This window comes from Nonomuraea turcica (genome assembly GCF_030718205.1).
Classification (GTDB): Bacteria; Actinomycetota; Actinomycetes; order Streptosporangiales; family Streptosporangiaceae; genus Nonomuraea.
Map to the genome: position 1 here is coordinate 111396 of NZ_JAUZQF010000012.1, position 56565 is coordinate 167960.

Consider the following 56565-nt stretch of genomic DNA (forward strand, 5'->3'; position numbering starts at 1 on the left):
CCAGGTGCAGGCCCCGGGTCAGCAGGGCCAGCAGCCCGACCGCCAGCGCCGCGCTCAGCAGCGCGGGCACGGGCAGGCCGAGGGGCAATCCGGCGACCGCGCCGAGCGCCAGGCCGACGACGGGTGCCAGCGTCATCGCCTGCCCCGCGACCTGCCGGTCCACGTGCTCGACCCGCACGGGGAAGACGCTGAGCGTCCCGATCGCGAACCGCAGCCCGTGCATCAGTGGCATATCCGACGATCGTAGGGCCACTAGGGTGGCGGGATGCACGTGGTTGAACTCGAAGGCGTAGGCGTCCGAGTCGTCGGCAAGTCGCTGCTGGACGCGGTCGACTGGCAGGTGGACTACGGAGACCACTGGGTGGTCCTCGGCCCCAACGGCGCGGGCAAGACGACGTTGTTGTCGCTGGCCGGCGCCGTACGGCACCCCAGCGAGGGCACGGTCAAGGTGCTCGGCCACCGGCTCGGGCGGGTCGACGTGCGGGAGTTGCGCCGCCACATCGGCCTGGTCGCCTCCAGCCAGCGGCTCATCGACGAGGAGCTCATGGAGGAGGAAGGGGCGACCGCGCACACCGTGGTGCTCACCGGGCACACGGGGACGAGCGTTCCGCTGTGGGACAAGTACGGCGATGCCGAGCGGGACCGGGCCGACCGCCTCCTGGCCGACCTGGGCTGCAAGGACCTGGCGGACCGGCCGTTCCGCGTGTGCTCGCAGGGTGAGCGGGCCAGGATCAGGATCGCCAGGGCGCTCATGGCGGACCCTGCGCTGGTGCTGCTCGACGAGCCGTTCGCGGGGCTCGATCTGCCGGCGCGGGAGGACCTCATCACCGCCGTCGAGGACCTGGCCGCGACCAGGCCGGTGCTCACGACCGTGACGGTGACGCACCACGTGGAGGAGGTGCCCGCGACGACCACGCACGCCATGCTCATGCGCGAGGCCGGGGTGCTGGCCGCCGGGCCGATCGCGGACGTGCTGACCCCGGCCAACCTCTCCGACTGCTTCGGCCGCCCTCTGCACGTGGACCGGCTCGACGGCCGCTGGTACGCCCGCGCCGTCCGCCCGTAACGGCGCACCCCGGTCGCTGGTACGCCCGCGCCGTCCGCCCGTGACGGCGCACGCCGGTCGCGCTTGCGGTCCGTTTCCGCGGGTCACAGCTCCAGGAGCCGTCCCGCCACGACCAGTGCCACGTACTCGGACTCCGCGGCGAGGCGCTCGTTGAGCCGGCCGAGCGCGTCCCTGAACAGCCGTCCGCTGGCCGTCGCGGGCACCACCCCCATCCCCACCTCGTCGGACACCGCCACGATCGGCTCCGGAGCCTGCCGCCAGGCCGCCACCAGTTCGTCGCACCGTGCGTGGACCGGCGCCCGGTCGCCCTCCCAGGCCCCATGCTCGTCGAACACCGCTGCCAGCCAGGTCCCGAGCCCGTCGATCAACAGCGGCGTGGTGGCGTTCGCGATCGTGGCGGCCAGGTCGGTGGTCTCGATGGTGTCCCAGTGCGCGGGCCGCCGGCACCGGTGTGCCCGCACCCGCGCGGCCCATTCGCCGTCGCCCGCCCCGTCCGGGCCGGTGGCGACATAGGTCACGTACGGCTCGGCCGCCAGCCGCAGTTCGGCCTCCGCCGACTTTCCTGACCGCGTCCCACCCAGTAACAACGCCCGCCCCACCTGCGGGCTGCGAGCCGCTCGCCGCCGCTCAACGGGCGCCCGGTGTGCGATCGGCAGGGTCTCCAGCGCGGTGCCGTCCGGGGTCTCCAGCGCGGTGCCGTCCGGGGTCTCCAGCGCGGTGCCATCCGGAGTCTCCAGCGTGGTCCCGTCCGGGACGGCCACTGCGCCCCACAGCCGGAGCCGCCTGGCCAGCTCGTCCTCCGACCGCACCCGGTGATCCAGCCCGATCGCCACCACCTGGGTCGCCTCGTCCACCAGTCCCGCCCGTCGCAGCGCGCCGAGCCGCTCCGGCCGGTCCAGCAGGTCGATCAGCACCACGTCGTACCGGGATGGTTCGTCGTCGTACCGGGGGGCCACGCCGGGGTCGGGCGACGGCTCCAGGCTCGGCGGCAGGCACAGCAGGGCCGCCCCGCCCGGGCCGACCAGCCCGCGGCCGCCGCCGCAGACCCGGTAGCCGCGCGGCGCCTCGGCGAACGGAAAACGGACGGCGCCGTCCACGACCAGCTCGAACGGGTGGCGATGTCCGGCTGGCAGCTCTGCACAGGAGACGCACCGGCAGCCGGGCTCGGGCCAGCCCGCGCCGCCCGCCGTACCGGAGAGAAGGACCTTCACCGCGCCGAGCGTACAGAGGGGCGCCGGACCGCGGGCGCTCGCCGGGCCGGGGCGTCGGCGGTTCGGCCGCGTGGGCGGCTAGCGGGCCGCCGGGGTGGAGGGCTTGGCGCGGCGGCGGGTGGCCACGACGGCGCCGCCGGCGATCAGCGCGAGCGCGCCCGCGCCGCCTGCGATCAGGGCGACCGGCACCCCGCCGCTCCCTCCGTCGGCGGCGGGCGCGGCGGCAGTCAGCTGGGTGCCGCCTTTCTCCTTGGCCGGGTAGTCGTTGACGGCCACGACGTCACCCTGGCCGTTCACCCGCACCTTGGCCGCGGTGGCGAGCAACTGGGCCGTGGTGGCGTCCTCGGTCCCGGCCACGCACGTGAGCACCCCTTGGGCGGGCGGCTGGTCGCCGGGGTAGGCGTCGGTGTCGCCGTCGCCGAAGTCCACCGCCACCGCCACCCGCTTGTGCCCGGACGCCGCGGTGTCCTTGCCGCACACGGTCTCGAACGCGGGCAGGTCCCCGCCGGGGGACTCGCTCGCCGCCCCGTCCGGCGCCGCGGAGAAGCGCCAGCCGATGACGGAGCCGTCCGCCGGCGTGTCCCCTGCCGCGGTCGCGAGCCAGGCCGTGCCGTCGCTCTGCCAGACGCTCCACAGCCGCGTGGCATGGGGATCCGCCACACCGGGCAGAGGGGCGTTGGGATTGATCGAGGGAGAGGCGAGAGCGGAGAAGGGGAGGGAGAGGAAGGCGGCCGCCCCGAGGGCGACCCCCACCGCAACACGGTATGCGCGCAGCATCGATTGACCTCCAAACTCGGGAGTAGGGTTCCAGTGCCGTCGGAAGGTGCGCCGGCGAACCCGCGGAAAAGGAGCGTATGGCATGACATGGCGGTGGCGTTATGAAAATGCAAATGGTGGTGAGGTAACAGATCGCCCTTTGCCGCGAGAGGTTTTTCCGAGCCAGGCGGACGCCGAGTCCTGGATCGGCGAGAACTGGCGTGACCTGGTCGAATTGGGTGTCGAGCAGGTCGCGCTGCTGGATGAGGACCGTGTTGAATACACGGGTTTGTCATTGCGTCAGGAGTGAATTCCGGATAAATGAAAAACCCCTTGAGCCCTGTTGCGGCTCAAGGGGTTTTTGCTGTGATGAGGGTTATGGGCGGGTGCGGGGACTCACGGTCTTGGCCGGGTCGCGCTCGACTACCGGGCCGAGCACGTCGTCGATCCGCCGCAGCACGTCCTCCTCCAGCTTGACGCCCGATGCCTTCACGTTGTCACGCACCTGCTCGGGACGACTGGCGCCGACGATGGCGCTGGAGACGTTGGGGTTCTGCAGCACCCAGGCGATCGCCAGCTGCGCCATGCTCAGCCCCAGGTCGGCGGCGATCGGCTTGAGGTCCTGTACGCGGGCCAGCACGTCGTCGTTCATGAACCGGGCGATCATGGCGCTGCCGCCGGCGTCGGTGGCCCGCGAGCCCTCGGGCGGCTGCTGGCCGGGCACGTACTTGCCGGTGAGCACGCCCTGGGCGATCGGGGACCAGACGATCTGGCCGATGCCCTCCTTCTCGCTCAGCGGCACGACCTCGGCCTCGATGATCCGCCACAACATCGAGTACTGAGGCTGGCTGGAGACGATCCGGTCGAACCCCATCTCGTCGGCGATCTTCAACGCCTGGGCGATCTGGTCGGCCGTCCACTCGCTGACGCCGATGTAGAGGACCTTGCCCTGGCGTACGAGGTCGTCGAACGTCTTGAGCGTCTCCTCCAGCGGCGTCTCGTAGTCGAAGCGGTGCGCCTGGTACAGGTCGACGTAGTCGGTCTGCAGCCGGCGCAGCGAGCCGTTGATCGACTCGGTGATGTGCTTGCGCGACAGGCCGCGGTCGTTCTGGCCGGGGCCCGTTGGCCAGTAGACCTTGGTGAAGATCTCCAGCGACTCCCTGCGCACACCCTTCAGCGCCCGGCCGAGGACCTCCTCGGCCTTCGTCCCGGCGTAGACGTCCGCTGTGTCGAACGTGGTGATGCCCTCGTCGAGCGCCGCCTGAACGCACTGCTTGGCGGCGTCCTCCTCGACCTGAGAGCCATGGGTGAGCCAGTTACCGTAGCTGATTTCGCTGACCTTGAGACCACTGCGACCGAGGTGTCGGAATTCCATGGGTCCGACCTTAGTCCTGGCATATGGGGTGATCTGTTTCGGGATAGGGTGCGCGACGTGCTGAAGCTCGTACGGCTGGCGCTGACGGCGGCGATCCTCACCGCGATAGCGATACGGCTGCGCCGCCGCTCCCGCGTGCCCGGGGAGCGGCCTGAGTCCCCGGCGGTCAGTCCGGACCGGAGCCGGCGCATGGGACCGGTGTGGGCCGCCATCGCGGCGATCGTGGCGGTGACGCTGGCGGCCGCGCTGATCCCCACGGAGGCCGAGCACTCGGCCGAGGCGGCATGGCGCGCGTATCAGGTCGAGCAGGCGGCCCTCACGGCCGAGCATGCGCTCCCCGCCGAGCCGGAACGGCCGGCCACGCCGTCTCCCGCCGGTCCGGTGACGGCCGCGCCCACCGGCCCGCCCGTCACGTACACGCCGCCGGCGGCCGAGATCCCCGACCCCAACTGCACGCCCGCCCCGCGCCCGGTCACCGTGCGGCCGATCGATCCGAGGGTCGAGCGGGCCGTGGACCGGCAATGGCGGCGGATCGAGCGGTGGCTCAAGGCGAACGCGCCTCGCACGTACCAGGCGCTCGGCCGGCCCGGCAGGGCGCACACGATCGCCGTCGCCGAGTCGCAGATGGGCGTGGACTTCCCGGACGACCTGCGGGCCTCGCTCCTGCGCCACAACGGCTCGCGCGGGCATTCGGTGTTCGGCTTCTGGTTCGCCGGCGCCGACGCCCTGACGATCCGGGAGATCAGGGACACCTGGCGCTGGTATTGCTCATGGGAGCGCGCCGACCTAGGGAGCGATCCCGCCGTCGAATACTGGAACGGCAGGATGATCCCGTTCCTCTACTTCGAGGAGCGGAACTCGGGGGAGATGGAACACGCCGTGGTCGACTCGGCCGGAGGCGCCGTCGGCTGGGACGACACGATCTCCGGCATGGCCCCTCGGCTGTCGTCCTCATATGCGCTGCTGCGGGCCGTCGCCGACGCCCTGGAGCAAGGCAAGGAGGTCGACGGCTGGCGGCCCGCGGTCAGGCGAGGCGTGCTGCGCTGGGACTAGGTCAGGGAATAGCCGTCCCGTGAACGGCTATTTCTTCGGCGGGACCGGCTTGCCGCCGGGCAGCACCATGGGCGGCGGGAAACGCAGCCTGCGGATCTGCAGCGCCCGCATCGCGGCGTAGAAGCCCACGCCCTTGAGCGGCTCGTCCGGCAGCTTCTCCGCCACCAGCCGCTTCACCCTCCACGCCACGTAGATCGAGGTGAAGAGCACGCCCAGCATCATGACCGGCCAGCCGATCGCGATGACCAGGTTGAGCACCATCGCCCGGATCTCGATGGGCCACGGAACCCACGTGGCCAGCAGGATCACTAGCGAGAACGGCAGGAAATACTGGCTCGGCAGCCGCCGCGAGTCGACCCAGTCACGCGCGAACTTGCGCGCGGGACCCTTGTCGCGAGCGGGAAAATACCGCTCCTCACCGGCGAGCATGCCCTTGCGGGCCTTGTCGCGCTCGGCGGCCTGCTTGGCCCGCATCGCTCGATAGGCCTCTTTGCGGTCTTTCGGCGCATTGACTGGCTGGCGCCGTTTGCCTTCGGCTTCCCGGCGCTTGGGTGTGGGACGACCTTTACCCTGGGGCTTAGGATCGTCAACGGGGACGGGGGTGTCGTCCACAGAGGTTTGGGATCGGCGTCGCAACACGACGTCAACCCTACCTGGACTGCAACTTAGTGACGCCCCCGTGCGTTATGCGTAGGGTAATCCCAAGGCGGCTGCGCTGCATTGGGTGACCACCAGCACGACCTAGAAGGGGACGGCCGACGCGCATGAGCGTGATGAAGAGACTTTCGATGATCTTCAAGTCCAAGGCCAACAAGGCTTTGGACAAGATGGAGGATCCGCGCGAGACCCTGGACTACTCCTACCAGCGGCAACTCGAGCTGCTGCAGAAGGTGCGCCGGGGAGTGGCGGACGTCGCCACGTCGCGCAAGCGGGTGGAGCTGCAGATCAACGGTCTTGAGCAGTCCTCCAGGCGTCTGGAGGAGCAGGGCCGCAAGGCGTTGTCCGTCGGGCGTGAGGACCTGGCCCGCGAGGCGCTGCAGCGGCGGTCCAGTCTGCAGACGCAGATGGCCGACCTCAAGGTCCAGCACGACAATCTGCAGGCCGAGGAGGAGAAGCTGACCACGGCTTCCCAGCGGCTGCAGGCCAAGGTCGACTCCTTCCGCACGAAGAAGGAGACGATCAAGGCGACCTACACCGCCGCCGAGGCGCAGACACGCATCAACGAGGCGTTCTCCGGCATCTCGGAGGAGATGGGCGACGTCGGCCTGGCGATCCAGCGGGCCGAGGACAAGACCGCGCAGATGCAGGCCCGCGCGGGCGCCATCGACGAGCTGCTGGCCAGCGGCGCGCTCGACGACTTCACCGGCACCAAGGGCGACGACATCCAGGCCGAGCTCGACCGCATGGGCGGCGGCATGGACGTGGAGCTGGAGCTCGCCAGGATGAAGGCAGAGCTCGGGCAGGGCCCGGCGCCGCAGTCCGCCATCGAGCAGGGGCAGCCTCAGCAGCAGGCCCAGCCTCAGCCCCAGTCGCAGCCTCAGCAGCAGGGCCAGGGCCAGACCCAGCAGCTGCGCCAGCCTGGGGAGGGCGCATGATCGTCAGGATCATGGGCGAGGGCCAGGTGGAGATCTCCGCCGACGACATCGCCGTGCTCAATGAGCTGGACAGCGAGCTCGAGGCGGCCATCGAGGTCGGCAACGAGGAGGCTTTCCGCGTCAAGCTGCACGCGCTGCTCGACAAGGTGCGTCACGTGGGCAAGGCGCTGCCCGACGACAGTCTCGAGCCGTCAGAGCTGATCCTTCCGCCGGCGGACGCCTCGATCGACGAGGTGCGGGAGATGCTCGGCGATCAGGGCCTCATCCCCGGCTGAGCCTCCGCCGGACGCGATGCGCGTCCGCCAGGCGACGGCGTGTTCGCCGGCGTCCTGACCGCCCGGATGGCCCCGGGCGCGCGGGCGCCGACCGCGCTGGTGCTCGCATGCCCGAAGCCGTGGGTGGCGATCGTGGATTCCGACGTCCCCGACGCGTTCGCCACCGGCTTTTCCGCGGTTCCCGTGCGGCGATCACCCAAAGTGGTCTAATGATCACGTGGAGCGAAGGTTGTACGTGCTCGCGGCCTCCGCGTTCATCGTGGCGGCCGTGCTGGGCAGTGCCTGGATCACCGGCCAGTTCACCACACCGGGAGTCGACAAGACCCACGGCTACGTCACCGAACTGGCCGCCCGCGACCAGCCCTGGGCGCGCCTGTTCCGGGTCAGCGACGCGCTGTCCGGTCTGGTCTGCCTCCTCGGTGTGGCGCTCGTGCCCCGGGTGGAGCGCGAGTGGCACGGCTGGCTGGCGCTGTCCGCGTACGCGCTCCTCACCATGGTCGCCGCGGTGTTCCCCCTGGACTGCGCCTCGCTGAGCGATCCCGCCTGCGGGCTGCAGGGCCTGTCCCCTGCCCATCACGTGCACCTCCTGGCCGGGGCGCTGGCGGTCGGCGCTGTGGTGGCCGCGATGGTGCTGCTGGCCGCGCGGTGGCGTACCCGGATCGGCTGGTTGCTCACCTGGGCGACGCTGGCCGCGACGGCGCTCACCGCGGCCGCGCTCGCCGCCGGGCGCGGCGCGGGGCTCGCGCACCGCGCGCAACTCACGCTCATCGCCGTCTGGCTGGTGTACGTGGCGCTGCGCCTGCTCGTCGCCGACCTGTGGCACTCCGGGCACGGCAGGCCGCACGTCGTCGAGGAGGGCGACGGGCCGGCGGTGCTCATCACGGCGGGACCGGCGGGCGCCTGGTTCCACTGGGACGCGGTCGCCGGCGAACTGGCCGGCAGCCGCCGCGTCATCCGCTTCGACCGCCCGGGGCTCGGCCTCAGCCCGCGCTCGCCGGCCCCGCCCACCCTCTACGCCGAGGTCGCCCGCCTGGCCGCCCTGGCTCCCGCCCACCCGGAGCAGGTCACCGTCGTGGCCCACGGCGTCGCCTGCTGGCACGCGGAGGCCTTCGCCCGGCTGCACCCGCTGCGCGTGGCCAAGCTCGTCCTGGTGGAGCCCGTCTGCCCGGACGGCCGCAGGCCGCAGGCCGTCGCCAGGGCGGCGGGCAGGTGGCTGCCCGCCCTGGGCGGCACCTGGGCCGCCACCGCGCTGGCCCGCCTGGCGGGGCCGGCCGCGCATCGGAGGCTGGCCGGTCTGCCCGACCCGCTCGGCGTCTACCGCATGGGCAAGGTGCCCGCGGCCGTGGCGGGGGAGTGGCTGGCCCGCCGCGACATGGCCGCCGACCTGCGCCGCGTCAGGGAGGACAAGCCGTTCCCCGAAGTTCCGGTGACCGTGCTGTGCGCGGGGGAGCGGGCCGGCTGCGCGGAGCGGCTGGCCGGCGACCTCGGCGGCAAGCTCGTCCGCCTGCCGCGGGCCGGGCGCCGGATCCACCTCGAGGACCCGGCGGCGGTCGTGGACGCGGTCTGAGCCGTGCCCGCCGGCCCGCCATAACAACCGTGCTCGCAAGCCCGTCATAACGGGTGACGGGGAAGCGCGCGACCCACCAGAATGGCGAGAAAAGCCGCCATAACGTGGGAGACGTCAATGCCGGACCTCGCGGACCCAAGACCAGGGGATCCCGCGTCGGTGGGGGATTTCCCCCTGATCGGGCGCCTCGGTGAGGGCGGGCAGGGCATCGTCTACCTCGCCACGGCCCCGGACGGCGCCAAGGTCGCGCTCAAGCTGCTGCGGGCCGACCTGGCCGGCGACGCCGAGGCGTCGGAGCGGTTCGTCCGCGAGGTGGCGATGGCCAGGCGGGTGGCGCCGTTCTGCACCGCGCAGGTCATCGAGACGGGGTTGTTCGGCGGGCGGCCCTACATCGTGAGCGAGTACATCGACGGCCCCACCCTGACCGACGTCGTCCGCACGCAGGGGCCCCGCTCGGGGGCCTCCCTGCACCGGCTCGCCATCGGCACCGTCACCGCGCTGGTCGCCATCCACCAGGCCGGCATCGTGCACCGCGACTTCAAGCCGTCGAACGTGGTGCTGGCCTCCGACGGCCCCCGGGTGATCGACTTCGGCATCGCCAGGGCGCTCGACCTGTCCTCGACGCTCACCGGGACGGCGATCGGGACGCCCTCGTACATGGCGCCCGAGCAGCTCACCGAGTCGAGCCCCGGGCCGAAGTCGGACATGTTCGCCTGGGCGTGCACGCTGCTGTACGCGGCGTCGGGGCGGCCGCCGTTCGGGCACGACAGCCTGCCCGCGGTCGTCAACCGGATCCTGCACACCGAGCCGGACGTCGGGGCGATCGAGGACCCGGGGCTGCGGGCGCTGGTGCGGGACTGCCTGGCCAAGGACCCGGCCCGGCGGCCCGCGGCCAGTGAGGCGCTCATGCGCCTGCTCGGCCACGCCCCCGCCGCGCAGCCTCCCGCCCTCCTGCAGGAAGGCAGCGCCGCGGCCGCGTCAGGACCGGTGCCCGGGGTGGCCGGACCGGCCTGGCAGGCACCGGCCCACCACAGGCCTCTCGACCAAGGCACGCCCAGCAGGCCCCTCGGCCAAGGCCCGCCCCACAGGCCCGCTCCACGCCGCGTCACCGGCTGGATCGTCGCCGGCAGCGCCGCCGGCGCGCTCGTGCTCATCGCGGTCACCGCCTTCGTCGCCATCCGCCTCGTCGACCTGCCCGGCGGCGGCCGCACGACCACCACGCCACTCGCCTCCGGCGGCGCGGTGACGACCTCCACCATGCCTTCCGCGACGACCTCCAGCGCATTACCCACCTCCAGCGGCGCGGTGACGGCCTCCACCACGCCTTCGTCCACCCCAAAACCGGCGAGCCGCTCGATCGCGCTCCCCGGCACCTCCATCCGCGTCGAGGAAGCCGACGGCGACCCCATCAAGCTCGCCTCTTACACCGTCGGCAGCGGCAAGCGCCTCTACGTGCGCAAGCACGCGACCAACGCCTTCTCCGCCGACTCCCGCTACTTCGAGTACGCCCTGGACGCCAGGACCAATCTGGCTCTCGGCACCGACGTGGACTACAGCACCGACCTCTACGCCACCGTGTCGATCATCAACCACGTCACCGGCGCCAAGCGGATCGTCAAGGTGAGCAGGAAACCGGTCTTCCCCACCACGCCCCGCTGGTCGCCGGACGGCAAGCACGGCCTGGTGACCCTCTACAAGGATGCCGGCGGCAACACCGTCGAGTACGGGTACGGCATCGTCGACGTCACCACCGAGCGGGGACGCGCGTTCCCGATCAAGGAAGCGGGCGCGGGGGAGTGGCGCTTCTTCTGGGACGCGGGCGGCCGGGCGGTCGGCACGTGGGTGGGCGGCCAGATGAGGTTCTACGACCTGAACGGCAAGCTGCTGCGTACCCTGGCGAACGTGGGCACGCCGGTGTGGGTGGAGGGCGACGACATCTCCCCGAACGGCACCCGATTCCTGGCTCACTGCACGCCGGCGGGCACCGCGATCTGCGCCCGCTCCACCTCGGGCGACGACCCGGAGCGGATCATCATCCCGTTCGCCAGCAGCCGCCTCATCGGCTGGTGGGACGACGACCACCTGGCGGTGTGGCGCACCAAGGGGGCCGGGTACGAGGCCGTGGTGATCGACCTGTCCGGGCGGGTCAGCCGGGTGCTGGCGACCGCCCCCGCCAAGGCCGAGTTCGACATGATGGGCTTCCGCTTCACCCGCACCACCGCATGAGCTTCGGCTCGCCGGGCAGGCGTCCTAAGATCAAGGGCGGAACCCATCCAAGGGGGTTGGCGTGGACATCACCGTCATCGGCGAGGGCGCCGTCCTGGCCGCGCCCGACATCCTGCGCCTGCACGCGGGCGTCGAGGTGCGCAGGGCGTCCGCCGCGGATTCCTTCACCGCCGTCCGCGCCGCCGCCGCCCGCCTCGCGGACGCGCTGCGCCAGGCGGGGATCGCCGCGGAGGACGTACGGACGGTCGAGCTGTCGCTGGGACCGGAATACGAGACCTACCCGAAGGTGGCCGCCTACCGCGCGGCTCAAGGCGTGGAGGTCGTGGTGCGCGACCTGACCCGGGCCGATCGCGTCATCGACACGGTGGCCGGGGTCGGCGAGGAGGCCAGGCTCAACGGCGTGGCCTTCGAGCTGTCGAGCCCCGCCGACGTGCTGCGGGAGGCCAGGACCAGAGCGTTCCGCGACGCCGCCGCCAAGGCCACGCAATACGCAGAGCTGGCCGGCCGCCCGCTGGGCCGGGTCGTGTCGGTGAGCGAGGACGTCAAGGGCGGCCCCCAGCCGCTGATGACCCTGGCCGCTGCGGCAGCCGACACCAGCGCCTCGATCAGCCCCGGCCGCCAGACCCTCACGGTCACCGTCGAAGTCGGCTACGACTTCGCCTAGGAGACGCCGAGCCCCGCCCGGCGGGACGCCGGACGGGGCACGGGTGGGTGTGTCACCTCACATGGGGTGGCGCTTGAGGAACGCGTGGGCGGCCTCGCCCACGGCCACCGGGTTCATGCTCTGCATCCCGTGCGTGGCGTTGGGGATGCCGGCCCGCTCGGCCTGCGGCAGCCAGTTCATGAGGAACCGCTGCGTCTCGCGGAACCCGGGCATCACGGACTCGCTGTCCAGGCCCATCGCCGCGAGCACCGGCATGTCCGGCTTCCGCGTGACCAGCCGGTCGGCCTCCGACGGCTTGAAGCCCCACTGCGAGATCGCCGGGAAGTCGACGGTGAACGTCGTGTCGACGCACTGCTCGACGCGGTCCCACACGTCGAGCGGCCCCGTCATCTCGACGGCGGGCAGGAAGCTCGGCCCGCACACCGCCTCCATGTACAGCTGGGCCGCGCCCAGCTTGTCGCCCGTCTCGTACAGCTTCATCGCGCTCATGAAGGCGTCGACGTTGGCGGTGATCGCGTCCGGCTCCTCGCGCGGCAGGTACGGCTCCAGCAGGATCGCGCTGTGCGCCCGCTCGGGGTAGGACAGCAGGAACTGGAAGGCGATCACCCCGCCGAAGGAGAAGGCCATGATGTGCGCCTTCTCGATGCCCAGGTGATCGAGCAGTTCGCGGGCGTGCTGGGCGCCGCCCTCGATGCTCAGCTCGGGCTTGTCCAGCGTGCTGCCGTTGTAGCCGGCGCGGTAGTAGCTGATGAGCTGATAGTCGTTCAGCAGCGGCGGGTGGAACCGCATGGGCGTGATGAGGCTGTCGGCGATGCTGGTGCCGTGGATGCACAGCACGGGCTCGCCCTCGCCCAGCACGGCGTACCTGAGCTCGGCGTCGCTCACCTGCGCCCGCCGGTCATGCTCGACGTTCCACTCGCGCCCGATGTACAGGGCGTTTCGCATCATGGCTTGTGCTCCAATCCGGCCAGGAGGCCGGTCTCGTCCAGGCTCGGCATGAGGTCGAAGACGAGGAACTCCAGGTAGTAGCGGCCCCACAGCAGGTCCCAGAGCGGGAACCGCTCGTTGAACTCCTCGCCGCGCTCGCGCGCCAGCCGCTCCTCCAGCTCCCAGATCAGCGCGTCGAACTCCGCCGCGGTGAACGGCAGCCCGGCCGCGGCCGCCGCCGCGATGACCTCGTCCTTGGACTTGTCCTTGAGCAGATCGCACTGGTCGGGCCGCTCGGCCAGGCCGCGCAGGAAGTCGATGAGATTGGCTTCACTCACGACAGCTCCTCGTCGGTGAACCGCGCCACCACGTGGTGGACCAGATAGTCCAGGTAGCGGGTGCCCCACATGTGCCGCCACAGGGTGCTGCCGCCGTCGAACGGCTCCTTGTCCTTGTCGACGATGACGCCGGCCTCCAGCCGGCCGATGACCCGCTCGGCGTCGGCCTGGGTGAAGGCGAACCCCTCGTTGCGGGCGTGGAAGAGGACCTGGGGCAGGTCCATGGGGGAATAGCGGGCCAGCAGGCCGGGATCCGACCGGGCCGACTCCAGGAATCTGACGAACTCCGTCTCGGACACGACTAGCGCTCCAGCGCGTTCCTGATCACGTCGTCGATGGCCTTCACGTCGGGCTCGGCCAGCCCGAACGTGGCCAGGTGGCCGAAGACGCTGTCGATCTGCCGGAAGGTCGCGCCGGGGATCCACCCGGCGTACTCCCTGAGCTCGTCCGGCGGGAACAGCGCGTCGCCGGTGAACGCGGCGATCGTGGTCTTGGCCGTGATCCGGCCCAAGGCCTCACGGAGCGATTCGCCCTCGGCGCCCGGCCAGGCCGCGTACGCCTTGCGGGCCTGGGTGACCACGTCGTTGGGGTCCTGCGGCAGCCAGAAGCCCTCCCAGAAGCCCGTGACGAACGCGTCCACGCTGTCGAAGCCGAGGTTGCGCCACACCTCGGTGCTGTCGTAGTAGAACGTACGCGGCGGGGCGGTGAGCGCGCTGGCGTGGGCCACGCGGGCCAGACCGCCGCGCACGCTCGCCGCGTCCTCGTAGGCGCCGTCGTTGTAGTTCGCGTCCGCGGTGATGGGCTCCTCCACGACTGTCTTCAGCCAGAGCTTGGTCCACGGCGGCGGGGTCGGGGCCCCGGCGATGGGGGCGATGCTCCGTACGAGGTCGCCGAAGCGCAGCGCCCACTCGTACACCTGGATGGCGCCGATCGACCAGCCGAGCGCCAGCCGGATCTCGCGCACCCCGAACACCTCCTCGAGCAGGCGCTGCTGGGCGATGACGTCGTCGGCGACGGAGACGGCGGGGAAGGGACGCGCCGGGGTGTTGCTCGGCGCGGAGGACGGCGGGAGGCCGAAGTGGCCGGGCAGCACGATGAAGTAGTCGCGGGGGTCCAGCGCCCGGTTCTCGCCGATCCAGCCGTTGAGCACCTCGGCGGGGGCGCCGAGGATGGTCGGGAAGACGACCACGTTGTCCTTGGCCGGGTTGAGCTCACCAAAGGTCTGGTAGGCGAGCCGGGCGCCTGGGAGCGTGGCGCCGGAGGCGAGGCGGAAGTCGCCGAGATCGAAGGTGTTCATCACTGGCTCCAAACGTCGTCACGCGTCGAACCGCAGAATGGTCTTGATGTTCTTGCCGGACCTGAAGTCCTCCGCCGCCGTCTGGATGTCGGCGAAGTCGTACTCCTTGATGAGCGGCTGCACGGGCAGCCGGCCGCCCCGGATCAGCCGGGCCAGCAGCGGGACCAGCCGGTCCGGGTCGCTGTCGCCCTCGCACACGCCCAGCACGCGGCGGCCGGGCAGCAGCCGGTGCACGTCGATGGAGACCTCCACCCCGTACGGGGGAGCGCCCACGACGGCGACGGCGCCGCGCGGCGCGAGGGCGTCGATGCCCGCGCGCAGCACCTCGGGGTTGCCGACCGCCTCGACCACGTAGTCCACGCCCGCGCCGCCGGTGACTTTGCGCAGCTCGGCGGCCACGTCCAGGCCGGAGGCGTCGATGGTGTGGGTGGCGCCGATCTTGGCGGCCAGCTCGAGCTGCGCCGGGCGGCGGCCCACGGCGATGATCTCACTCACCGGGGTGAGCGCCGCGCCCATGATGGCCGCCAGGCCCACCGCGCCCGTGCCGATCACCGCGATCGACGTGCCGGGCTCCGGGCGCAGAGTGTTCCACACCGCGCCGCAGCCGGTCTGCACGCTGCAGGCCAGCGGGGCCAGCAGCTCGAACGGCAGGTCCGGGTCGACCTTGACCACGCTGCGCTCGTCGGCGATGGAGTGCCGGGAGAACGACGACTGGCCGAAGAACCGGCCGCCGAGCGCAGCGCCGTCCCTGCTGATCGGCGAGCTGCCGTCGCGGCGCTTGCCGCCGATGAGGTTCTGCGGGATCCAGGTGGTGCAGTAGGCCGGGTGGCCGGTCCGGCAGGAGGGGCAGCCCCCGCAGGAGGTGAAGGTGAGCACCACGTGGTCGCCCGGCTGGACCTTGGTCACGCCGGGGCCGGTCTCCTCGACGACCCCCGCCCCCTCGTGCCCGAGCACTCCGGGCAGCGGGAACGGGATATGTCCTGCGGCGACGGTGAGGTCTGTGTGGCAGATGCCGGCCGCCTTCATCCGGACCAGGACCTCACCGGGGCGCGGGGCGTCCAGCTCGACGTCCCGCACGGTGAAGGGCGCTCCTGGCGACTCGACGACTGCCGCTTGCGTGATGGTCACGAGTGTCTCCGATCGTCGGGGGTGAGGGTGTACGTGCTCGTGACGCGGGTCCACTCTCCCGGCCCCCACTCCGCGCCGTGCCCGACCTGGGGCGGCTCGCCGACCACGCGGACGACGGAGTAGTCCAGCAGGCCGGGGGCGCGGCGGGTCCAGATCGAGCCGAGCTCGTCGTGGTGGCGCTGACCGAAGTAGAGCCGGTCGCCGTCGCCGTTCCCGGCACCCGAGCGGGCCAGGCCGAGAAGGTCGTACTCGAGCGGGCACTCGTCCACGCCGGGCAGGTCGATGATGGAGCAGCCGCCGTGGGAGACGTCCTGCCACTCGCCCGGCCGCCAGGTGCCGTCGCCGGCCTTGATCTCGTCGGCGCGGGCCACCAGACCGCTGTCGAACAGGCGCAGGCGGACCTTCACCCGGGAGAAGTCCGCATCCCGCGCCTCGGGCGTGTTCGGGCTCGGGCCGAGCAACTCGAACATGCCCATGATGATGAGCTCGAAGAGCCGGCCGTCGCAGCCGGGGTCCTTGTACGCGTTGAAATGAATCGCCCAGAAAGGACTGTGCAGCCAGAAATCGTCCACGCCGAATATTCCCGGGAATACTTCGGCGGCTTCCTGGCTGCGCCATCTGCCGGCAATCTCTCCGACCGTGAAATCGGCGCTGATATCCATGACACCTCGCATAATCGATTCTCTTTCCGGCGGCCCGGCCCGCGTCAAAGAGGCGGCGCGTACATTGGCAAGTCGGCCGGGCCGCGCGAGGTAATGCGTGCAGTTCTACGCCGGCCGCAGGCCCGGCGGCACGTGCGCGCCCACCTGATCGGCCAGCTCCGCCACCCGTGTGCCGGCCGCCGCGGCGAGCTCCGCCACCGGCCCTCCGGCCCGCGCGGCGGCGCGGCAGCGCTCCTCGAGCATCCGCATCCGCTCGTGCAGCAGCGCCCACGACGGCTCGCGCCAGGGCACGTAGTTGCTCATGGCGTAATACATCTCGAACGCGAACCCCGCCGTGCGGCCAGGGTGCTCAGGGCCGATGGGCAGCGTCGCCATGGCGGACGCCAGGGGGCGCAGCACGCCGGCCATCAGGCTGATCGACGTTCCGACGAGCAGGCCGAGCTGCTCCTCGCTCTCGTCGGTGTGGGTGAAGAAGCGGGTCAGGATGTGCAGGACCAGCTCGTAGGCCACCGCCGCCAGCTCGGCCGTCCGGCGGGCGTCGGGATCGGTGATCAGGGGCTGGGGCTCGGCGATGTTGTACGGCTGCCGCAGGTAGCCGGCCAGCGCCGGCCGCGCCGGCTCGAAGCCCGGATCCCGCTCGCGCAGCTCACGGTACTGCCGCCACATCGCCAGGAAGCGCCCGTAGTGGGCCTCCTGCCAGTCGCCGCGCGCACCCTCGCCCTGCTCGATGATCACCTCGATCGCGGCGAGCGCGGACTTCAGATCCGTGACGGCGATGAGCTGGGGCCAGCGGAAGAGCTCCGGGGTGGCCTGGGCGCGCGCGGACCCCACGAACACCGCGTTCTCCCCGAGCTGGTCGCACAGGGCGCGCAGCCCCTCCTCCAGCCCGCGGTACAGGTGGCCGATCGTCTCGTACTCCTGGCCCCGGGGCATGAGCTCGGCGGGGTCGAGCCGGGCCCGGGTGGGCGGGACCGGCTCGAACTCCTCGGCGTCCTGCAACTGCATGCCCTCAGGGCGCTCCAGGTACAGGAAATGACGCAGGGCCTGCTCGCCGAACGGCAGGAGGTCGAGCTGGATGCCGGACGGGAAGTATCCCGAGCGTTGCGGGAAGTTGGGGCGGCCGAAGGTGGGCGCCGCGCCGATGGCGGCCAGCAGGTTGGACACCAGCGCCAGGTGCAGCATCTCCTCGACCGCGATGGAGCTGAGGACCTTGCGCCAGCCGGCGACCGCGTCCGCCTGCTCCGCCGTCAGGCCCTCCTCCGTCCCGCTCTTGAGGCTGGCCTCGGCGAAGAGGTACTGGCAAAGGATCATGTGTTCCAGCTGTGAGGCCTCGTTGAGCAGCCACCACAGGTGCTCCCGGTTCGCCACGACGATCGGGGGCTCGGACATGCGGGAAACCTCCTCAGTTCGGCTGAAGCACGGCGCGGTAGCGCACCTGGCCGGCCTCCACGCGCTTGAGCACCTCGTTGATCTCGGCGAACGGATAGGTCTCCACACGAGGCGTGACCTTGCCCGCGGCCATGAGGGAGAGCACCTCGACCAGGTCGGAGCGGTTGTTGTGCGTGCTGCCCTTGATGGAGCACTGCTTGAACAGCAGCGTCGCCATGTCGTCGATCTTGAGCGGTCCCGTGACGCCCATCGTGACCAGCCGGCCGCCGTAGCGCAGGCCGGACAGCACGCGGGCGACCAGGTCGGCGGAGGTGGTCGTGGCCAGGATGATGTCGGCGCCGCCTGCGTCGGTCAGCGCCTTGCCGGGGTCGTCGCCCACGACGATGCCCTCCGTCGCGCCCAGCTCCCTGGCGTACTCGGCCTTGTCGGGCGAGGTGGTCAGCACCACCGTCTCCAGGCCGATCGCGGCGGCCAGCTGCACCGCCATGTGCCCGAGCCCGCCGACGCCGAGCACGCAGACGCGCTCGCCCGGCTGGGGCGCGGCGTTGCGCAGGCCGCTCATCGAGGTGAACCCGGCGCAGAAGGCCACGGCCGCGTCGGTGTAGTCCAGGCCCTCGGGCAGCAGCGTGCACCCGGACTCCCAGGCCAGCATCAGGTCGGCGTAGCCGCCGCCGAGGTCCATCCAGGTCTGGTAGTGCTCGCAGGCCACCGGGTGCCAGCGCTGGCAGTGGACGCAGCGGCCCTCGCCGCGCTGCAGCCACGACACGCCCACCCGGTCGCCCACCCGGAGCGTGGTGGTGCCGGGCCCGAGGGCCACGACCTCGCCGACCGGCTCGTGCCCGGGCACGATCGGCAGGCTGACGGGCCAGTGGCCGCGGTGAACCAGCACGTCGCTGAAGCACATGCCGCAGGCGTGGATGCGTACGACGACCTGGCCGGGCCCGGGCTCAGGGTCGGCCACGTCCTTGAATTCCCATGCCGAATTGAGTGCGGTGATGACTGCTGCGCGCATGGTTTCCTCCTTCGCGCGGACAGGTGAGAAGGCCCACGATAAATATCGGGAACACGCCCGTGGCACCCCGACTTAACGCTTTGTCAGATCGAGTCCTGACTTTCTCGGCCGAACGCCTCCCCGCGGTATTCCGCGGCCCCGGAATAACGATTTCCCGCGCGGCCGGGACAATCGCCGTCAAAGAGCCGGGCGCCGTGAGCGTCAGTCGCCGAGGTCGTCCGGGTCGTCGGGCCGGTCGTAACGCAGCCGGGTCTCCATGGCGTAGGCGGCGGGCGCGTACCCGGTGCGGAGGTCCTGGAAGACCGTCCACGCCTCCGCCGGGTCGCGCTCGGCCGGCAGCCCCGCCTCGCCCGCCAGCAGCAGCGTGTCGGAGAAGTTGCGCTCCTCCCGCCCCTGCAGGCTCACCGGGATGGGCGGCAGCCTGATGCACATTCCCGCGGCCAGCCGGCGCATGCAGCGCGTCCCCGTCATGAGCAGGGCCTTGGTGTGCGCGGGGGCCCAGCTCGGCGCGAGCGCCTCGGTGAGCGCGGCCACGTCCAGGACGATGACCGCTGCCTTGAGCCAGTCCAGGTCCCCCGCGGGGCGGCGGAAGGTGAGCGCCGGGTGGGCCAGGTGGGAATGCTCCACCTCGGTCATCCACCCCGTCCACTCGGCGAAGAGGGTGTCGAGATGGTCGCGCGAGCCGGTCTTGAGGTAGACAGCGAGCAGCGTCTCGGCGTCACGCGGGTTGCACACGCTGCCCGCCAGCCTGGCGACGAGCCGCTCCCGGCGGCCATAGGCGGCGGCGAAGCCCACCAGGTAGGTCGTGATGGCCGCCACCAGCAAGAGCCTGGAGGTCCACTCGGCCGCGTGCAGCGGCGTCCCGTCCAGCAGCGCGAAACCGGCGGACGACACCCCGAGCCAGATCCCGGCCACACTGAGGACAGCCATGGGCCCGCACAGGTCGAGCAGCGGCTCGCGGAATGCGGCCGGGAGCCGGCCGCCCACCGCGAGAAGGGGGCCGGCGAACGTCCGCAGGGCGCAGCGGACGAGCCGGGTCGGCCTGCCCCGGGGGGTGAACACGGTCAGCACCACGCTCAGCCACACCACCACCACGAGCGCGGTGCCGGCCAGAGCTTGCACCACGGCTGTCACCATGCCACGTATCCTCCGGCTCTTGACAAGAAAACCCCAGAATCGGTTAGTGCTAGTAGTCGGAATACCACCTTCAGATGAGCGAAACGAGGCTCCGCGGATGGCGGAGCCTCGTTTGCGAATATCGTTTTCCGAACGCGCCGATCAGCGCATCGCGGCCGTGCGTAATTCGGTGGTGAGGTCGATCAGCGTGCCGGGGCCGAGGAGGAGGCGGACCGGCACGTCCACGCCCAGCTCCCGCCGCATCCGCTCGCGGAACCTGGTGGCCAGCACGGAGTCCAGCCCGAGCAGCGTGAGTGGCACGTCGACGCCGATCTCGTGCCCGGGCAACGCCAGGACCTGCGCCGCGAGGCCGGCGACCAGCGCGGCCAGCTCGGAGTCCGGCATACCGGCCAGGTCAGGGCGCTCCGCCCGCCCGGGGCCGGGCTCGCGGGCGGTCTCGGGCGGGAGCGCGGTCGTGGCCGAGCCGGGCCAGAAGCGCCGCCGCTGCCAGGGGTAGTGGGGCAGACGGACATACCCGCCGCCGGGGTAGACGCGCTCCCAGCGGGGGCGGCAGCCCAGCACGTACGCCCGGCCGAGCGCGGTCGCCAGAGCGGCCGCCTCCTGATCGTCGCGCCGCAGGCAGGACACGACGGCGGCGGCCGCGCCGGCCGCCTCGGCCTCGTCCTCCAGGGAGGACTGCAGCACCGGGTGCGGGCTCATCTCGATGAACACCGTGGGACGGTCGTCGGCGAGCGCGGCCCGGGCGGCGTCGGCGAATCGGACCGGCAGCCGCAGGTTCTCGAACCAGTAGCCGGCGTCCAGCTCCGTGCCGTCGATCACCCGGTCCCACGCGCTGGAGTGGATGGGCACGGCGCAGGGGGACGGCCGGATGCCGGACAGCGCGTCCAGCAGCGCCTCGCGCACCGGCTCCACCTGCGGCGCGTGTGAGGCGTAGTCCACATCCACCTGGCGGCAGAACACGCCGCGGCTGCGCAGCGGCTCGACCACGAGCTCCAGCGCGGCGGGGTCGCCGGACAGCACCGTGGCGTGGCCGCTGTTGACCACCCCCACGCACACCCGGCCGGCGTGCTCGCCGATGGCCTCGCGGGCCGCCTCCTCCCCGAGCCCCACCGCCCACATGGCGCCCGCGGTGGGCAGCTCGCGCAGCAGCCGGCTGCGCCTGGCCACGACGGCGGCGCCGTCGGCCACGCTGAGGGCCCCCGCGGTGACGGCCGCGGCGATCTCGCCCATGCTGTGGCCGATGAGCAGGTCGGGGTCGATGCCCCAGTCCCGCCAGACGGCGGCCAGCGCCACCTGCATCGCCCACAGCGTGGGCTGGATCTGGTCCACGCGCGCCAGCCGCTCCCCGCGCTCCAGGACGTCCACGGGCGACCAGCCGAGCTCCGCCTCCACCGCGTCGGCGCACTCTCGCAGCCGCCGGGCGAAGACGGGCTCGGCGGCGAGCAGTTGCCGGCCCATGCCGGCCCACTGGCCGCCCTGGCCGGGGAACACGAACACGACCTTCGGCTCCCTGGTGACGCGGTGCCCGCTGACGAGCCCGGACCGCCCGTCGCCCGGCTCGCTCACGATCGGAGAGCCCCCGCCGTCCCGCGAGCTCCGCGCGCTCGCGCGGAGCTCGCGCAGGCAGGCGGCCAGGGAGCGCTCGTCCTCGCCGACCGCGGCCAGCCGGTACTCGTGGTGCGTACGCCTGGCGCCCGCGCTGAAGCACACGTCCCCGATGTCGAGTCCGGCCTCGAGCAGGTCGGCGTAGGCGCCGGCGAGCGCGTCGAGCGCCTGCGGGTCCCGCGCCGACAGCGGCAGGACGTAGTGCGGCCGGGCCGGCGTGCTCGCCGGGTGCGCCGGCCCGGGCGCCTCGGAGAGCACGAGGTGGATGTTGGCGCCCGACATGCCGAAGGAGCTGACGCCCGCCAGGGCCGGTCTGTCCCGCTCCGGCCAGTCCCGCCCGCGCAGCGCGAGCTCGACGGCCGCGGCCGGCTGCCGCACGACGGCGTGCGGCTCCTCCACGTGCAGGGTCGGCGGTATGGTGCGGTGCCGGAGCGCCAGGGCCGTCTTGAGCAGCCCCGCCAGCCCCGACACGAACTCGGTGTGACCGATGTTGGACTTGACCGACCCCACCAGGCAGCGCTGCCCGGGATCGCGGCCCTCCCGCATGACCACGTCCAGGGCGGCCAGCTCGGTCGGGTCGCCCACATGGGTGCCGGGCCCGTGCGCCTCGACGTAGTCGATGTCGCCGGGAGAGATTCCGGCGTCGGCGTACGCGCTGCGTAGCATCGTCTCGTGGCCCTCCAGCCCCGGGGCGACCATCGAGCCGCCGGTGCGGCCGTCATGGGTGGCGGCGCTGCCCAGGATCACCGCGTACGGGCGGTCGCCGTCGGCCAGAGCGCGCGACAGCGGCTTGAGGATCACGGCCAGCACGCCCTCGCTGCGTACGTACCCGTCGCCCGACACGTCGCCGAACCGGCACTGCCCCGAGCTGGACAGCACCCCGGCGTCGCCGAGCGAGAAATAAAGGTCCGGCACGATCTGCAGGTTGGCGCCGCCCACGATGGCCAGGTCGATCTCGCCCGACCACAGCGCCCGGCAGGCCACGTGCACCGCCATCAACGACGTCGCGCACGCGGCCTCCACTCCCATGCTGGGGCCGCGCAGGTCGAGCTTGGTGGAGATGCGCCCGGGGAAGATGCCGCTGACGGCGGCTCCGAGCGCGGCGTGCATGTCGTACATCCCCGCGCTGCGCAGGAGGTCCCAGTAGCCCGAGGGCAGCAGGCTCGTGTAGACGCCCGTGGCGCTCCCGGCCAGGCTCTCGGCCGGGAGGCCCGCGTCGTCCAGCGCCTCCCAGGTGACCTCGAGGAGGATGCGCTGCTGCGGGTCCATCCGCAGGGCCTCGAACGGCGTGACGCCGAAGAAGCGGGAGTCGAACCCCGCGATGTCGTCCAGGTAGCCGCCCGCACCCTCCAGGACCTCGGGCCGCCGGCCGGAGGTCGCGTCGAGGTCGAACCTGTCCTGGGGGATCGTGCCGACCACGTCCCGGCCACCGCTGACGATCTGCCAGAGGTCCGCCGGGCTCTCCGCGCCCGGCAGCCGGCAGGCGGCGCCCACGATCGCTATGGGATCTCGCTCGCGATTCACGTGCATGAGTCCCGTCCCCGTCCGCGCCCTCGTCATCGAACAATTCGGTGACGCCCGGGCGCACTCGTCGAATGGCTTCATGACATGACCTAAGGTCCGGGTCACGCTATGCGGATGTCAATTTATAGATGACGGAATACGCGGAGGAGAATGCGCAGGCAGAGAAAGGCGCTATTCGGCCGCGGGCATCGGGAAATGGATGACGAGCCCGACCAAGGGCTCGTCCGGGGTCACCATCAGGGCCATGCGCAGCGTCCGCAGGCCCAGCCGGGGATGGCGGAAACGGCGGGTCAGGGTGCGGTGCTCCTGCACCTCGTGCCTGCGCCACAGGGAGGCGAACAGGGGGCTCAGCCGGTTGAACTCGGCGATCCTCGCCGTCAGCCGCTCGTCGTGCGGCCACCTGGCCAGCTCCGAGCGCCATCGGGCGATGACGTCACTCGTGACGTCCTCCCAGTCGGGCAGTCGTTCCTTGGCCTTCGGTGAGACCAGCAGCCAGCGCAGCATGTTGCGGTGCTCGGGGTCGTACTTGCCCCAGTCGTCGTACCATTCGGCGGCGGCGGCGTTCCAGGCGGTGAGGTCGCAGTGGATGTCGGCGGCGTAGACCGGATACTCGCTGTCGTCCATCAGGCTGATCAGCGGCCGCATCACGTCGCCCGTCCATTGCTGCCCGTCGAGCGGCTGCGGGTTGGTCACCTGGCCGTGCACCAGCGTGTGGATGTAACGGCGTTCGTCCTCGGTGAGGTCGAGCACCCGAGCCAGGCTGTCGAGCACCTGGATGGAGGGTTTGATGTCTCGGCCCTGCTCGAGGTAGGTGTACCAGGTCGGGCTGAGGCCGGCGAGCACCGCCACCTCCTCACGGCGCAGCCCCTTCGTCCGGCGGCCCACTCCCTCGGGGAGCCCCACGTTCCGTGGCATCACCCGTGCTCGCCTGCTCCGTAAGAACCGCGCGAGCTCCTGACGACTCCAGATGTCGCCTGACACAAGCGCCCCCCTGGATTGCCCCCGCTGCGCCAGCAGATCGGCCCGTTTGTCCCCTGAGTCTAGGAGTGTTGACGATTAATTGTCACGGGAGGCCGATTTCGTCAATTTGGCGTTGACATTACGGCACTGTACCCAAAAGATGAATTCCGGACTTCTTTCTTAAGGATTAACGGCATGAACTGGCATTTTGTCGGGCGGCGTGAACAGCTCGCCATGATTCGGACAGTCCTTCGAGCCGCCGGCGGCGATCCCCTAATCGTCACCGGTGAGCCGGGCGCCGGGCGTACCCGGCTGGTCGAGCACGTGCTCGAATCAGGCGAGGCGGCCCGCTACGAGATCGTCCTGCTGGGCCCCCGCGACGGCGCCGGCGAGATCGCCGCCCGCGTGCGGGCGGTCCCGCAGGATCGCCCGTTGCTGCTGGTCATGGACGACGCGCAGGACAGCGATGACGAGAGCCTGCTCGCGCTGCGTGCGGCCGCCGGCCGAAGCCCGCACGCCAGGGTGCTGGTCACCACGGTGTCGGGCCCCGCAGCGCGGCGCCCGGATCCGGTGGACTGCCTCCGGTTCGAGCCGGGCGCGTGCATCGTCGACGTGCCCCCGCTCACGGCAGAGGAGGTGAGCGCACTGCTGGGCGGGCTGGCCGGCGGGCACGTACGGCAGGCCACCGCCGATGCCCTGCACGCGGCGACCGGCGGCAATCCCGGCCTGCTGCGCGAGTTCCTGGTCGGGCGCGGGCTGAGCGAGCGCCTGACCCGCGGCGCGGCCGGTTGGGAGTTCCAGTGCGCCACCGAGTGGCCGCCTCCACCGGATCCGGCCGCGGCCACCCCGCGCCTGGTGGACGCGACGCGGGAGGCGTGGGCGTCCCGGGCCTTCGACCGGGCCTTCGAGTTGTGCAAGGCGGCGGTCTGGTGCGGTGAGGGGCACGCCGTCTCCGTGCCGCTGGCCCACCTGCTGCTCCTGCGCGGCAGGGGGCGCGACAGCATGGCGTTCCTGGACTCGCTGCCGGACGGCGTCGTGCGGAGCACGCCGCACCTGGCGCTCGCCCGTGCCGTCAACCTCACCCGCGGGCCGGGCGGGCCGGCGGCCGCCGCCGAGTTCCTGCTGCGTGCCGCCGTCGCCGCCGGGCCCAGGCCGCGGCCGCTCCTGCTCGCCTACCGGGCGTGGGTCCTGGCGCTGACCGGCAGGTCCGCCGGGGACGCCGGCGCGATCGAGCGCCCGGACCGGGAGACTGCCTTGTTCGTGCACGCGGCGCAGGCCATGGCGACCCTCCGGACCCGCCCCGACGAGGCGGTCTTCCACCTGCGGCGGGCGCTCGCCCTCACCGCGGGGGGACTGGAGGTGGGCCCGCCCTGGCTGCGGCCGCACCTGACGGCGTGCCTGATCGACGCGCTGCTGCTGGCGGGCCGGGCGGGCGAGGCGACGCTGCTGGCGGCCGGCTTCCACGGAGGCGAACCCGGCTCCGGCTGGGACGTCGCCCTCGCGATGTCGCTGGCGGCCGCCTGAGGCCGGGCGATGGGGCGCCTCCGGCGTCAGGCCAGGTTCCTGGTCACGGCCAGGGTCGTGATGTCGTCGGACTGCTCGGCGGTGCCCACGAAACCCCGCACGGCCGTGTCCACCGCCGCGAGCAGGTCCTGCGCGTGCGGCCCCGTGGCGGCCAGCACCTCCTGAAGGCGGGCGGTGCCGTACAGGGAGTGCGCGGCGTTGCGCGCCTCCACGACGCCGTCGGTGTAGGCGAACAACGCGTCGCCAGGGCCGAGCCGCACGTGCCCCAGCGTGTACGAGCTGTCGGCCAGGATGCCGACCGCCGGTCCCGTCGGCGGCAGCAACGTCTGCCGGCCGTCGGCGTGCACCACGATCGGCGGATTGTGCCCCCCGTTGATGTAGACCAGGTCTCCGGACCACGGGTCGAGCACGCCGAAGAACATCGTGGCGAAGTACGCCTGCTTCAGGTGGTTGCGTGCCATGTACCGGTTGGTCCCGACCACCGCTTGAATGAGCGGTCCCGCGCCCAGCGACAGCAGCGGCAGCGCCGTGTCGCCCGCGGTGCCGTTCAAGGCCACGGCGGTGTCGTCGCCGAGATCCTGGACGAGCCCGGTGTGCTCGGCCGTGTGCCGCAGCAAGGTCCTGATCAAGGCCATGAACAGCGCCGCGCCCACGCCCTTGTCGCACACGTCGGCCACCACCAGCGCCAGCTTGCGCCCGTTGACGAGGGTGAACACGTCGTAGAAGTCGCCGGCCACCTGCCGGGCCGGACGGAAGCTGGCCGCGAGCTCCCAGCCGTCCAGCAGGGGCATCGACTCCGGCAGAAAGCCCGCCTGGATGTCGCGGGCGATGCGCAGCTCCCGCTCGTACTCGCGCAGGCTGGCCAGGGCCGCCATCTCCTCGACCGTGGTGCTCAGCTGCGAGCGCTCCCAGCACGTGTTCGCCCTGCTGCGCAGCAGGCTGGGCAGGAAAGGGCGGGTCACAAAGTCGAAGCCGCCGCGTACGCACTCCTCCAGGGCGGCGAGGTCGTCGTCGGGAAAGGCCACGATGGTGGGCATCCGGCCGTCGACCAGGAACCGCTGGCTCACCAGCGCCATACGCTGCAGCCCGAGGGCGGCCGAGATCAGCAGCAGATCGGGATGGGGGTGCCGCAGCACCAGGTCGTCCGGGACGACGCGCTGGACCTCGAAGCCCTCCTGGCGCAGCGCCCCGTCCAATTCGAGCACCGCCGAGGACGCGGGCTTACCCGGTTCGGCGACCACCAGGGCCGTGGGCATTCGAGCCTCCAAGCAATCGCATGATCAGAGTGTTACGGTTGCGGCCGCCGACGTACTCGTAGTGGAATTCGTCGACCTTGCCCATGGCCAGGAGCAGTCCGTAACCGCCTTCTTCGCGCTGGCCGGGCGGCAGCGCCAGCCGCGGCTCTGGGTCGTAGCAGGCGGGGTCGAACGGCGGCGCGTCGTCCTCGATGCTGACCCGCAGCCGATCGTGCTCGATCGCGGCGGACAGGTCCACGATCCCCGTTTCTCCGCGGTAGCCGTGCTGGGCGATGTTCGTGGTGATCTCGTCCGTGGCCAGCCGCAGCCAGTAGGCCTGGCGGGAGGTCAGTCCCACCTCGTCCGCCAGCGCCTCGATGAAATCGGCCACCACGCTCGGCAGGGACGTGTGCTGAGCGTCTACCGTGAGCCGTTTCTTGAGCCGCCAGTCGAGCATCACTGCATCACGATGCTGCGGTCGAAGCCGGTGAGCCGGATCGTCTCCGCCACCTCGGGCTTGGTCCCCACCAGAGTGATCTCCGAGCCGTGCGGCAGCTTCTGATGCGCGAACACCAGACAGCGCACGCCGGCCGACGACATGTACGTCAACTCGTCGAGGAGCAGGACCAGCTTCCCCACCTGCCGCCCCACGGCCTGGGTCACGAGGTCGTTGAGCTGGGGCGCGGTGCTGCCGTCGAGCTCGCCGGCCAGCCGGATCGTGGCGGTGTCGCCCTCCACGTTCATCTTCATGTTGAATGCCATGACATGCTTCCCTTCACTAATGCGTGACCAGGATCGTGACGCTTCTGGGGCCGGCCACCAGGTGTGACTGGTTGGCCAGTGGCGGCTCGGCGCCCGGCTCGAAGGCGTCCAGCGGCGGGGCGGCGGCGGTGTCGGCGAACAGGTGCCAGGTCTGCCCGCGGGGCGGGTCGGGGAGCTCCAGCGCGTGCGGCTCCCAGTGGGCGTTGGCGGCCACGTACACGCAGTCGTCCCCGCCTCCGTCGAACATCGCGGCCAGCACCCGCGAGTGCGCCGACCAGTCCGGCGACCAGGCGCGCACGCCGTGCCAGTGCACCGAGGCGGGCGAGCCGCCCCGCAGCACCGGGTGCGCCCGGCGGAAGGCGATGGCGCGCCGCGTGAAGCGGAACAGGTCGGCGTTGTCCTCCAGCAGCCGCCAGTCGAGCCACGTGAGCGGCCCGTCGTGGCAGTAGGCGTTGTTGTTGCCGCGCTGCGTGCGCCCGAACTCGTCGCCGGCCAGCAGCATCGGCACGCCCCGGCTGGCCAGCAGCAGCAGGAGCGCGTTGCGCTGCTGCCGGGCGCGCAGCGCCAGCACCGCCGGGTCGTCGGTGTCGCCCTCCTGCCCGCAGTTCCACGAGTGGTTGCCGTCGTCGCCGTCCCTGTTGCCCTCGCCGTTGGCCTCGTTGTGCTTGTGGTCGTAGGAGACCAGGTCCCGCAGGGTGAACCCGTCGTGCGAGGTGACGAAGTTGACCGTGGCGGCCGTGCCGCGGCGGCTGTACATGTCGGGCGAGCCGATCATGCGGGTGGCCAGCTCCCCGGTGACGCCGAGGTCGCCTTTGACGAACCTGCGCACCGTGTCGCGGTAGCGGCCGTTCCACTCCGACCACCTGCTGTAGTGCGGGAAGCTGCCCACCTGGTAGAGCCCGGCCGCGTCCCAGGCCTCCGCGATCAGCTTGCGGTCGCGCAGCACTGGGTCGTAGGCCAGCGACTCCAGCAGCGGCGGGTTGTGCAGCAGCTCACCGTCGGCACCCCGCCCGAGTATCGCCGCCAGGTCGAACCTGAACCCGTCCACGTGGCACTCGGCCGCCCAGTAACGCAGGCAGTCGAGCACGAACCCGCGCACCACCGGGTGGTTGCAGTTGAGCGTGTTGCCGGTGCCGCTGAAGTTGTAGTAGTAGCCGTCCGGCGTGAGCATGTAGTAGGTGGCGTTGTCCAGCCCTTTGAAGCTGATCGACGGCCCTCGCTCGTCGCCCTCGGCCGTGTGGTTGAACACCACGTCGAGCAGCACCTCGATGCCCGCCCGGTGCATCTCCTTGACCAGGTGCTTGAACTCGTCGACCTGCATGTGGTCCCGGCCCGTGACCGCGTAGGACGCCTTCGGCGCGAAGAATCCGATCGGGCTGTACCCCCAGTAGTTGACGCCCGTGAACACGTTGTCGGTCTCGTCGAACTCGAACACCGGCATCAGCTCGACGCAGTTGACCCCCAGCTCCCGCAGGTACGGGATCTTCTCCACCAGGCCCGCGTACGTGCCGGGCGCCGACACCCCCGAGGACGGATCCCTGGTGAACCCGCGCACGTGCAGCTCGTAGATCACCAGGTCCTCATGCGCCAGGTGCGGCGGGCGGTCGTCCTCCCAGTCGAAGTCGTCGAGCGCGACCCGCGAGCGGTGCCGGTACGGTCCGTGGCCGGTCAGCATCCTGGCGTACGGATCGCTGAGCACCAGGTCCGGATCGAAACGGTGGCCGCGCCACGGCAGGTGGGGTCCGTCCACGCGGTAGCCGTACTCCAGGCCCTCGACGTCGAGGCCGAAGACGGTCATCGCGTAGACGCTGCCCACCCGGAACGCCTCCGGGAAGGGCAGCTCGGCCATCGGCTCGGGCTCCCCCTCCCGGTAGAGCACCAGCGTCATGGACGTGGCGTGGTTGGAGTAGACCGAGAAGTTGACGCCCCCGGGCACCCGCGTGGCGCCGAACGGCAGCGACCGCCCCGCGCGCACAGGAAACCCGGCGATCCGCTGCGTGGGGTAGGCGTCGATCGGCTCCAGGATCGTCATACAGTCAACGCCTCCACACCCTCTTCGACCGACTCCACCACGGTGAAGAAACCGAGGAAGCCCGTCGCGTCCATGATCGCCCGCACGTCGGGAGCCAGCCCGGTGAGCGCCAGGCGCACGGTGCTGCGCTGCGCCTGCCGATAGATCAGCAGCAGCACCCGCAGCCCGGCGCTGGACATGTACTGGGTGTGGCTCAGGTCCAGCACCACCTGGCCCTCCTCGGGGAAGAGCGCCTGCAGCTCCTGCTGGACGCGGGGCGCGGTCTCGCTGTCCAGCCGGCCGTCCATGCTGATGACGGTGACCCCGCCGCGCAGCTGCTTTCGCAGGTTCATGGTCATGTCAGTCCTCCACCGGAGCGAGGTGAGCGCGCACCGTCACCGCCGAGGCGGAGTCGGGCAGTTTGACCGTCATCGCCGCGGCGTCGAACAGCTGGTACGGCGAGCCGTCCACCTCCACCCAGTCCAGCCGCACCCGGCCGGGCGGCAGCGCGTCGGGCGCGACCCGCAGCACCCGGTCGCGGAACCCGTCAGGCCGCGGCTTGAACCACAGCGTCAGCGGCAGCCTGTCGATCAGGAGCCGCTGGTAGACGGTCGCCAGGAAGCACAGCTCGGCCGCGTGGCACATGCTCATGGAGTGGCTGCCCTTGAACCGCTCGGTCCCGAGCAGGTACGGGTAGCCATTGGCGAGCACGTTGAAGTACACGCCGCCCTCGTCGTGGTCGAGGAAGAAGGCGCTGTAGAAGGCGGCCGACTCCCGCGCCCTGCGCAGGAACCCCTCCTCGCCGCTCAGCCCGGCCAGGATCTGGTAGGCGAGGATCGCCTGCTCCTGCTGCCACCAGGCCTTCCTGTCATGCCAGACGAACCGGTGCACGTGCTGACCTGGCGCGAGCCTGCGCTCGACGACGTCGTACCAGCCGCCGCGCTGCGGGTCGCTGCCGAGGGCCGGCATCTTCTCGCCGATCTCGGTGGCCAGCGTCCGGTAGCGGTCCTTGGGCCGGATGGACATCATCCGCATGAGGTTCCAGGCGATCTTGAGGTTGTGTCCGACCACCGCCCGGTCCTGCTGCCAGTGCCAGGTGGTGTCCGGCGTCCAGTCGGCGTGGAAGCGCTCCTGCACGTACGGGCTGTCCTTCCTGGGCATGTGCTCGACGATGAGATCGAACGTCTCCTCGAGCATGTCGGCGTGCCGCTCATCGCCGGTGGCCAGGAGCAGGTTGATGAGGTAGGCGGGCGCGTGGTCGCCGACGGAGTTCCAGTTCTTCCTCGACCGGTTCGGGCCCAGCGACTCGTGGTGCGGGCTGAGCAGGATCGGGTCGATGTGCGAGAAGTACCCGCCCTTGTCGGGGTCGTGGAAGAACTTGGCGAACAGCCGCAGCGTGCCGTCGATGTCGGCGGCGATGCGCGGGTCGCCGGTCAGCCGGTAGAGCTGCGTGGGGCCGGCCAGGGCGTAGATCTGCTCGTACATCGGGATCGCGTCGTAGTCGTCGCCGAACTCCGAGGTGAACAGCTTGCGCTCGGCCCCGTCGCGCACGTCGATGCCGTGGTACCAGTACACGACGTCCTCGTCGCGGTCCACGAAGCGCATGTGCTCGCGCAGGTAGGCGGTGCCCTGCTCGGCCACCTCCAGGAAGTCCTCCTCGCCGGTGAGCATGTACGCCGAGGACATGCCGTACACCAGGCGGGAGATCGTGTCGGTCTCCTGCACGTGCCCGTCGGCCTTGTCGCCGCCCAGCCGCAGCATCGTCCGGTAGGCCGAGTAGTCGATCGGCCCGTCGGCCCCGAACTGGGCCCTGCGGTAGAAGCGGCCCAGCTCGCGAATCTGCTTGACCCACCAGTCCGGCTGCTCGAAGGCGTACTGTCCCGGCTGCCTGCCGAGGAACGTCAGCGCCTTGGCCTCGATCGTGTAGGAACCGTTCTCGTAGTAGAAGATCCCCTTGACGAACACGTACGTGCCCGGCGTGAGCAGCTCCTCCAGGTGCGCCGAGGCGTCCAGGTACGGCTCGGCGAGGTTACGCACGAACTCGGCGGAGGTGGTGCCGGTGAGGCGCACCCGCATCGGCCGCCCGTCGTTGGTGCGCAGGCTGATCTCGCCGTGCTCGAAACCGGTGACGTAGCCGGCCACCAGGTCCGAGAAGGTGAAGTCGGTCCGGTAGGCCGTCTCGGCGGTCCCCTCGGCCGCCACCAGGTCGATGATCATGCGGGCGAAGGCGGCGCAGTGCTCGGCGGTGCGGCCGGTCACCAGGTCGCGGTCCACCACTACGTCCTGGTCGGTGTAGACGGCGCCCATGTTGCGCGCGTCCGCGACCAGGTTGTTATGGCAGGTCACGCGCCGGCCCTCGACCGCGCCGGCGATGGGCGCGGCCAGCCAGAGCCCGTGGCAGATGATCCCCTTGATGATCCGGCGATCGTCGAAGGCGTCCTTCAGCAGCCGGACCGCGGGGGCGAGCTCGTGGACGTCCTCGCTGTAGCGCAACCGGTCCGACACCATCCCGGACGGCACGATCAGCACGTCGATCTCGCTCAGATCGGCGCGCTCCAGGTCGCCCGTCACGGTGAACGGCATCTTGTACTCATGGCCGTGGAAGGTCAGCGAGTCCTGGCCCCACAACCGGGTGAGGAACCGGACTCGCGCCCCCTCCTCGGCGAAGCGCCGCTGGTAGTAGTGCAACTCCTGCTCGACGAAGTCGCTCTCCATCAGGATCGCGACAGTGCGCCCGGCCAGTCGCTTCTCACGCACGATGTACCTCTCAGGTGGTAATCAGATCAACGAGGAACGGCCCCGGCGCCGCCAGCATCCGCTGGACCGCGGCCTCCACCTGGGCGGGCTTGCTCACCCTGACGCCGGGGACTCCCAGGCTCGCGGCCAGCCGCACGAAGTCGATCTCGGGATGGGACAGGTCGAAGCCCTCAGGATGGGGATGCGAGACGATGCCCCGCTCGCGCCAATACTGCTCGAGGTTGTCGTCGAGCAGCTGGTAGCGGCGGTTGTCACAGATCACGAACCGGGCCGCGACGCCGTACCTGACGGCGGACCACAGGGCCTGGATGGTGTACATGCTGCCGCCGTCGCCGGTGAAGGCCACCACTTCGGCCTCGGGGCGCGCCAGCTTGATCCCGATCGCGCCGGGAATGCCGACGCCCAGCGAGCCGCCCCTGGTCTGGAAGTAGGTGCCGGGGCGGCTCGGCGGCAGCTGCCTGAGCAGGGCGGGGGAGGCGGTCAACGCCTCGTCGAAGATCACCAGCTCGTCCGGGGCCCGGGCCGCCAGCTCGGCCGCGAACACGTCCATCAACGTCTCGCCGTACGGCTCGGCGGGCTCGCGGGCGGGCGCGGGGCGCGCCGGGCCGAGCAGGCCGGCCAGCGCCGCGAGGGTTGGCTTGGGGTCGGCGACGAGCGCGACGTCGACGGGGAAGTTCTTGGCGATCTCGTAGTCGTCCAGGTCGACGTGGACGATCGCGGCCCCCTCCGGGAAGGGGCTGGTCAGCAGCGGGAACACCTCGGGGAAGAGGTACGTCCCGACGACCAGCACGGCGTCGGCCCCGGCCACCGCGGCGGCGCTGTGCTCGCCGAACATGTGCCCCAGGTCGCCCCGGTAGAGCGGGTGCGTGGTGTCGATGTTCAGCTCCGAGGAGTTCACCGTCCAGACCGGGGCGCCGAGCGCCTCGGCCGTCCTGGCCAGCTCCTCCTGGGCGCCGGACACCGCCACCCCGTCGCCGGCCAGCACCACCGGCCGGCGGGCGCCACGCAGCGCGGCCGCGGCCCGCTCCAGCTCCCCGGCGACCGGCAGCGTGGCCCGGCTGGGGATCGTGCTGGGCACGGCGGGCTCGTCGGTGTCCTCGTCGAGCACGTCCATCGGCAGGGCCACGAAGACCGGCCCGCGCGGCGGCGTCATCGCCGTCTTGATCGCGCGGCGCAGCACCCGGAGCACCGAGCCCGGATGCGTCACCCTCATGGCCTGCTTGGTGACCGGACGGGCCATCGCCACCAGGTCCACCGCCATCTGGCCGTCCAGTGCCTCATACCGCACGCCGGCCTCGCCGGCGATCACCACCAGCGGCGAGTGGCCGCGCTTGGCCTGGTAGAGCATGCCGACGCCGTTGCCGAGGCCGACCCCGCTGTGCAGCTGGACCAGCGCCGGGCCACCGGTGGCCCGCGCGTAGCCGTCGGCGATGCCGACCGCGGCGGACTCCTGCAGGGCCAGCACATACCTGAAGCCCGGCGTCTCCTCCAGCACGTCCAGGAAGCCCTGCTCCACCGTGCCCGGGTTGCCGACCATCAGGGTGAGGCCGTCGGCCGCGAACTGCTCGAAGATCGCCTTCTTGGCGGGACGGGCGGCCACGGGTCACCAGCCGTAGCGGCGCAGGCCGGATTCGAGCACCTCGACCAGCTTCTCGCCGGACAGGTAGGAGTCCGGGGTCGACCGGCCCGTCACGAAGGGATAGTCCACGATCACCGACGTCTCCTTGCCCACGTTGCCGTGGTAGCGGCCGTCGGGAGCGGTGGCGTCGCGCAGGATGTACTCCAGCGGATACGGCGGCGGCCCCATGTTGAAGTCGACGCCCAGGAAGCCGGTGCCGTCCTTGTAGTCGTACTCCTTGCAGTGGCCCGTCACGTGCTTGCCCCGCAGGATGCTCGTGCGGTCCTCCCAGTCGCGGGCGAAGGCCAGGCAGGCGATGCCGTAACACTCGGCGAGCACCGGCTTGCCGGTCCGCACGAAGGCGAGGATCAGGTCGTGCACCCGCCCGTTGTTGGCCAGGTCCACGATCGGGCCGCTGCCGCCCACGATGACCAGCGCGTCGTACTGCTCGACGTCCCGCTCCAGCCGGCCGAGCTCCCGGTAGTAGGCCTCGACCTTCCTGAGATAGCCGTCCTCGCTGTTGTAGGGCCGCTCGGGGATCCAGTCGGCCAGGCTGAGCGGGGCGTCCAGCCGGTCCGACTCGTCCAGCTGCCGGGCGGCCACGGCCACTTCGGGCGTGGTCACCGATCGGCCCAGCGGCGGGTCGATGTAGCCCGGGTCGAGGCTGGGCGGCAGCGCCCGCGCCCGCTTCCCGGTGGGAGTGGCGAACACGCTCCGGTAGCCCTGCCGGTCGAAGGCGGCCAGCGGGCCGACGAGTTCCTCTCCCCAATATCCGTACTCGGAGAGAATAATAAGAATGGTGCGCGTCATGCGTTAATTTGAGCAATAGGCGGGATTCGCGGACAAGGCCGGCCTGCCTATTCCGTCAAGTCAATGAAATTCACCCGCACTTCGTCAGGTGCCGGGGCATAGCCCCGGAAATGGCGGCAGAATGGCTGGCAGCCGATTCTGGAGGCTTGTGATGCCCGAGCAGCGCCGGCCTGTTCTGCTGGCCGTCGACGACGACGACCACGTGCTCCGCGCGGTGCGGCGCGATCTGTCGCGCGCCTACCAGGAGCGCTACCGGGTGCTCGCGTCGAGTTCGCCGATCGAGGCCCTGCGCGTCCTGGACGCGCTGCGCGAGCGCGGCGAGGAGGCCGCGCTGATCCTGTCCGACCAGCGGATGCCCGAGATGACCGGGATCGAGTTCCTGGTAGAGGCCGGCCGGCGCTTCCCCGCGGCCCGCCGCGTGCTGCTGACCGCCTACGCCGACACCAGTGTCGCCATCTCGGCGATCAACGAGGTGCGGCTCGACCACTACCTCGTCAAGCCGTGGGAGCCGCCGGAGGAGCGGCTCTATCCCGTGCTCGACGACCTGCTGTCGGACTGGGAGTCCGCCTACGAGCCGCCCTACCAGGGCATCCGGCTGGTCGGCCACCGGTTCGCACCGGCCACGCACCGGCTGCGCGACCTGCTCACCCGCTACCGGCTGCCGTTCAGGTTCGAGGAGGGCACGCCGGGCGACGCCTCGCTGCCCGAGGTGGTGCTGCCCGACGGGCGACGCCTGGCCCGCCCGGGGCACGGTGACGTGGTGGAGGCGCTCGGCCTGGCCATGGAGCTCAGCCACCCGCACTACGACGTGGCGATCGTCGGCGGAGGCCCGACGGGGCTGGCCGCGTCGGTCTACGCCTCCTCCGAGGGCATGACGACGTTGCTGATCGAGGCGTACGTGCCGGGCGGCCAGGCCGGCACGTCCAGCAGAATCGAGAACTACCTGGGCTTCCCCTCCGGCATCTCCGGCGTCGATCTGACCAGCCGCGCCATGGCCCAGGCACGCAGGTTCGGCGTGGACGTGCTCGCGCCCGTCGAGGCCGAGCGGCTGAGCCGGGACGGGCGGGCCTGCGTGCTGCGCCTGTCCGACGGCAAGGAGATCACCGCGGCCACCGTGCTGCTGTCCACCGGGCTTTCCTACCGCAGCCTCGACGCCGAGGGCGCGAGCCGCTTCGAGGGGGCGGGCATCTACTACGGCGCGGCGCTGACGGAGACCGAGTCCTGCGCCGGGCGGCACGTGTGGATCGTCGGCGGCGCCAACTCCGCGGGCCAGGCGGCACTGCACTTCGCCCGCCACGCCAGCCACGTCACCATGGTGGTGCGCGCCGGCAGCCTGGACAGCGGCATGTCCGCCTACCTCGTGGACGAGATCGCCGCGAACCGCGACATCACGGTCATGACCACCACCCAAGTGGTCGCGGCCGACGGCTCCGACCGGCTGAAGCGCATCACGCTGTGCGACACCGCGACGGGGAGGCTGACCACGCACGACGCCGAGCACGTCTTCGTCTTCATCGGCGCCCGCCCGCGCACCGAGTGGCTGGACGGCCTGGTGCGCAGGGACAATCGCGGGTTCCTGCTGACCGGCCCCGACCTCGGCCCGGCCGCCGAGCTGCCCGCCTGGGACCTGCCGCGGCCGCCGCTGCTGCTGGAGACGAGCGTGCCCGGCGTGTTCGCGGCCGGAGACGCGCGCGCCGGCTCGATCAAGCGGCTGGCGTCGGGCGTCGGTGAGGGCGCGATGGCGGTGTCGATGATCCACCGCTATCACTCGGAGAGCTGAGACAGCGGGAGCCGGACCACGAAGCGCGTGTCGCCGGGCCGCGAGGTCACCTCCATCGAGCCGCCGTGCCGCTGCGCCACGATGTCCATGCTGACGTGCAGCCCGAGGCCGGTTCCCTTGCCCAGGTCCTTGGTGGTGAAGAAGGGCTGGAACACCATCGGCAGCACGTCGGCGGGGATGCCGGGGCCGCTGTCCCGGAACTCCACCACGGCGTGGTCGCCTTCGCGCCTGGTGCTGATCGTCAGCTCGCCCGCGCCGTCCATGGCGTCCACGGCGTTGTCGATGAGGTTGGTCCAGACCTGGTTGAGCTCGCTGGGAAAGGCCCGGAAGTCGGGCAGGCCACCGTACTCGCGGCGCACGCGGACGTTGCGCAGCTTGGGCGCCATGAGGGCGAGCGTGGCCTCCAGCCCCTCGCGGAGGTCGGCCTCCCGCTCGGGCGCGCGGTCCAGGTTGGTGTAGGCGGAGGTGCGCCGTACCAGCTCCACCACCCGCTCGGCCGCCTCGGCGGCGTCACCGGCGAGCGTCCCGGCCCGCAGCGCCGGCGCCAGGTACGCCAGCGCGGCGACCAGGACGCCCGGCCGCAGCCCCGCGGCCAGCTCGTCGAGCGCGGCGCGGTCCACGCCGTGCTCGGCCAGGTCGTCGCACACCTCGGCGAGCTCGCCGAGGCCGCGCTCGCGTAGCCAGTCCGCGACGTCGTCGGCCGCCTCCGCCTCGGCCAGCGGGTCCCGCCCGCGCCTGGCCGGCGGGCCGAGACGGACGTCCTCGCTTCGCGGATCCGGCTCAGCCGGGTCGAGCCGCTCCTGGATCCGCTCCAGGAGCAGCAGCTCGGAGTGCTCGGCGGTGCGGCCCCACTCGACCGCGGCGGCGGCCAGCCGGGGCGCGAGGCCGCGTAGCTCACGCGTGGCCCGCACCGCGGCCGACGCGGGGTTGTTCAGCTCGTGGGCCAGGCCCGCCGCCAGCATGCCCAGCCCCTCCAGCATGCGGCTGCGGCCGGCCTGACGCTCCATGGCGTTGATGCGCCCGGCCAGTACGGGCAGCAGCATCCGGCAGACCTGCGGACAGCGCTCCAGCATGTCGAAGAACGCGCCCTTGCCGTAGACCACCACCCGCGCGTGCCCCACGGCCAGGGCGGTGGCCAGGTATTCGTCGCTGGTGAGCAGCGGCAGCTCGCCGATGAACTCGTGCTCCAGCGTGTCGCCGACGTGCCGGGCGAGCACCTGCTCGCGGCCGCCGACCAGCTTGGAGACCACGATCTCGCCGTCCAGCAGGACGAAGAAGGCGTCCGCCGGCGCGCCCTCGACGAAGAGCACCTCACCGTCGGAGAGGTCCTTGACCATCCCCGTGCGCGCGAGCCAGTCGAGCTGCTCCCGGGACAACCCGGCGAACAGCTCGACGCCGGCGAGCCGGTCGCTCAGCCATGCGGGCGCAGGCACAGGTCCTCCGCCTCCTGACCGGCCAGGCCGCGCAGCAGCCGGTAGCCGTGGGCCACCGACACCAGCGTGACATGGTGATGCCACCCCCGATAGGAGCGGCCTTCGAAGTGCTGCAGACCCGACTCTGCGGCGACCGCGTTCATCGCGGACGCCGCCCTGTTGCGCATCCTGACCAGTCCGGCCAGGTCCGGGACCCGGTTGCGGCCGAGATCGGTGAGCCACATCGTCCGGGCGCCCGATCGGGGACGCCAGTGCTGGCCCGGCCCGTGCGGGCGCGGGCCGGCCTGCGCCGGCACCACGTGCAGCCGTGGTCTGGCCGGCTCCGGCACCGGGCGCGCGGGCAGGCCGGGCCCGGCGGCCGGCATGGTGCCGGGCGAGACCCGTACGAGATAGGGCAGTCCGCGCTCGGCGAGCCCGGCGAGCAGGAGCTCCACGCCGGGCATCGCCCTGCCGTCCACCACGATGGGCGCGGGCGGCAGCCCCCAGTCGAGCACCATCTCGTCGACGGCCTGGAGCAGGTGGCGCCAGTGCGGCCTGCTGCGCTCGTGCTCGGGAAGCCGGGTCCGGCTCCGCAGGCCGGGGTCGTCGTCCCACGAGCGGGGGAGCAGCAGCCGCCAGTTCACGGGGCAGCCGCCCTCGTCTCCGACCATCACGACGGCCAGGCCGAGCTGGCAGTTCATGAGCCGCCCCGCCGAGGGGACGAACTGCCGCGCGACGCCCACCGACTTCGAGCCGTTCTTCGGGAAGACGACCTCTTCCAGCACCCAAGCCTTCGGGCGGATCGCCTCGACGAGGGACTGGGCCAGGCGCTGCCGCACCGGCGCCCAGTCCCACGGACTCTGGTTGATGAACTGTTGCAGGCACTGGTCGACGGGCTGCCCCACCACCTGGGTGGAGATCCGGCGGATCGACTTGCGGCCGGGGACCGAGATCAGTCCCTGGACGTAGACCTCGCCCCATCGGCGCTGGTCGGAGCGGAGGAAGGATGAGAATAGATCGTCACAGAAAGGAGAGAGCCAAATCTCCCGTGCATCCAAATCTGCGTAGATGGCCATATGACCAACCCCTAGAAAATCGGAACGTCCCCCTTTCCTTAATTATGGAAATGCATCTGATGAGATGAACAGGAGCAGTTTATGCTGGCACTCTCAGTACTATTTATGAGGACGGGCCGGCCGCGCCTGTGACGAAGTCGGCCGCACGCTCGCCGATCATCACGACCGTGGTGTGCGGATGCGCGCTGACCAGGGAGGGCATGACCGAGGCGTCGGCCACGCGCAGCCCCTCGACGCCGCGCACGCGCAGCCTGGGGTCGACCACGGCCGCGTCGTCCGTGCCCATCCGGCAGGAGCCGGCGAAGTGGTAGTACGACCCGGTGTTGGCCTTCACCCAGCCGCGCAGCTCGTCGCGGGTGGTCACGTCCGGCCCCGGCGCCACCTCGGACAGCCCCCAGGCGTCGGTGAACGCCTTGGTGCGGTAGAGCTCCCTGGCGATCTCCACGACCGTGACCGTGCGCTCCAGGTCGTACGGGTCGCCGAAGTAGTTGGCGTTGATCCTCGGATAGGCGGTGGGGTCGGTCCCCGCCAGGCGTACCCATCCTCGTGAGACCGGTCCGATGAGGCCGGACAGGCTCAGGATCACGTGCGGGTCCACCAGCTCACGCACCGGTGCGACCGGCTGGCCGGTCTGCACGCGGCGGATGACGTTGGCGAAGAACTTCTCCCCGAACGGCGCCCGGTGCACCAGCGCGATCTCCAGGTCGGGCACCTGCAGCCCCTCCTGCGACCCGCAGAACAACGCGACCTCGGTCACCTGGCCGCGCGGGTCGTCGCCGGGCTTGGCCATGTAGCCGATCGGCCCGATGACCAGCGGGTGATCGTGGAAGTTCGCCCCGACGCCGGGCAGGTCGGCCACGACCGGGATGCCCAGGCCGGCCAGGTCGCCGGCCGGCCCCAGACCGGACAGCAGCAGGAGCTTGGGCGACTGAATCGCGCCCGCGCACACCACGACCTCGGCCTCGGCCCGCGCCGTGCGGGTGGCGCCGTCGCGCACGTACTCCACGCCGACGCAGCGCGTCCCCTCGAACAGCAGCCGCGTGGCCATGGTGGCGGTCAGCACGGTGAGGTTCGGCCGGCCGAGCGCGGGATCGAGATAGGCCTCGCGGGCGCCCCAGCGCCGCCCGTCCTTGATGTTCACGTGATGCCAGCCGGCGCCGGACAGACCCGCGTTGAAGTCGTCCAGACGCGGGTAACCGAGTTCGGCGCAGGCCTCGATGAACGTCTGCGAGACCGGGTTGCCCGTCTCGGCCGCGTCGGCCACGGTCATCGGGCCGCCCTTGCCGGCCAGCGGGTTGTGCCCGTCCTGCTGGTCCTCCAGCCGTTGCAGGTAGGGCAGCACGTCGTCGAAGGACCAGCCGGGACAGCCCTGGCGGGCCCAGCCGTCGTAGTCCTGCGGGCGGCCTCTGGTGTGCATCATGTGGTAGATGTTCGAGGTGCCGCCCAGGCCCCGGCCGGCGGCCGAGTAGACGCGCGTGCCGTCCAGGCCCGGCTGCGGCTCGCTCATGTACGCCCAGTCCAGGTCGGTCAGCAGGACCTCGTTCCACCGCCACGGCGTCGTGACCGCGTCGGTGACGGGCGCGTCGCCGGCCTCCAGCAGGAGCACGGAGGCGCCGGGATCCTCGCTGAGCCGGGCCGCGAGCACCGATCCTGCCGCGCCTGCGCCGATGACGATATACCTGTAGCTGTCTGCCACGATGGGCTTCCCTTCAGGTGAGCAGGTCGGCCGCCCGCTCACCGATCATGATGCTGGCGGCGGCGGTGTTGCCCGCGGGGATGGACGGCATGATCGAGGCGTCGGCCACCCGGAGCCGGTCGATGCCGTGCACGCGCAGCGCCGGATCGACCACGGCCAGCGGGTCGCGTCCCATCCGGCAGGTGCCCACCGGATGCCACACGGTGGTCGCGGTGGAGCGGACGTAGGAGGCCAGGTCGGCCTCGCGCCCCGGTGCGCTCTCTCGGTCGTGGAAGGAGCCCAGCGCGCCGGTGTGCGCCAGCTCCCTGCACAGCTCGATCCCGCGCACCAGCGCCGCCAGATCGGCCTGCTCCTCCAGATAGCGGGGGTCGACCAGGGGCGGGTCCGCCGGGTCGCTCGAGCGAAGGGCCAGCGTCCCCCTGCTGCGCGGCCGGGCGAGCACCGGGGCGAAGGTGAAGACCGGGCCGTCCACGCGATACTCGTCGGCCACGAACTGCACCGGCCCGAACAGCAGCTGCAGGTCGGTGTCCTCCGGCGGGAACATCCCCACCTCGGCCAGGAGCTCCGGCAGCGGCAGCTCGGACCGCGCGCGGTAGGCCACGCCGAGGATGACGTGGTCGTGCAGGTTGGCGCCGACCCCGGGCAGGTCGGCGACGACCGGGATCGCGTGCTCGCGCAGAGCGGCGGCCGGGCCGATGCCGGACAGCTGCAGCAGCTTGGGCGTGGCCAGCGCGCCGCAGGAGACGATCACCTCGGTGCTCGCCTCGGCGCGGTGGACGGCGCCGTCGCGCACGTACGCGACGCCCGTCGCCGTCGTGCCGTCCATGAGCACGCGGGTGGCCGTCGCGCCGGTCACGACGGTGAGCCGGGGATGGCCGCGCAGGGGTTCGAGGTACGCGGACGCGGTGCTGGACCGCTGGTCGTCCTTGGTGCGGAAGGACTGGTAGGCGAACGCGCCCTCCTGCGCGGCGCCGTTGTAGTCCCAGTCCTCGCCCCCGGGGAAGCCCAGCTCGCGGGCCGCCTCGAGGAAGGCGCGCGACACCTCCGACATCGCCGACAGGCGGGCGACCTTGAGCGGACCACCCGCCCCGTGGTACGTCCCCGCGCCGTCCTCGTAGTCTTCGGCCCGCTTGAAGCACGGCAGCACCTGCTCGTACGCCCAGCCCTCGTTGCCCTGGGCGGCCCAGCCGTCGTAGTCGCGGCGGTTGCCCCGGACGTAGAGCATGGCGTTGACCGAGCTGCCGCCGCCCAGCACCTTGCCCTGCGGCAGCGGGATCGTCCGCCCGTTCAGCCCGGCCTGCGGGGCCGTGACGTGCGGCCAGGTGACGGCCGGGTCCTGCCACAGCGAGGCCATGCCCGGGATGCCGGTCTGGCGGATGGCCGGTAGATCGGCCTCGCCGCCGGCCTCCAGCAGGAGCACGCGTGCCGTGGTGCGCTCGACCAGCCGGGCGGCGACCACCGCGCCGGCCGCGCCGCCGCCCACGACGACGTAGTCGTGGCCGGACATCAGCGGCTCTCCGGTCCGATGACCCAGTGCTCGGTGACGACCATCCGGTGCAGGTACCGCGGCTCGGCCAGCTCCTCCATGTGGGCCTTGACCTTGGCGAACTCCGGCGAGGCGAGCGCCGCGGCCAGTGCGTCCCGGTCGTCGAACCACAGCAGGTGGGCGGCGTCGAGCACGGCCTCCCCGATGGCGTAGGCGCCGTCCTTGACGTGGCACTGGAGGTAGCGGCGCAGGCCCGGCACCTGCGCGACCAGCTCGGCGTGGGCGCCGAGGCTCGCGCTGCGGAAGTCCGGCAGGGGCAGCCCTTCCTTCCGCTTGGCCAGCACGATGAGCTTCACGCCCCCCTCGGGCGCGAGCTCGGGCGCCGCGACCAGCTCGTGCGCGTCCGTGTCGAGCACGACCGTGCGCCAGAACGCCGCCCAGCGCGGCTCGTCCATCCGGGCGCCGTCCAGGAACTCGGGCGTCTGCAGCGACTCCAGCTGCTCCTTCTCGTCGCGCAGCCAGATCTCCGCGACGCCGCTCCACAGCGGCTCGCCCTCGTCGGGCCAGAACGGGATCCTGGTGTCGATGAGGTACTTCCTGATCTGCGGGATCTTGCTGGCGTACCTGACGGCGTGCACGTTCAGCCAGTACTGCTGGAATTCCTCCTCCGTCATGCCCGGCTTGGGCGCGGCGAAGATGAGTTGATGGATCACGGTGTTCTCCTCCGTCACTCGGTGTGTTCGACGCTAAGAACGGGGGCCCGCGGCGAGAAGGGAGCACGGCGGCGTCGCGGTGACAAAGTCAAGTAGGGGGCGGCACTTGGCCAGGTGCCCCTACGGCAGGGAGACGGACTGGGCGTGCCGGAAGACCTCGCGCGGGTCGTACGCCGCCTTGACGCGCTGGAGCCGGGGGTAGTTGCCCTTGTAGTACAGCGTGTGCCAGGGCACGCCCGACCGGTTGAACGCGGGGTCGGTGATGTCGGGGTCCGGATTGTTGACGTAGCAGCCGTCGGCCTGGTCGCCGGGCACCGGGTAGCCGCCGGTGGCCGACCACACCGAGGCGTACAGGTCGCGGAGCCAGCCGATGTTGGCGGCGTCGGCGGCCGGATCCTGCCACTGGGTCTCGAACAGCGTCCAGAACGCGGCGTCGCGGTGCGCGAGCGCGGTCCGGGCGGGTGGGACGGCGTTGATCGCGCCGCCGCTGAACCCGGCCATCGTCACCGCGGCGGCCGGGTTGGTGAAGTCCGTGCGGGTGAGCGCGTCGTACATCGCGCCCGCCTGCTCGGCCGTGTACGAGCGGCGCAGGTATGCCGACTTGGACGAGCCGCGCAGGGTCGGGTTGATGAAGGACGGGATGCTGGCCGCGATCAGTTTGACCGCGCGCAGCCACGGGAGCCTCTGTGGCGGCTGGGCGGCCACGACCGCGTCGACGCCGAGTCCGGCGGTCAGGGCGCGGAGGTAGTCGCCGAGGAGCCCGCTCGCGCCGGAGGCGGTGGCGTCCACCTGGGTCAGCAGGAAGACGTTCCCGCTGGAGCGGTGCGCCAGCGAGGCGACGCCCGACAGGATCCTGGCCGGCGATGTGGGGGCCGCGTGCTGCTCGTACCAGGCACCCCAGTTGGTGACCAGCGTGGCGAACTTCGCGCGGTCCAGCGAGCTCCACGGGATGCCGACGGCGCTGAGCAGCACGTCCTTGGGCGGGTTGACGAGCAGGCGGCCCGGGTCGGCGCCGCTCGTGCCGGGGGTGCGGAACCAGAACCGGGTGACGACGCCGAAGTTGCCGCCGCCACCGCCGGCGCAGGCCCACCACAGGTCGTGGTGGGGGTCGGCCGGGTCCCTCGAGGCGAGCACGGCCCGCGCCCTGCCCGCGCGGTCCACGACCACGACCTCGACCGCCGCCAGATGGTCGATCACGGCCCCGAACTGCCGGGACAGGAAGCCGTAGCCGCCGCCGGTGGCGTGGCCGCCGATGCCGACCGTCGGGCACATGCCGCCGGGGATGGTCACGCCCCACTTCTTGTACAGCGTGTCGTAGACGCCTGACAGCCGGGCGCCGCCCTCGACCGCGAACGCGTTGCGCTGCGTGTCGAAGTACACCTCGTCCAGCCCGGACAGGTCGATGACGACGTCCACGTCGGCGTTGAAGACGAACGGGGCCAGGCAATGGCCGCCGGAGACCACCGAGATCCGCTTGCCCGCGTCCACCGCCTCCTGGACCGCGGCGACGACCTGGGCGGTCGAGCTGACCACCCGGACGTAGTCGGGGGAGCCGACCCAGCGCTGGTTGTAGCCGACGGTCAGCTCCTGGTAGCGGGGATCGCTGGGGTAGACGGTGACGGGGCCGGCGACCGGCCCAGTGATCGACGCCGCGGCGTGGGCGGGGGAGGCGGGCACCGCCCCCGCCCCCGCGACGAGCGCGGCGCCGCCCAGTAATCCTCGCCTTGACGGACCGTTCATGATCGTTTCCCTTCTAGGATTCGACGAGGCGCTGGCCCAGATAGCCGCCCGAGCCGGGTGCTCCGGGCAGCGCGTAGTAGAAGCCGCCGCCCTCCGGCCGGGTGAACGCCTCCATCGGCTCGCCCTTCAGCCGCTCCTGGGCCTGCAGGAAGTTGGCCAGCCTGCGCTGGTAGCTGACGAACACCAGCCCCTGGTCGAGCAGGGCGTCGGCGTCGAGCCCGCGCGCGTAGTTGAAGCCCTTGCGCAGCATGCCCTTGTCGGGTCCGGCGGTGCGCGGGTTGGCCAGCCGGATGTGGGAGTCGAGTGGGGTGCGCTCGCCGCCGGGGTCCTCGGCGTACCTCGGCACGTCGGTCTCCTTCTCGCCGTCCAGCGGCGCTCCCGACAGCTTGCGCCGCCCCATGACCCGTTCCTGGGCGTCGAGCGAGGTGCGGTCCCATTGCTCCACGAGGAGCCTGATCAGCCGGACGGCGACGTACGTGCCGCCCACGGCCCACTCCGGCTCGCCGTCGCCGGCCCCCACCCACACCACCTGGTCCATCAGCGCCGGGTCGGCCGCGTCGGGGTTGCCCGTGCCGTCCTTGAAGCCGAGCAGGTTCCGGTTGCCCGTGGCGCCGGCCGTGGCGACCGGATCCGGCCGGGCGAATCCGTCCTGCGACCAGGCGGGCGAGAGCGACCCGCCGGCGGCCCGCGTGAGCCGGCGCAGGGCGTGCACGCACACGTCCGGATGGTCTGCCTGGATCAGCACCAGCAGGTCCCCGTGAGTACGGGCGGGATCGAGCCGGTCGTTCGCCAGCACGCCCATCGGCACCAGCTCGGCCGGCCGGCGATCGGCCAGACCGTACCGCTCGTCGAACAGGGAGGCGCCGACGCTGAGCGTGACCAGCACCGGTTGTCTGCCCTGGCCGAGCAGGATCGCGCTGTCGGCGGGCGGTTGCCCGGCGGGGACGTCCTGGGGCCGGCGACCGGCCATCAGCGCGTCCATCTCGGCCGACAGCCTGCGTAACGTGCCGGCCAGCGCACGGCGGTCGCGATCGCGGCAGTGGAAGGCGGCCACCAGGGAGGCCAGGGCCGGTCCGGTGAGGATCCCCGGCTGATGGGCCGCCTTGAACGAGGCCGGGACGACCTGGCCGTTCCCGGGCGCGAGCGGGGCGGCGTCGTGCCGGGGCGACTCGCCGTCCGTGGCCGCCACCAGCCCCGCGCCGCCGGCCGCGCCCGCGGCCAGCCCCGCCCCCACACCCAGGAACGACCGCCGCGAAGGACCGCGCCCCCACTCGCCGTTCGCCCCTTCCGTACGGTTCTGAGGAGACATGTCGTATCCACTCCAGGTGATCGTCAGAACACCTTCATGGTGTCCCGGCCCCGGCGTGGACGGCGACGAAAAGAGCCGGACCCCGTTACTTCCGCGCGGCCGCCTCACGAAGAGCGCGGCCGACCTCACGAAGTACCGCCGCCGCGATCGAGCGCTCGCGCGTCCCTCCTAGCGGTCCCAGAGGGCGCTGATCGGCAGCGCGGTCAGCCGGTCGCCGAAGCACCGACATTTCACGGCTCTCCGAACCGACATAGTTGAGCCATTGGACCGACATTCCGCGGGGTCTTGGGCACCCGTCGTCGCCCCGCGAGACCGGCTTCGATCGCCCCGACCATACTGGCTCAGATGAAGGACGAGACGGTCACGACGGAGGACGGCGTAAGACTCTGGGCGGTGCAGAGCGGTCACGGCATCCCCGTGGTCTTCTGCCACGGCGCCCCCCGGCCTGTGGGACACCTTTGGTGACGCGGCCGGGCTCCTGGCCGACGTCGCCACCGCGTACCGCTGGGACCAGCGCGGCTGCGGCCGCTCCGAGCGGTGCGGCCCCTATTCGATGGCTCGAGCAGCGGCCGATCTCGACGCCGTCCGACGGCACTTCGGCCTGGAGTCGATGGTGGTGCTCGGCCACTCCTGGGGCGCCCAGCTGGCCCTGCGATACACGCTGGACCATCCCGATCGGGTCCGCGCCCTCGTCTACGTCTCCGGCACGGGCATCGACTCAAAGGCCGCCTGGCACGCGGAGTACGCCCGCAATCTCCGCAGCATGCTGGGAGAGCACGTGGACCGCTGGGAGGAGTTGCAGAAGCGTGATCGCGTGCCCGAGGAGGACCGGGAGTTCTCGGTGCTGCAATGGTCGGCCGACTTCGCCGACCGGGCGCGTGCGCTGGAGAACGCCGAGCGCATGGCGACGCCGTGGCTGGGGGTCAACTTCGAGTGCAACGCCACCATCAACGCTCAGGACAAGCGCGACTGGGGCACTTCCGAACTGCGGGCACGGTGTGAGACCCTCCAGGTCCCCACACTGATCGTCGACAGAGCCCAGGACATCCGGCCGCGCCGGTCGGTGGACTCCCTGGAACGGGCGCTGCCCCGCGTGTTTCGTGTGGTCCTTCCGCAGGCCGGTCACGTGCCCTGGGTCGATCGATGACCCAGATGGCTTCCGGTCGGCGGTGAGCGCGTTCCTGACGGACCAGGTGTGATGCGCGTGCGGCTCGCTCACTGACGGCGGTCGTACTCGCGGCGGGCCGCCGTGATGGCCGGTGCGGCTGACGGGCGCAGGCGGTGAGCGCCTCCAACGGCTCCCGCGCCGCGCCAGGCCGAGGCGTACGCGCTGGAACGGCGCGTCGCGTCCGTGACGGCCGTGCTCGATGACGTGGGCGCCGGCCGTGCCGCATTCTGGGGCTGCTCGCTGGGCGCCATGACCGGTTACGCGGTCGCCGCGCTGACGCCGGACCGCCTGACCTGCCTGGTGGCCGGCGCCTGGGATCCCATCGGCGGCTTCCATTCGGCCATCGAGCCCACGCTGCGGCAATTGGGCCGGCCCGCCGGCACCTACCCCTACACCCTGATCAAGCAGGGCGCTGCCACGGACCCTTACCAGGCCGCTCTGATCGGCTCCGGTGGCCTCGGCGCCTTCCGCACCAAGGCGTTCTCCCGCGAGCGTCTGCGATTCTCTGTGTTTGCCTCAGGATTTCTGGACATTCCGGGCGGGCGTGGCGCGTGGCGGGCCGTCTCCGTAAGCTCCGAGGGGGAGTACGGGAGTGGCTGCGACACGGTGGAAGCCGGTCCGGTGGTGAGGATCGCGTACAGGCCCTGTGCGTCCCGCTGGTGGGCGGGTCGTCTGGGGTGCCTGGCCCGCCGGACGCTGTCTCGCCCCGGGCGTGCCCGGTGCGGGGGCGGGCACCGTGCGCCGGTCGGGCACACGGCTGAACGTCTTGCGATGGGTCGTGGCAGAGCGGTTGGTCTGCCGTCGTTTGGGGGTCGGCCGGTCCTTGTTGCGGGACCGGGCCAGGGGACGTGGGTGCAGATCGGTGCGGGTGCGGCGGGCCCGCCGCGCCGCCCGGGTGGGCTTCTTCCTGCGGCGCGCGCGGGCCACGTTGCCTTCCACGATCGTGTGGATGGAGCGGACACCGGTGGCGGGGTCGGTGCGGGTGTGCTGCTGGGCGAGCAGGCCGCGGGCGGCGATCCGCTCGGCCGCGGCGTGATCTCGGTCGCACGACAGCCCGCAGGCGGGGCAGTAGGCCCATTTCCAGCCGCGCTCGGCCAGCCGGTCGGGTGCGGGAACGTGGCGTAGCACGCTGGCCCCTTCGCCGCAGCGGGGGCAGTAGCGGGAGGTGCCCCGGGCGGGCACCGTCACCACCGCTATGCTGTCCTTGGCGGCCAGATGCCGGATGGCCTCGATCACCACGCCGCGCACCTGCCCCGACAACGCCGCGTTACCGCGACGCACCCCACGCACCTCCAGCGTGGCCAGATCTTCTACATAGATCACACCGGCGCCGAGCGCGACCGCTTGGTCGACGGCCCACCTCGCCGCCGACCAGGCCAGCGCATGATCAAGCCTTCTGATCCGGGCGCACACCCGCTCGTGCTCGACCTGCAGCACCCGATACCGGCGCTGCAGCGCCACACGCGGAGCATCGGTGGCACTGCCACCGCAGGCATCACCGGTATCGCGGGTGTCGGTGGCGTCCAGCCCGGACAGCAGCGCCGCGCAGTGCTCGCGTTTGGCGGCCAGGTGTTCGCGCTGGCCGCGCAGCCGGTGCAGCTTGGCCGAGACCGCGGTGGCTTCGTAGCGCAGCATCCGCCCATCAGAGACCACCCGGCCATCGCACAGCCGGGCGATGGCACCCGTGAGCAGGGTGTTCAACCCCCAGTCCAGGCCCAGCGCCACGCTGTGGCCGGTGGCCGGGGCGGCCGGGACCGAGGTCCGGCCTCACGCAAGGGGATCGGCTGCTGTGCCAGGTCTGTGGCAGACCGGCCGCTGACCCGGAGAACGGCCTGATCTCTTGGGCGGTCACCAAGACCGTGTTCGAGCGCACGGGTCTGGACAGCGGCCGCACTAATGCGCCCCCGACCTGCTGGCGCTGCATCCCGAAGGCGCTCGAGGAATGTCCCATGCTGCGTGAGGACTTCGCGGTCTACACGGTGACCAGTGTCAGACCGTCCGGTGTGCTCGCTGACCTGTACCGGCCGGGCGTGCTGCGTGCACTGGAACCCAACGGGCACAACATTTTCGTTGCCTGGGATGACTTCCAGAACCACCCCTTCGCCCTGGCCGTCGCCCAAGTGGTCGAGCTGCGCGGGATGAAGCCGATCTCCCCTTAGGCAGCCCCCTATCCGGTTACGAGGCTGGCTGTGCTTCTGGCGCATGGTCCATAGAGGACCCCATCTGGTTCGCACAGCTCAGGCAGAGGAAACAGATCCCGCTCACGTCGGATGAGGACGGCCCTGGGGTTCGAGATCGTTGCCCGTCGTCCGCGTGGCATCAACGGGCCTGCGATCGCCGCTTGGCATTGGCCAACGACAGGGATTTGTCTCTACCGACCGGCTTATAGCCGTGCGGAACCCGGCCCAGGCTCGGGGGTCCGGGGGCGGGAGGCCCACCGGCAAGGGGGTCGGGGGAGCTGGGCTCCCCCGTGAGAGGAGCCCGGAGCTCAGTCGCGCGTAGCGCGTCCCCTGCGGAGGTCCATGCGGTTGGGCGGGGGATATGGGGATAAATCGGCCTATGGGAGGGCGAGCATGCGGTCCAGCGCGACCTTGGCCCAGTAAGTCGTGTCCTCGTCCACCGTGATCTGGTTGACGACCTCACCCAGGACCAGCGATTCCAGGGCCCACACCAGGTGCGGCAGGTCGATCCTGTTCATCGTGGAGCAGTAGCAGACCGTCCGGTCCAGGAACGAGACGTTCTTGTCGGGGAATCTCTGGGCCAGACGCTTCACCAGGTTCAGTTCCGTGCCGACCGCCCAGCTCGAGCCGGCGGGAGCCGCCTCCAGCTTTTTGATGATGTATTCCGTCGAGCCCACGTAGTCGGCCTTGAGTACGACGTCGTGGCGGCACTCCGGGTGCACGAGGACGTTCACGCCGGGGATGCGGGCGCGTACGTCGTCCACCGAGTCGGCCGTGAAGCGGCCGTGCACCGAGCAGTGGCCGCGCCACAGGATCATCCTGGCCCGCTCCAGCTGCTCCTGGGTGAGGCCGCCGTTCGGGCGGTGGGGGTTCCACACCACGCAGTCGTCCACGGACATGCCCATTTCCAGCACCGCCGTGTTCCGGCCCAGGTGCTGGTCGGGCAGGAACAGCACCTTCTGGCCCTGCTCGAACGCCCAGTCCAGGGCCCGGCGGGCGTTGGAGGAGGTGCAGACGGCGCCGCCGTTGCGGCCGCAGAAGGCCTTGATGTCGGCGCTGGAGTTCATGTATGTGACCGGGATCACCTGATCGGCCAGGCCGGCGTCCTCCAGGGCTTCCCAGCACTCCTCGACCTGGTCGAACGTGGCCATGTCGGCCATCGAGCACCCGGCCGCCATGTCCGGAAGTATTACCTTTTGGTCATCGCCGGTGAGGATGTCGGCCGACTCGGCCATGAAGTGCACGCCGCAGAAGACGATGTACTCCGCCTCCGGCCGTGCCGCGGCCTGCTGGGCGAGCTTGAACGAGTCGCCCGTCACATCGGCGAACTGGATGACCTCGTCGCGCTGGTAGTGGTGGCCGAGCACGAACAGGCGGTCGCCGAGCGCCTCCTTGGCCTTGCGGGCACGTTCCACCAGGCCGGGGTCGGAAGCGGGTGGCAGCTCGCCGGGGCAGTCGACCCCCTTCTCGCTGTGCGGATCGGCGCTCCGGCCGAGGACGAAGAGCGGCAGCCCAGTCTGGGTGGCCATCGCCATACCCCCTTATCGTCGAATTGACGATACTCATCATGACACACGGGCATCCATGGTTATTCCGGGGCCGGACGGTCGGCGGGCGGCCCGGGAATGTGTGGCATCGTCCAGGTGTTGGTAGCGTCATTGGTAGGACGTCGAAAACAGACAGCCGGGTTAGGGAGTCAGCAGATGACGGTTGAGAGCAGCGAGACCACGACGCAGGGTCTGATCCTGACTGACGCGGCCGCCGCCAAGGTCAAGAGCCTGCTGGAGCAGCAGGGTGAAGAGGGTCTGCAGCTGCGGGTCGCCGTGCAGCCCGGTGGTTGCTCCGGCCTGCGCTACCAGCTCTTCTTCGACGATCGTTCGATGGACGGCGACGTGGTGACGGACTTCGGCGGCGTCAGCGTGGTCACCGACCGGATGAGCGCTCCTTACCTGATGGGCGCCAGCATCGACTTCGTCGACACCATCGAGAAGCAGGGCTTCACCATCGACAACCCGAACGCCACCGGCTCCTGCGCCTGTGGCGACTCGTTCAACTAGTCGTCGGCAACTGGTCGAAGGTCGGCCGCGAGGTCCCGTCCGCCTTTGTGCGCGCGGGACCTTCGCGTATTCTCGTGGGGCTCATTGGCCTGCTGACAACGAGGAAGAAGAATCCCGTGCGCATCGCCGTCACCGGCTCCATCGCGACAGACCACCTGATGACCTTCCCAGGAAGCTTCGGCGATCAGCTCATCGCCGAGCAGCTCGACCGGGTGTCACTCTCGTTCCTGGTCGACGATCTGCAGATTCGTCGCGGCGGGTGCGCCGCGAACATCGCGTTCGGCATGGGCTGCCTCGGCCTCAAGCCGGTTCTCGTGGGAGCGGTCGGCAACGACTTCGCCGACTACCGGTCCTGGCTGGAGCGCCACGGCGTCGACTGCGGCTCCGTGCACATCTCCGAGACCCAGCACACCGCGCGTTTTCTGTGCACCACTGACGAGCACCACAACCAGATCGCCTCGTTCTACACCGGCGCGATGGCCGAGGCCCGGCTCATCGAGCTGCAGCCCGTCGCCGACCGCGTCGGCGGCCTCGACCTGGTGCTCATCAGCCCCAACGACCCCGACGCGATGTTGCGGCACACCGACGAGTGCCGCCAGCGCGGCATCCCCTTCGCCGCCGACATCTCCCAGCAGCTGGCCCGCATGGAGGACGAGCAGATCCGCCAGCTCGTCGACGGCGCCGCCTATCTCTTCTCCAACGATTACGAGAAGGGGCTCATCGAGCAGAAGACCGGCTGGTCGGATGAGGAGATCCTGGGCCGGGTCGGCGTGCGGGTCACCACGCTGGGGCCCAAGGGCGCCGTCATCGACCGCAAGGGCGAGCCGTCCATCCAGGTCGCGCCCGCTCCCGAGCTGGGCAAGGCCGACCCCACGGGCGTCGGTGACGCCTTCCGGGCCGGGTTCATGTCCGGGCTGGCCTGGGCACTGCCGCTGGAGCGGTGCGGGCAGATCGGCAACCTCACCGCCACGCACGTGCTGGAGCGGGTCGGCGGGCAGGAATACGAGCTCGGGCAGCAGGGCTTCCTGGAGCGGTTCACCGCTGCGTATGGCGCCGAGGCGGCCGCGGAGATCGCCGAGCACGTGCGCTGCTACCACCCCTGAGCCGACTCCGAGCTGCTGCTCTTGAGCCGACTCCAAGCTGCAACCACGCCTGAGCCGGCGCCAAGAGGCGCGCTTCAGACCGCCCCGTCCTCGGCCGACGTGCCGGGGCGGGGCCTCAGTAATTGCGTCTGACGTGGATGGCCCAGCCGCCCTCCGGCAACTCGTACGAGCCGACATGGCGATGCGACTTCAACCTGCACCACGCCGGCACGTCCGTATAGGCCGCCGGATCGTCGGCCAGCACGGCCACCACGGCGTTCAGCGGGACGTAGTTGATCTGTTCGGCGAGCATGATGATCGGGATCGGGCACTTCTTCCCGAGCGCGTCGATCGTCAAAGCCGGCTGAGTAACCTCGGTCATGCGACTCCTGCGTCCTGGCGGATGCGGCGCACCATCTCGGGCAGCACGGCGAGGAACCTGTCGACCTCCGCCGCGGAGACGCCCCTGGGCAGCGACACCCGGACATTCCCATGCGTCAGCACGCCCATCGCTTCAAGAACGTGCGATGGACGAAGCGTACTAGCGGTGCACGAACTTCCGGACGATACGGCGAATCCCGCCTTGTCCAGCTCGGTGAGCAGGGCCTCGCCGTCGACGTAGAGGCACGAGAAGGTCACGATGTGCGGCGCCCGCTCCTCGGGGTCGCCGATCACCTCCACATCCGGGACGATCTTCGGCACCGTCTCCCTGATCTTTCCGACGAGTTCGGAGATCCGCGCCTGCTCCTGCGCGGCCTCCGCGCTCATCGCGCGAAGGGCGGCCGCCGCGGCCACGATGCCGGGCACGTTCTCGAAGCCCGGCACCCGCCGCCGCTCCCGCTCGTCCTCCGGCAGGAACGAGCGGAACCGGGTGCCCTTGCGCACCACCAGCACGCCCACCCCGGCCGGGCCACCCCACTTGTGTGCGCTGGCGGTGAGCACCGCCCAGCCGGGCGGCATCGGCATCCGGCCGGCCGTCTGCGCCGCGTCCACCAGGAGCGGAACGCCGTGCGCCCGGCACGCCGCAGCCGCCTCCGCCACCGGCTGCAGGGTGCCGACCTCGTGGTTGGCCGTCTGCAGACAGGCCAGCGCGGTGCCGGGCCGCGCCACGGCCTCGGCGAACGCGTCGAGGTCCACCCGGCCGGTCAGATCCACTCCCACCGTCTCCACCGTGCCCCCGTCGCGTTCGTGCACGCCGCCGGCGTGCAGCACGCTGGAGTGCTCGACCGCGCTCGTCACCAGATGGCGCCCGGCCCTGCGCCTGCCGTGTAGGGTGCCGAGCACGCCGAGATGCACGGCCTGCGTGCCGGAAGAGGTGAACGACACCTCGTCCGGGCGCGCGCCGAGCGCCTCGGCCACCTCCGTGCGGGCCTGCTCGAGCAGCAGATGCGCACGGCGGGCCTGGCCATAGAGTCTCGCGGGATCGGCCCAGCCGACGTCGATCGCCGCCAGCAGCGCCTCACGCGCCTGCGGGTGGAGCGGCTCGCTCGAAGCCGCGTCGAAATACGCCACGAGACTCATCGTCCCACTTGCGGGGCCGTCGAGGGGTCGCGCGGTGGGGCAAGGCACCTGCACGCTAATGTGTCTGCTTGTCAGTTGTGCATTGATCAGAACAGTAATACAAGCGCCCAAGGGAAGACTCTTGGGCTTCATCTGTGGGGTAGGCGATCCGTGAGTCCGACTCGCCGTACGACGCGGCGTTCGTTGGCCCGGCGCAGGGTGCCACGCGCCGCCGCTTTGGCGTTGCTGCTGGCCACTGCTACGGCGTGTGCTAATGACGTCCCCGAGGCCGACTGGTCTCGCGGCCTTCTTCCCGAACACATCACCGAGCAGGGTGGCCCGATCCAGACTCTGTGGAACGGGGCCTGGATCGCCGCACTCGCCACGGGCGCCGTCGTGATCGTCCTGATCGTGTGGGCGGCCATTTTCCACCGCAAGCGCAAGGCGAAGGCCGATCTCCCGCCGCAGGTCCGCTACAACCTGCCGATCGAGATGCTTTACACCTTGATTCCGCTGGTCATGGTGTCGGTGTTCTTCTTCTTCACCGCCCGCGACAGCGAATACCTCACCCGCATGTCCAACAACCCGGATGTGCGGGTCAAGGTCGAGGCCTTCCAGTGGAGCTGGCGCTTCACCACGAATGTCGGCGGCAAGACGCTGCAGCCCGTCGCCGGCCTGCCGGTGAACGACTACAGGCAGGGCCCCCAGCTTGTCCTGCCCGTGAACAAGACGGTCGAGTTCGACCTGTCGACGGACGACGTCATCCACTCGTTCTGGGTGCCGGCGTTCCTGTTCAAGCGTGACGTGATCCCCGGCATCCCGGAGGGCAACCCGGGCCGCAAGTTCGAGATCAAGACGCTTGACAAGCCGGGCGTCTACGCGGGCCGCTGCGCCGAGCTGTGCGGTGTCGACCACAGCAAGATGCTCTTCTCGGTGAAGCTCGTCAACGACACCGAGTGGAACCAGTACATCGCTACACAGGCTGGGAGTGCCCAGTGACCGCCATTCAAGAACCACTTCGCGCGCCGGTCGGGCGGCCCACCACCAAGGGCCAGGTGATCGCCAAGTGGCTGTCCTCCACCGACCACAAGATTATCGGGCACCTTTACCTGATCACGTCGTTCATCTTCTTCCTGATCGGCGGCGTCATGGCGCTGATCATGCGGGCGGAGCTGGCGCAGCCGGGGCTGCAGTTCACCAGCAACGAGCAGTTCAACCAGCTGTTCACCATGCACGGCACGATCATGCTGCTGATGTTCGCGACGCCGCTGTTCGCCGGCTTCGCCAATGAGCTGATGCCGCTGCAGATCGGCGCCCCCGACGTGGCGTTCCCGCGCCTCAACATGGTGAGCTACTGGCTCTACCTGTTCGGCAGCATCATCGCCGTCTCCGGCTTCTTCACCCCGGGCGGCGCCGCGTCGTTCGGCTGGTTCGCCTACACGCCGCTGTCGAACGCGATCAACTCGCCCGGCATCGGCGGCGACCTGTGGATCATGGGTCTGGCCCTGTCCGGTCTGGGCACGATCCTCGGCTCGGTGAACTTCATCACCACGATCATCTGCATGCGCGCCCCCGGCATGACCATGTTCCGCATGCCGATCTTCACCTGGAACGTCCTGCTCACCAGCATGCTCGTGCTGATGGCGTTCCCGGTGCTGGCCGCCGCGCTGCTGGCCCTGGAGGCCGACCGCAAGCTCGGCACCCACATCTTCGACTCGGAGAACGGCGGCGCGCTGCTCTGGCAGCACCTGTTCTGGTTCTTCGGCCATCCCGAGGTCTACATCATCGCGCTGCCGTTCTTCGGCATCGTGACCGAGGTGCTGCCGGTCTTCAGCCGCAAGCCGATCTTCGGCTACATCAGCCTCGTGGTCGCGACGATCTCGATCGCCGGTCTGTCCATCACGGTCTGGGCGCACCACATGTTCCCGACCGGGCAGGTGTTGTTGCCGTTCTTCTCGTTCATGACGTTCCTCATCGCGATACCGACAGGTGTGAAGTTCTTCAACTGGGTCGGCACCATGTGGCGAGGGCATCTGAGCTTCGAGTCGCCGATGTTGTTCGCCGTCGGCTTCCTCATCACCTTCCTCCTGGGCGGTCTGACGGGTGTCATCCTGGCCTCGCCGCCGCTCGACTTCCACATCAGCGACACCTACTTCGTCGTCGCCCACTTCCACTACGTGGTCTTCGGCACCGTCGTGTTCGCCATGTTCGCCGGGTTCTACTTCTGGTGGCCCAAGTTCACCGGCAGGATGCTCGACGACAAGCTGGGCAAGGTTCACTTCTGGCTGCTGTTCATCGGCTTCCACACCACGTTCCTGGTGCAGCACTGGCTCGGCATGGCGGGCTTCCCGCGCCGCTACGCCGACTACAGCGCGGCCGACGGCTTCACCGACCTCAACATGCTGTCGTCGGTGGGCGCGTTCGTCCTGGGCCTGTCCACGCTGCCGTTCTTCTACAACGTCTGGAAGACGTGGCGCAGCGCGCCCAAGGTCACGGTCGACGACCCGTGGGGTTACGGCGGCTCGCTCGAGTGGGCGACCTCCTGCCCGCCGCCGCGGCACAACTTCACCTCGCTGCCGCGCATCCGGTCTGAGCGCCCCGCGTTCGACCTGCACTACCCGCACGTGTCCGCCAAGCCCGTCCAGGAGGTGGAGGCCTGATGAGGATTCAAGGGTGGCTTTTCCTCGCGTGCGGCCTGTTCTTCGCCGGCGTCGACGTCGCCTACTGGTTCTGGACCAAGGCCGCCACCGGCCAGGGTGAGCCGGTCGGCACCACGGCCATGGCCATCTCGGTCGGGTTCGCGTTCATGGTGGGCTACTACCTGATGTTCACCGCGCGGCGCATCGGCCCGCAGCCGGAGGACAACAAGCAGGCCGACATCA

53 protein-coding genes (2 of these 53 running past the window's edge) are annotated in these 56565 nt (G+C 71.0%); 18 read left to right on the top strand and 35 right to left on the bottom strand.

The genetic code is table 11. The annotated features are described in order from the left end of the window. Window positions 1-232, bottom strand: partial view of an adenosylcobinamide-GDP ribazoletransferase gene (locus Q9G87_RS29860; RefSeq protein WP_305919829.1) — the start only. It extends 716 nt beyond the left edge of the window; 232 of the gene's 948 nt are visible here — the first part of the coding sequence; its start codon is at window positions 230-232; the stop codon falls past the left edge of the window. 33 nt (window positions 233-265) lie between these two features. Here Q9G87_RS29860 and Q9G87_RS29865 point away from each other — a divergent pair, with 33 nt between their 5' ends. Continuing rightward, complete coding sequence (locus Q9G87_RS29865; RefSeq protein ID WP_305919830.1) at window positions 266-1066, top strand: ABC transporter ATP-binding protein; 801 nt, start codon at window positions 266-268, stop codon at window positions 1064-1066. 83 nt (window positions 1067-1149) lie between these two features. Here Q9G87_RS29865 and Q9G87_RS29870 read toward each other — a convergent pair whose 3' ends face one another. Beyond that, window positions 1150-2277, bottom strand: a complete 1128-nt coding sequence (locus Q9G87_RS29870; RefSeq protein WP_305919831.1) for a bifunctional adenosylcobinamide kinase/adenosylcobinamide-phosphate guanylyltransferase — start codon at window positions 2275-2277, stop codon at window positions 1150-1152. Between the two features lie 78 nt (window positions 2278-2355). Then, on the bottom strand, window positions 2356-3030 hold the full coding sequence (locus Q9G87_RS29875; RefSeq protein WP_305919832.1) for an SCO2322 family protein: 675 nt from the start codon (window positions 3028-3030) through the stop codon (window positions 2356-2358). Between the two features lie 106 nt (window positions 3031-3136). On the opposite strand from Q9G87_RS29875, the gene Q9G87_RS29880 reads away from it, so the two are divergent. After that, window positions 3137-3343 (top strand): hypothetical protein, encoded by a 207-nt coding sequence (locus tag Q9G87_RS29880; RefSeq protein WP_305919833.1) that lies wholly within the window; start codon window positions 3137-3139, stop codon window positions 3341-3343. A gap of 66 nt (window positions 3344-3409) precedes the next feature. On the opposite strand, the gene Q9G87_RS29885 is transcribed toward Q9G87_RS29880, so the two are convergent. Further along, a complete protein-coding gene (locus Q9G87_RS29885; RefSeq protein WP_305919834.1) occupies window positions 3410-4408 on the bottom strand; it encodes an aldo/keto reductase family protein in 999 nt (332 codons plus the stop codon). A gap of 57 nt (window positions 4409-4465) precedes the next feature. Here Q9G87_RS29885 and Q9G87_RS29890 point away from each other — a divergent pair, with 57 nt between their 5' ends. Then, window positions 4466-5461 (top strand): SMI1/KNR4 family protein, encoded by a 996-nt coding sequence (locus Q9G87_RS29890; RefSeq protein ID WP_305919835.1) that lies wholly within the window; start codon window positions 4466-4468, stop codon window positions 5459-5461. Window positions 5462-5488: 27 nt separating this feature from the next. Here the strand turns inward: Q9G87_RS29890 and Q9G87_RS29895 are convergent, their stop codons facing one another. Continuing rightward, a complete protein-coding gene (locus Q9G87_RS29895; protein ID WP_305919836.1) occupies window positions 5489-6073 on the bottom strand; it encodes a DUF3043 domain-containing protein in 585 nt (194 codons plus the stop codon). Window positions 6074-6225: 152 nt separating this feature from the next. Between Q9G87_RS29895 and Q9G87_RS29900 the strand changes: the two genes are divergently transcribed. The 6 genes from Q9G87_RS29900 (at window position 6226) to Q9G87_RS29925 (ending at window position 11788) form a co-directional block, all read left to right on the top strand. Next, entirely contained in the window at window positions 6226-7056 is an 831-nt protein-coding gene (locus Q9G87_RS29900; RefSeq protein ID WP_305919837.1) for a PspA/IM30 family protein, read from the top strand. Next, window positions 7053-7331, top strand: coding sequence for a PspA-associated protein PspAA (gene pspAA / locus Q9G87_RS29905; RefSeq protein WP_305919838.1), 279 nt, complete (start codon window positions 7053-7055; stop codon window positions 7329-7331). Before Q9G87_RS29900 ends, pspAA begins: the two co-directional genes overlap by 4 nt. Before the next feature lie 39 nt (window positions 7332-7370). Continuing rightward, window positions 7371-7541, top strand: a complete 171-nt coding sequence (locus Q9G87_RS29910; protein WP_305919839.1) for a hypothetical protein — start codon at window positions 7371-7373, stop codon at window positions 7539-7541. Window positions 7542-7548: 7 nt separating this feature from the next. Continuing rightward, window positions 7549-8898, top strand: a complete 1350-nt coding sequence (locus Q9G87_RS29915; RefSeq protein WP_305919840.1) for an alpha/beta fold hydrolase — start codon at window positions 7549-7551, stop codon at window positions 8896-8898. A gap of 117 nt (window positions 8899-9015) precedes the next feature. After that, window positions 9016-11124 (top strand): serine/threonine-protein kinase, encoded by a 2109-nt coding sequence (locus tag Q9G87_RS29920; protein ID WP_305919841.1) that lies wholly within the window; start codon window positions 9016-9018, stop codon window positions 11122-11124. Window positions 11125-11185: 61 nt separating this feature from the next. Next, window positions 11186-11788, top strand: coding sequence for an SIMPL domain-containing protein (locus tag Q9G87_RS29925; protein WP_305919842.1), 603 nt, complete (start codon window positions 11186-11188; stop codon window positions 11786-11788). Between the two features lie 57 nt (window positions 11789-11845). Here Q9G87_RS29925 and Q9G87_RS29930 read toward each other — a convergent pair whose 3' ends face one another. From Q9G87_RS29930 to Q9G87_RS29980, 11 genes are all read right to left on the bottom strand, one after another. Continuing rightward, window positions 11846-12736, bottom strand: a complete 891-nt coding sequence (locus tag Q9G87_RS29930) for an alpha/beta fold hydrolase (RefSeq protein WP_305919843.1) — start codon at window positions 12734-12736, stop codon at window positions 11846-11848. Continuing rightward, window positions 12733-13053 carry a Nif11 family protein gene (locus tag Q9G87_RS29935; RefSeq protein WP_305919844.1) on the bottom strand — a complete coding sequence of 107 codons (321 nt, stop codon included), beginning with the start codon at window positions 13051-13053 and terminating at the stop codon, window positions 12733-12735. The genes Q9G87_RS29930 and Q9G87_RS29935 overlap by 4 nt, the downstream gene beginning before the upstream one ends. Next, window positions 13050-13352, bottom strand: coding sequence for a Nif11-like leader peptide family natural product precursor (locus Q9G87_RS29940; RefSeq protein ID WP_305919845.1), 303 nt, complete (start codon window positions 13350-13352; stop codon window positions 13050-13052). The genes Q9G87_RS29935 and Q9G87_RS29940 overlap by 4 nt, the downstream gene beginning before the upstream one ends. A gap of 2 nt (window positions 13353-13354) precedes the next feature. Beyond that, on the bottom strand, window positions 13355-14350 hold the full coding sequence (locus Q9G87_RS29945; RefSeq protein WP_305919846.1) for an alpha/beta fold hydrolase: 996 nt from the start codon (window positions 14348-14350) through the stop codon (window positions 13355-13357). Window positions 14351-14368: 18 nt separating this feature from the next. Next, window positions 14369-15478, bottom strand: a complete 1110-nt coding sequence (locus Q9G87_RS29950; RefSeq protein WP_305919847.1) for an NAD(P)-dependent alcohol dehydrogenase — start codon at window positions 15476-15478, stop codon at window positions 14369-14371. Beyond that, a complete protein-coding gene (locus Q9G87_RS29955; protein WP_305919848.1) occupies window positions 15475-16050 on the bottom strand; it encodes a hypothetical protein in 576 nt (191 codons plus the stop codon). Before Q9G87_RS29955 ends, Q9G87_RS29950 begins: the two co-directional genes overlap by 4 nt. A gap of 195 nt (window positions 16051-16245) precedes the next feature. Next, window positions 16246-17529 (bottom strand): ferritin-like domain-containing protein, encoded by a 1284-nt coding sequence (locus Q9G87_RS29960; protein WP_305919849.1) that lies wholly within the window; start codon window positions 17527-17529, stop codon window positions 16246-16248. Between the two features lie 13 nt (window positions 17530-17542). Next, window positions 17543-18541: an alcohol dehydrogenase catalytic domain-containing protein gene (locus Q9G87_RS29965; RefSeq protein ID WP_305919850.1), complete on the bottom strand. Its 999-nt coding sequence runs from the start codon at window positions 18539-18541 to the stop codon at window positions 17543-17545. Between the two features lie 201 nt (window positions 18542-18742). After that, complete coding sequence (locus Q9G87_RS29970) at window positions 18743-19678, bottom strand: hypothetical protein (RefSeq protein ID WP_305919851.1); 936 nt, start codon at window positions 19676-19678, stop codon at window positions 18743-18745. A gap of 141 nt (window positions 19679-19819) precedes the next feature. Continuing rightward, the gene (locus tag Q9G87_RS29975) at window positions 19820-22813 is read right to left on the bottom strand and encodes a type I polyketide synthase (RefSeq protein WP_305919852.1); all 2994 of its coding nucleotides are present in this window, start codon (window positions 22811-22813) and stop codon (window positions 19820-19822) included. Between the two features lie 165 nt (window positions 22814-22978). Further along, on the bottom strand, window positions 22979-23788 hold the full coding sequence (locus Q9G87_RS29980) for a helix-turn-helix transcriptional regulator (protein ID WP_305919853.1): 810 nt from the start codon (window positions 23786-23788) through the stop codon (window positions 22979-22981). Window positions 23789-23962: 174 nt separating this feature from the next. Here Q9G87_RS29980 and Q9G87_RS29985 point away from each other — a divergent pair, with 174 nt between their 5' ends. Further along, the gene (locus Q9G87_RS29985; RefSeq protein WP_305919854.1) at window positions 23963-25291 is read left to right on the top strand and encodes an ATP-binding protein; all 1329 of its coding nucleotides are present in this window, start codon (window positions 23963-23965) and stop codon (window positions 25289-25291) included. A 26-nt stretch (window positions 25292-25317) separates the two neighbouring features. Here Q9G87_RS29985 and Q9G87_RS29990 read toward each other — a convergent pair whose 3' ends face one another. Genes Q9G87_RS29990 through Q9G87_RS30025 form a run of 8 tightly spaced genes read right to left on the bottom strand, consistent with a single transcriptional unit; the run spans window position 25318 to window position 34484 of the window. Next, entirely contained in the window at window positions 25318-26547 is a 1230-nt protein-coding gene (locus Q9G87_RS29990) for a PP2C family protein-serine/threonine phosphatase (protein WP_305919855.1), read from the bottom strand. Continuing rightward, the gene (locus tag Q9G87_RS29995; RefSeq protein WP_305920061.1) at window positions 26513-26983 is read right to left on the bottom strand and encodes an ATP-binding protein; all 471 of its coding nucleotides are present in this window, start codon (window positions 26981-26983) and stop codon (window positions 26513-26515) included. The genes Q9G87_RS29990 and Q9G87_RS29995 overlap by 35 nt, the downstream gene beginning before the upstream one ends. Further along, entirely contained in the window at window positions 26983-27288 is a 306-nt protein-coding gene (locus tag Q9G87_RS30000; protein ID WP_305919856.1) for an anti-sigma factor antagonist, read from the bottom strand. The genes Q9G87_RS29995 and Q9G87_RS30000 overlap by 1 nt, the downstream gene beginning before the upstream one ends. 16 nt (window positions 27289-27304) lie before the next feature. Continuing rightward, window positions 27305-29320 (bottom strand): glycogen debranching protein, encoded by a 2016-nt coding sequence (locus Q9G87_RS30005; RefSeq protein ID WP_305919857.1) that lies wholly within the window; start codon window positions 29318-29320, stop codon window positions 27305-27307. After that, a complete protein-coding gene (locus tag Q9G87_RS30010) occupies window positions 29317-29658 on the bottom strand; it encodes an STAS domain-containing protein (protein ID WP_305919858.1) in 342 nt (113 codons plus the stop codon). The genes Q9G87_RS30005 and Q9G87_RS30010 overlap by 4 nt, the downstream gene beginning before the upstream one ends. Before the next feature lies 1 nt (window position 29659). Then, window positions 29660-32056 (bottom strand): AGE family epimerase/isomerase, encoded by a 2397-nt coding sequence (locus tag Q9G87_RS30015; RefSeq protein WP_305919859.1) that lies wholly within the window; start codon window positions 32054-32056, stop codon window positions 29660-29662. A 10-nt stretch (window positions 32057-32066) separates the two neighbouring features. Next, window positions 32067-33656 carry a thiamine pyrophosphate-binding protein gene (locus tag Q9G87_RS30020; RefSeq protein WP_305919860.1) on the bottom strand — a complete coding sequence of 530 codons (1590 nt, stop codon included), beginning with the start codon at window positions 33654-33656 and terminating at the stop codon, window positions 32067-32069. A gap of 3 nt (window positions 33657-33659) precedes the next feature. Continuing rightward, entirely contained in the window at window positions 33660-34484 is an 825-nt protein-coding gene (locus Q9G87_RS30025) for a type 1 glutamine amidotransferase domain-containing protein (RefSeq protein WP_305919861.1), read from the bottom strand. Between the two features lie 151 nt (window positions 34485-34635). On the opposite strand from Q9G87_RS30025, the gene Q9G87_RS30030 reads away from it, so the two are divergent. Further along, window positions 34636-36264 carry an FAD-dependent oxidoreductase gene (locus Q9G87_RS30030; protein WP_305919862.1) on the top strand — a complete coding sequence of 543 codons (1629 nt, stop codon included), beginning with the start codon at window positions 34636-34638 and terminating at the stop codon, window positions 36262-36264. On the opposite strand, the gene Q9G87_RS30035 is transcribed toward Q9G87_RS30030, so the two are convergent. The 7 genes from Q9G87_RS30035 to Q9G87_RS30065 all read right to left on the bottom strand — a co-directional run bounded on the left by Q9G87_RS30035 (window position 36249) and on the right by Q9G87_RS30065 (window position 45696). Beyond that, on the bottom strand, window positions 36249-37697 hold the full coding sequence (locus tag Q9G87_RS30035; protein WP_305919863.1) for an ATP-binding protein: 1449 nt from the start codon (window positions 37695-37697) through the stop codon (window positions 36249-36251). The two genes, Q9G87_RS30030 and Q9G87_RS30035, sit on opposite strands and share 16 nt — an antisense overlap. Next, window positions 37676-38752: an IS701 family transposase gene (locus Q9G87_RS30040; RefSeq protein ID WP_305919864.1), complete on the bottom strand. Its 1077-nt coding sequence runs from the start codon at window positions 38750-38752 to the stop codon at window positions 37676-37678. The genes Q9G87_RS30035 and Q9G87_RS30040 overlap by 22 nt, the downstream gene beginning before the upstream one ends. 103 nt (window positions 38753-38855) lie before the next feature. Continuing rightward, window positions 38856-40448: a GMC family oxidoreductase gene (locus tag Q9G87_RS30045; protein WP_305919865.1), complete on the bottom strand. Its 1593-nt coding sequence runs from the start codon at window positions 40446-40448 to the stop codon at window positions 38856-38858. Between the two features lie 13 nt (window positions 40449-40461). Continuing rightward, a complete protein-coding gene (locus Q9G87_RS30050) occupies window positions 40462-41955 on the bottom strand; it encodes a GMC family oxidoreductase (protein WP_305919866.1) in 1494 nt (497 codons plus the stop codon). Next, window positions 41955-42647, bottom strand: a complete 693-nt coding sequence (locus tag Q9G87_RS30055; protein ID WP_305919867.1) for an EthD domain-containing protein — start codon at window positions 42645-42647, stop codon at window positions 41955-41957. The genes Q9G87_RS30050 and Q9G87_RS30055 overlap by 1 nt, the downstream gene beginning before the upstream one ends. Before the next feature lie 120 nt (window positions 42648-42767). After that, window positions 42768-44387, bottom strand: coding sequence for an FAD-binding oxidoreductase (locus Q9G87_RS30060; RefSeq protein WP_305919868.1), 1620 nt, complete (start codon window positions 44385-44387; stop codon window positions 42768-42770). 13 nt (window positions 44388-44400) lie between these two features. After that, window positions 44401-45696 carry a Dyp-type peroxidase gene (locus tag Q9G87_RS30065; protein ID WP_305919869.1) on the bottom strand — a complete coding sequence of 432 codons (1296 nt, stop codon included), beginning with the start codon at window positions 45694-45696 and terminating at the stop codon, window positions 44401-44403. A 445-nt stretch (window positions 45697-46141) separates the two neighbouring features. On the opposite strand from Q9G87_RS30065, the gene Q9G87_RS30070 reads away from it, so the two are divergent. Beyond that, a complete protein-coding gene (locus tag Q9G87_RS30070) occupies window positions 46142-46843 on the top strand; it encodes an alpha/beta fold hydrolase (protein ID WP_305920062.1) in 702 nt (233 codons plus the stop codon). 537 nt (window positions 46844-47380) lie between these two features. On the opposite strand, the gene Q9G87_RS30075 is transcribed toward Q9G87_RS30070, so the two are convergent. Then, window positions 47381-48589, bottom strand: a complete 1209-nt coding sequence (locus tag Q9G87_RS30075) for a zinc ribbon domain-containing protein (protein ID WP_305919870.1) — start codon at window positions 48587-48589, stop codon at window positions 47381-47383. Between the two features lie 224 nt (window positions 48590-48813). Here Q9G87_RS30075 and Q9G87_RS30080 point away from each other — a divergent pair, with 224 nt between their 5' ends. After that, window positions 48814-49023 carry a hypothetical protein gene (locus tag Q9G87_RS30080; protein WP_305919871.1) on the top strand — a complete coding sequence of 70 codons (210 nt, stop codon included), beginning with the start codon at window positions 48814-48816 and terminating at the stop codon, window positions 49021-49023. Window positions 49024-49421: 398 nt separating this feature from the next. On the opposite strand, the gene nadA is transcribed toward Q9G87_RS30080, so the two are convergent. Then, window positions 49422-50579: a quinolinate synthase NadA gene (nadA, locus tag Q9G87_RS30085; RefSeq protein WP_305919872.1), complete on the bottom strand. Its 1158-nt coding sequence runs from the start codon at window positions 50577-50579 to the stop codon at window positions 49422-49424. A 168-nt stretch (window positions 50580-50747) separates the two neighbouring features. Here nadA and erpA point away from each other — a divergent pair, with 168 nt between their 5' ends. Both erpA and Q9G87_RS30095 read left to right on the top strand, forming a co-directional pair. Beyond that, entirely contained in the window at window positions 50748-51101 is a 354-nt protein-coding gene (gene erpA, locus Q9G87_RS30090; RefSeq protein WP_049566397.1) for an iron-sulfur cluster insertion protein ErpA, read from the top strand. Between the two features lie 116 nt (window positions 51102-51217). After that, window positions 51218-52204: a carbohydrate kinase family protein gene (locus Q9G87_RS30095; RefSeq protein ID WP_305919873.1), complete on the top strand. Its 987-nt coding sequence runs from the start codon at window positions 51218-51220 to the stop codon at window positions 52202-52204. A 115-nt stretch (window positions 52205-52319) separates the two neighbouring features. Here the strand turns inward: Q9G87_RS30095 and Q9G87_RS30100 are convergent, their stop codons facing one another. Both Q9G87_RS30100 and Q9G87_RS30105 read right to left on the bottom strand, forming a co-directional pair. After that, on the bottom strand, window positions 52320-52565 hold the full coding sequence (locus Q9G87_RS30100; protein WP_043638353.1) for a sulfurtransferase TusA family protein: 246 nt from the start codon (window positions 52563-52565) through the stop codon (window positions 52320-52322). Then, window positions 52562-53695, bottom strand: a complete 1134-nt coding sequence (locus tag Q9G87_RS30105; RefSeq protein ID WP_371825850.1) for a cysteine desulfurase family protein — start codon at window positions 53693-53695, stop codon at window positions 52562-52564. The genes Q9G87_RS30100 and Q9G87_RS30105 overlap by 4 nt, the downstream gene beginning before the upstream one ends. Window positions 53696-53854: 159 nt before the next feature. Between Q9G87_RS30105 and ctaC the strand changes: the two genes are divergently transcribed. The 3 genes in view from ctaC to Q9G87_RS30120 are tightly spaced (each overlapping or abutting the next) and all read left to right on the top strand, a layout consistent with a single transcriptional unit that may run on beyond the window. Beyond that, the gene (gene ctaC / locus Q9G87_RS30110; protein ID WP_305919875.1) at window positions 53855-54682 is read left to right on the top strand and encodes an aa3-type cytochrome oxidase subunit II; all 828 of its coding nucleotides are present in this window, start codon (window positions 53855-53857) and stop codon (window positions 54680-54682) included. Further along, window positions 54679-56343, top strand: coding sequence for an aa3-type cytochrome oxidase subunit I (ctaD, locus tag Q9G87_RS30115; protein WP_305919876.1), 1665 nt, complete (start codon window positions 54679-54681; stop codon window positions 56341-56343). Before ctaC ends, ctaD begins: the two co-directional genes overlap by 4 nt. Next, window positions 56343-56565, top strand: the 5' portion of a protein-coding gene (locus Q9G87_RS30120; RefSeq protein WP_305919877.1) for a cytochrome c oxidase subunit 4. 191 nt of this gene lie beyond the right edge of the window; only the first 223 of its 414 coding nucleotides appear in the window; its start codon is at window positions 56343-56345; the stop codon falls past the right edge of the window. The genes ctaD and Q9G87_RS30120 overlap by 1 nt, the downstream gene beginning before the upstream one ends.

Excerpts from the sequence above, each read along its gene's own strand:
- Q9G87_RS29865 (WP_305919830.1), top strand. The coding sequence starts at position 266 with ATGCACGTGGTTGAACTCGAAGGCGTAGGCGTCCGAGTCGTCGGCAAG.
- Q9G87_RS29880 (WP_305919833.1), top strand. The coding sequence starts at position 3,137 with ATGACATGGCGGTGGCGTTATGAAAATGCAAATGGTGGTGAGGTAACA.
- Q9G87_RS29885 (WP_305919834.1), bottom strand. The coding sequence starts at position 4,408 with ATGGAATTCCGACACCTCGGTCGCAGTGGTCTCAAGGTCAGCGAAATC.
- Q9G87_RS29900 (WP_305919837.1), top strand. The coding sequence starts at position 6,226 with ATGAGCGTGATGAAGAGACTTTCGATGATCTTCAAGTCCAAGGCCAAC.
- pspAA (WP_305919838.1), top strand. The coding sequence starts at position 7,053 with ATGATCGTCAGGATCATGGGCGAGGGCCAGGTGGAGATCTCCGCCGAC.
- Q9G87_RS29920 (WP_305919841.1), top strand. The coding sequence starts at position 9,016 with ATGCCGGACCTCGCGGACCCAAGACCAGGGGATCCCGCGTCGGTGGGG.
- Q9G87_RS29930 (WP_305919843.1), bottom strand. The coding sequence starts at position 12,736 with ATGATGCGAAACGCCCTGTACATCGGGCGCGAGTGGAACGTCGAGCAT.
- Q9G87_RS29945 (WP_305919846.1), bottom strand. The coding sequence starts at position 14,350 with ATGAACACCTTCGATCTCGGCGACTTCCGCCTCGCCTCCGGCGCCACG.
- Q9G87_RS29960 (WP_305919849.1), bottom strand. The coding sequence starts at position 17,529 with ATGTCCGAGCCCCCGATCGTCGTGGCGAACCGGGAGCACCTGTGGTGG.
- Q9G87_RS29965 (WP_305919850.1), bottom strand. The coding sequence starts at position 18,541 with ATGCGCGCAGCAGTCATCACCGCACTCAATTCGGCATGGGAATTCAAG.
- Q9G87_RS29970 (WP_305919851.1), bottom strand. The coding sequence starts at position 19,678 with ATGGTGACAGCCGTGGTGCAAGCTCTGGCCGGCACCGCGCTCGTGGTG.
- Q9G87_RS29975 (WP_305919852.1), bottom strand. The coding sequence starts at position 22,813 with ATGCACGTGAATCGCGAGCGAGATCCCATAGCGATCGTGGGCGCCGCC.
- Q9G87_RS29985 (WP_305919854.1), top strand. The coding sequence starts at position 23,963 with ATGAACTGGCATTTTGTCGGGCGGCGTGAACAGCTCGCCATGATTCGG.
- Q9G87_RS29990 (WP_305919855.1), bottom strand. The coding sequence starts at position 26,547 with ATGCCCACGGCCCTGGTGGTCGCCGAACCGGGTAAGCCCGCGTCCTCG.
- Q9G87_RS29995 (WP_305920061.1), bottom strand. The coding sequence starts at position 26,983 with ATGCTCGACTGGCGGCTCAAGAAACGGCTCACGGTAGACGCTCAGCAC.
- Q9G87_RS30000 (WP_305919856.1), bottom strand. The coding sequence starts at position 27,288 with ATGGCATTCAACATGAAGATGAACGTGGAGGGCGACACCGCCACGATC.
- Q9G87_RS30005 (WP_305919857.1), bottom strand. The coding sequence starts at position 29,320 with ATGACGATCCTGGAGCCGATCGACGCCTACCCCACGCAGCGGATCGCC.
- Q9G87_RS30010 (WP_305919858.1), bottom strand. The coding sequence starts at position 29,658 with ATGACCATGAACCTGCGAAAGCAGCTGCGCGGCGGGGTCACCGTCATC.
- Q9G87_RS30025 (WP_305919861.1), bottom strand. The coding sequence starts at position 34,484 with ATGACGCGCACCATTCTTATTATTCTCTCCGAGTACGGATATTGGGGA.
- Q9G87_RS30030 (WP_305919862.1), top strand. The coding sequence starts at position 34,636 with ATGCCCGAGCAGCGCCGGCCTGTTCTGCTGGCCGTCGACGACGACGAC.
- Q9G87_RS30040 (WP_305919864.1), bottom strand. The coding sequence starts at position 38,752 with ATGGCCATCTACGCAGATTTGGATGCACGGGAGATTTGGCTCTCTCCT.
- Q9G87_RS30050 (WP_305919866.1), bottom strand. The coding sequence starts at position 41,955 with ATGTCCGGCCACGACTACGTCGTCGTGGGCGGCGGCGCGGCCGGCGCG.
- Q9G87_RS30060 (WP_305919868.1), bottom strand. The coding sequence starts at position 44,387 with ATGAACGGTCCGTCAAGGCGAGGATTACTGGGCGGCGCCGCGCTCGTC.
- Q9G87_RS30065 (WP_305919869.1), bottom strand. The coding sequence starts at position 45,696 with ATGTCTCCTCAGAACCGTACGGAAGGGGCGAACGGCGAGTGGGGGCGC.
- Q9G87_RS30080 (WP_305919871.1), top strand. The coding sequence starts at position 48,814 with ATGCTGCGTGAGGACTTCGCGGTCTACACGGTGACCAGTGTCAGACCG.
- nadA (WP_305919872.1), bottom strand. The coding sequence starts at position 50,579 with ATGGCGATGGCCACCCAGACTGGGCTGCCGCTCTTCGTCCTCGGCCGG.
- erpA (WP_049566397.1), top strand. The coding sequence starts at position 50,748 with ATGACGGTTGAGAGCAGCGAGACCACGACGCAGGGTCTGATCCTGACT.
- Q9G87_RS30100 (WP_043638353.1), bottom strand. The coding sequence starts at position 52,565 with ATGACCGAGGTTACTCAGCCGGCTTTGACGATCGACGCGCTCGGGAAG.